Origin of the sequence: Erwinia sp. V90_4, assembly GCF_029967685.1 — a bacterium.
Taxonomy (GTDB): domain Bacteria; phylum Pseudomonadota; class Gammaproteobacteria; order Enterobacterales; family Enterobacteriaceae; genus Erwinia; species Erwinia aphidicola.
On sequence record NZ_JASCAQ010000064.1, the window covers coordinates 57125 to 111824 of the forward strand.

Genomic DNA, 54700 nt, shown 5'->3' on the forward strand with positions numbered 1-54700 from the left:
CGCCGCTTTCGAAACCAGCCAGCTGCCACGCACATTGACCTGCATCACCCGGTCCCACAGCTCAATGTCGTACTCCAGCATGTTTTTGCCACCAACGCCGGTCGCCAGCGCGGCGTTATTGACCAGCCCATCAATGCCGCCCTCGCGGGCGACAAGCTGCATGACGTCGTTAATCGCCTGCGGGTCGGCAATATCCAGCGGCAGCGCTTCAACTCGCGCGCCCTGCTTACGCAGCTGCTCAGCACTGGCTTCCAGCTCGGCTGCAAGAATATCGAGCATCACTACGCGTGCCCCCTGGCCTGCAATATCCTGAGCAAACTGCCAGCCCAGGCCACGCGCCGCACCGGTGATGACGATGCGTTTTCCTGCCAGCAGCCCACCCATTACGAGGTCTCCTGGGCTGCTAACTCTGCCAGTCTTGCCAGCTGCTGCTTCGCCGCTTTCTGCATGTTGCGGCGCAGGCGTGACAGCCCGACATCATGCTGATAGAGATATTCATGGTTACGCGCAGCCGGGGCCATTGACTCAAGGATAATCCGGTCCTGTTCCAGCACGTCCCAGTGCAGCTTCTCCAGCCGGTTGCGGTAGAAGAAGCGCCACATATCACGCTGCCAGCCCTCAACCTGGCGAATGCGCCAGAAGAACACGCGGCAGCTCTCCTGGCTTTCCGGCACCGCCATGCCGATGATCCAGAACGGGCCGCCCGGTCCAAAACGTTTCTGATAGGGGATAGAGAGCCGCATCCACTGCACACCACTTTCGCCAAACTCCACCCAGTCAAAATTCACCCCTCTCTGCCCATCCTTCTGGAACAGGAACCCGGTTTCAGTGGGTTGCAGTGACATATCCGCCTTACGGTCACCGTCCGCCATCGAGTGCGAAGACGAGTGGAGGTAGGTGCCGTGCATCGGATCCATCACGTTTTCCAGCGCGTACTGATAATTGCAGTTCCATGCAGCGGTGCAGAGGAAATTGCTGTAAGACTTGCTGTCGGCCAGCTCCTGCGGGAACACCAGCTCCGTGGGTGGATCCTCTGCGGTCACGCCAAACCAGATAAAGATTGCGCCATGCGCTTCCTGCACCGGATAGGCGCGCACGCACGTCTGGCCAACCAGCGGGCAGCGGTCAACAGCCGGTACATCTTTCACCGTACCGCTGCCCGCCACTTCCACGCCGTGATACCAGCAGGCAATACGGTCGCCGAGGTTCCAGCCCATCGACAGACGCGCACCGCGGTGCGGACAGCGATCTTCCAGCGCCTGCAGTTTGCCTTCGGCATCGCGCCATACCACCAGCTGCTGCCCCAGTCGTGTTATCCCCAGCGGCGCCGAGTGTACTTCCCAGCTCGCCAGCACCGGATACCAGAGACCGCGTAATCCTTGATCGAGATATTTCTGTACGTCGCTCATCTTCGCCTCCCGGTTCAGTAACCGTTAACCTGTAAAAACTCGCGGAAGCTGGCATCGCTCCACGGCTTACCGCCGCGGTCGAAGATCCGCTGCTGATTGAGCGCCTCCACCAGCTGTTCCAGTGTGTTTTTATCCTGTGAAAACAGCGTTTCCAGGGCGCTAATCAGGGCGATTTCAAAGGCATCAGGTTCACGACGACGCGTCTGCCAGATAATATTTTGATATTCGCCCGGCCGATGGATGGCACCATTGCCCCCCTCTTTAGGGGGAGTGAATTGCCAGCTCTGCGGCAAGTGTGGATTAAATTCCGCTTGATGACTCATAGTTGCTCATCCTCCGCAACGACAGTGATTTGAATCTGGTTATCGACTATCCGTAATGGATAGCGTTTCAGGTCGCGTTCCCCCGGTTCACGCAGGCAGCGTCCCGTTCTGATATCAAAAACAGCCTCATGTAGCGGGCACTCCACTTTGCCATCCTCTACAAACCCCTGGCTCAGCAGGGCATATGCATGCGGGCAGATATCCTCCAGCGCGTAATATTCACCCTCGACCAGATAAATCCCGATCTCCCGGCCATCAATATTGCCGGCGAAGGGAAAATCGGCCTGCACCTGCGAAATATGACAAATAGGGCTCCAGCTCATTATTTAACTCCAGCATCAGTTTCATATATAAAACTTTGTTTCCTATCTAATACGGTCAATATAGAAGCGGAGGGTTAAGCGTCAATAGGCGATATTTGCTAAAAATTAAGCAAGAAGATTTTTATTTAAAGTAAACGTGCAAGAGATCACGAAATAAAATAAATTCACCGCATTGAATCATATCTGTAGCAAAAATCAGATCCAGACAACAGCAGCGAAAGATATTCTTTTAAAACAGCAGCAAAGCGACCTTCAGCGGTATAGCCAGTGCAAAAAATATTTTCCCTGGCTAATTATCACCGTTGAATAAGAATAATTGAAAGTTTCATCAGTAAAACAATTATGGCAACTTCCGGGAGGATTTTAAAAAACACTACTAACGGCAGGGTCACGCTCTCTTCGGGGTAAATTAAGAGCAGGGTTAATTTGGGGGGCAGAGAGAGGGAGTATTTACCCCGCAGCGCATTTACCGCCGCGGGGCAGAATGATTAACCTTTGTTGGAAGCCTGCACGTGCAGCATATCCAGCGCCAGGCTGGCCGCCGCCAGCGCGGTAATATCAGACTGGTCGTAGCCCGGTGCGACTTCAACCAGATCCATCCCCACGATATTCATACCCTGCAAACCGCGGATCAGCTTGCTGGCCTTGTCACTGGTCAGGCCGCCGATCACCGGAGTACCGGTGCCCGGTGCATGTGCCGGGTCGAGGCAGTCGATATCAAACGTCAGGTAGATTGGCAGGTCGCCCACAATCTGCTTCACCTGCGCCAGGATATCGTCGACGCTGCGATCGTTGATCTGCGCGGCATCCAGTACGTTAAAGCCCAGTGACTTATCAAACTCGGTACGAATACCGATCTGCACGGAATGCTCCGGTGAGATCAGCCCTTCTTTCGGTGCCGTATAGAACATGGTGCCGTGGTCAAAGGTCGGGCCGTTAGAGTAGGTATCGGTGTGCGCATCAAAGTGCACCAGCGCCATCTTACCGAAAGTTTTGGCATGGGCGCGCAGCAGCGGCAGCGAGATGTAATGGTCGCCGCCAAAGGTCAGCATACGCTTGCCGTTCGCCAGCAGCTTCTCAGCGTGCGCCTGCAGCTTGTCGCTCAGATCCTGTGAATCACCGAAGGCATACACCAGATCGCCGCAGTCAATCACGTTCAGGCGCTGACGCAGGTCAAACTCCCACGGCCAGCGGCAGCCTTCCCAGGCGAGGTTGGTCGAAATCTGGCGGATAGCGCCGGGGCCGAGGCGGCTGCCCGGGCGGCCGGAGGTTGCGGCATCAAACGGTACGCCGGTAATCACCCACTCGGCATCGCTGTCGTAGGGCTGGAAGTTAACCGGGAAACGCATAAAACCAAAGGCGTTAGACACCAGCGAGTTATCGTACTGATTACCCAGGGTGTTATACATAGCTGTTCCTCTCTGACTGACCAAAAAAAAGATGAAAAAAAATCCCCACCGCGTCGTTAAGCCCGACGAGGAAGGGATTGATTAAGCACTATTTTAACCTGGTTTAACGTTTAAAAATATCGTTAACAAAGTTACCTAAATCGGCAGAACCGGACTTCACTTCCGGCTTCACTTCGCCACCCGGCGAAATACCGTCGACAAAGTTCGGCAGGAACTGGCTGAGCAGATCGGTGGCCCCCTGTCGATCGGTGCCCAGCTTATCCGCCAGCGACTGGATCTCGCCACCGCCAAACGCCGACTGAATTTCACCGCTGCCAATCGCTGCATTCTGGCCGTTGCCAATCCAGGAGTTCAGAATGGCACCAAGACCGCCCTGCTGAAACTTATTAAACAGCACTTCAATGCCGCCCTGCTCCTGAATCCATTCCCAGATGGCCTGAAACTGTCCCGCGTTAAGCCCACCGGCCGCGTTACCGCCGCCGCCGCCCAAAGCACTTTTTAGTAAACCGTCAAGCAAACCCATATTCGACTCCTTCACTCTCGGCACTGAGTGCCTGGCTGGAGGCTTCTTATTTGCTGCGCGCCTGTAATAGCGCGCAGCGCCGGAAGATTATTCGTCTTCCAGATAAGTGTAGCCGTATAAACCGGCTTCGAACTCTTCCAGGAACTGCGCACGCAGCTCCTCATCCAGATCGCTCTGTTTGATCTGATTACGGAAGTGGGTCAGCAGCTCGGCCGGGTTCAGCTGCACATACTCCAGCATGTCCGCCACGGTATCCCCTTCATCGGACAGCTGAACTTCCACGCTGCCGTCAGGGAAGGCAAACACGTCGACCGCTTCGGTGTCGCCGAACAGGTTGTGCATGTTGCCGAGGATCTCCTGATAAGCACCGACCATAAAGAAGCCCAGCATCGGCGGGTTATCAATATCGTACTGCGGCATCGGCATGGTGGTGGCAATACCGTCGCCGTCAACATAGTGGTCGATGGTGCCGTCCGAGTCACAGGTGATGTCCAGCAGCACCGCACGGCGCTCCGGCACCTGATTCAGCCCTTCCAGCGGCATCACCGGGAACAGCTGGTCAATACCCCATGCATCCGGCATCGACTGGAACAGTGAGAAGTTGACGTAAATCTTATCCGCCATGCGCTCCTGCAGTTCGTCAATAATCGGACGGTGCGCGCGGTTGCTCGGGTCAAGATGCTGCTGAATATAGTGGCAAATGCTGAGATAGAGCTGCTCCGCCCAGGCGCGCTGGGTCAGATCGTAAGTCCCCTGCGAATAACCGGTATGGATGTCAAACAGGTCCATCTGGCTGTCGTGCAGCCATTCGCGCAGCGAACGGCGGTTATTCGGCTCGTGCATCTCCTGCCAGGTATCCCACATGCTGACAATCGGGCGCGGGGAATCTGCCTGCGGCGGCTGCGGCTCGCTGAACTCGTTGCGTTCCACACCAATGATGTTGGAAACCAGTACGGTGTGGTGCGCTGTCACGGCGCGGCCCGATTCAGTAATCACCGTTGGATGCGGCAGGCCGTGCTCTTCACAGGCATCGCCAATCGCCCAGATAACATTGTTGGCATATTCGTTCAGGCCGTAGTTGACCGAGCAGTCGCTCTGCGAGCGGGTACCTTCATAGTCAACGCCCAGACCGCCGCCCACGTCGAAGCACTGGATATTGACGCCGAGCTTCGCCAGCTCAACGTAGAAACGCGCCGACTCGCGCACGCCGGTGGCGATATCGCGGATGTTGGCCATCTGCGAACCGAGGTGGAAGTGCAGCAGCTGCAGGCTCTCCATACGGCCCGCTTCGCGCATGATCTCTACCAGCTTCAGTACCTGAGTGGCAGAGAGGCCAAACTTGGATTTCTCCCCGCCGCTCGACTGCCATTTACCGGAACCCTGCGATGCCAGGCGCGCGCGGATACCAAGGCGCGGCACCACATTCAGGCGCTCCGCCTCTTCGAGGACCAGTTTCACCTCGGTCATTTTTTCCAGCACCAGATAGACCTTGTGGCCCATCTTTTCGCCGATCAGCGCGAGGCGGATATATTCACGGTCTTTATAGCCGTTACAGACGATCACCGAACGCGTCATGCCCGCATGGGCCAGCACGGCCATTAGCTCAGCTTTGGAACCGGCTTCCAGGCCCAGCGGCTCGCCGGAGTTGATAAGCGACTCGATAACGCGCTTATGCTGGTTAACCTTAATCGGGTAAACCAGGAAGTAGTCACCGCGATAGCCGTAAGACTCGCGCGCGCGTTTAAACGCGGCGTTAATCGAACGCAGGCGGTGCTGCAGAATTTGGGGGAAGCAGAACAGGGCGGGCAAACGCTGGCCTTCGGCTTCGCGCTCTTTCACCAGCTTCGCGAGATCGACGCGCGCTTCCGGCACATCCGGATCCGGGCAGACGCTGATATGGCCCAGCTCGTTGACGTCGTAGTAGTTATTGCCCCACCAGGCAATATTGTAAGTGCGCAGCATGCGGCTGGCATCTTGATCGCTCATTGCTACCTCCTGCATCGAGCGGAGTACACCCTGTTCGCCAGCTGACGAACCCTTAATATTCTTCATGTCGTCAGACATCGCGAACCTCAAGTTGTAATGAAGCAAAACAGCCAGCAGCTACAGGAGCATCCTGTAGCAAGAAATCATCGACCGTCGCCCGGTTCAGCCCGACAGGCTGAGAGCGAAGAGTCGGCTTATGCAGTATAACATTGTAAAACAAGTCGCGGACTCCGTATCACCAGCCAGAGAGCCAACAGGGACAATACTCAGGATAATCCGAGAATATCGTGGTGTTGTGACAGTTTAACCCGTATGTGGAAAAGCAAGAACTGAGGCTGAAAGTCAGTAAAAACACGGTGACTGACAGTCTGGTGCGGCGCAAGTCAAAACCGCAACGGCAGGCGCGGCGTTTTATACAGCTAACCCTGTGAAATTGCAAAATCTTACTGTGCTAAATGCGACCCCTGTCAGGATTAATTGCCACTCTTTACGCTAACTGAAAAATCCTTTAAGCAAAAAAAACTGGCAATCCGCTTAGCGTGTAACCTAAAATAGCCGTCCAGATGTTAATCCGTCTATACTGGTTAACTTCTAAGCGTCTTGTATTACTGCTCATGGCTTTGCCTGTGGGGGCGCTAATTCTGAGTGACCGGCTGGTTTCCAGTCTTTGCGCTATGCAGTCGATCTTCCACCCGTTCAAGTCAAGGTAAAGAATAAAATGGCTAAACACCTTTTTACATCCGAGTCCGTATCAGAAGGACATCCTGATAAAATCGCCGACCAGATTTCTGATGCCGTGCTCGATGCCATCCTCGAGCAGGATCCGAAAGCCCGCGTTGCGTGCGAGACCTATGTGAAAACCGGCATGGTGCTGGTCGGCGGTGAAATCACCACCAGCGCATGGGTTGATATCGAAGAGATCACGCGTCAGACCGTGCGTGATATTGGCTATGTTCATTCTGATATGGGCTTTGATGCCAACTCCTGCGCCGTACTGAGCGCCATTGGCAAGCAGTCACCTGATATTAACCAGGGCGTTGACCGTACCGATCCGCTGGAACAGGGTGCAGGCGACCAGGGCCTGATGTTTGGCTATGCCACCAACGAAACCGACGTGCTGATGCCAGCTCCCGTGACCTACGCTCACCGTCTGGTGCAGCGCCAGGCAGAAGTGCGTAAAAGCGGCACGCTGCCGTGGCTGCGCCCGGATGCAAAAAGCCAGATCACCTTCCAGTACGATGACGGCAAGATCGTGGGCATTGACGCGGTAGTGCTGTCGACTCAGCACGCGGAAGATATCTCGCAGAAAGATCTGCAGGAAGCGGTGATGGAAGAGATCATCAAGCCGGTTCTGCCTGCTGAGTGGGTCAACGCCAGCACCAAATATCATATCAACCCGACTGGCCGTTTCGTTATCGGTGGCCCAATGGGTGACTGCGGTCTGACCGGACGTAAGATTATCGTTGATACCTACGGCGGCATGGCTCGTCACGGCGGCGGTGCATTCTCCGGTAAGGATCCGTCAAAAGTGGACCGTTCGGCGGCCTATGCTGCGCGCTACGTGGCGAAAAACATCGTTGCTGCCGGTCTGGCCGATCGCTGTGAAATTCAGGTTTCCTACGCTATCGGCGTGGCAGAACCCACCTCAATCATGGTGGAAACCTTCGGCACCGAGAAAATCTCCACCGAAACCCTGACCCTGCTGGTGCGCGAGTTCTTCGACCTGCGCCCTTACGGTCTGATCCAGATGCTGGACCTGCTGCATCCGATCTATCGCGAAACTGCCGCTTACGGTCACTTTGGTCGCGAACATTTCCCTTGGGAAAAAACCGACAAAGCAGCCCAGCTGCGTGAAGCTGCCGGCCTGAAATAACCTTTTCGGCTAACAGTTTCAAAGGGGTACCTTCGGGTGCCCCTTTTTTTATTGGCGAGATGATAACGGTTACATTTATAAATATCTTACTTTTCTGATAATTAAGATTTTCCTCTCTTAACATTTCGACATAAAATGCGCTATTTTCAGCACTGTCTGATGTTGATTGGGCTGCGAAATAATACACACTATAAATTGCTATGACTTACAGGTTACAAAGCGCAGCGGCAGGGAAAAAAGGCATTTTCAGATACTTCTGGTGTGTAAGCGATTACACCAATGTGATCTGAAGCACAGTCTGATGCGCCTGGGTTTTCTAACATCTATAACAACAACAAGCGGTACTACCTAAACGGAGGCGTTATGCCTGATAATAAAAAACGCAGCAGAACATCGAACAAGGCCATGACCCTGTTCGTCTGTTTTCTTGCAGCCCTGGCCGGTCTGCTGTTCGGCCTGGATATTGGCGTTATCGCCGGTGCATTACCTTTCATCGCGAAAGACTTCAACGTCACTGCGCATCAGCAGGAGTGGATCGTCAGCTCAATGATGTTTGGTGCCGCCATCGGTGCCGTCGGCAGCGGCTGGATGTCTTCCTATCTTGGTCGTAAAAAGAGCCTGATGATCGGCGCGGTGCTGTTCGTTATCGGCTCCCTGTGGTCCGCATTTTCGCCAAACCCGGAAATGCTGATTGTTGCCCGCGTCCTGCTGGGCCTGGCAGTCGGTGTCGCTTCCTATACCGCCCCGCTGTACCTGTCTGAAATCGCCCCGGAGAAAATTCGCGGCAGTATGATTTCGCTGTACCAGCTGATGATCACCATCGGTATTCTCGGTGCGTATCTTTCCGATACCGCCTTTAGCTTCACCGGCGAATGGCGCTGGATGCTGGGCGTGATTACCATCCCTGCCCTGCTGCTGCTGGTTGGCGTCTTCTTCCTGCCTAACAGCCCACGCTGGCTGGCGGCGAAAGGTGACTTCCGTAGCGCCCAGCGCGTGCTGGACCGCCTGCGTGATACCAGCGAGCAGGCCAAACGTGAGCTGGATGAGATCCGTGAAAGCCTGAAGATCAAGCAGTCCGGCTGGTCGCTGTTCAAAGACAACAGTAACTTCCGCCGTGCGGTTTATCTGGGCGTGCTGCTGCAGGTGATGCAGCAGTTCACCGGGATGAACGTTATCATGTACTACGCACCGAAAATCTTTGAGATTGCCGGTTTCACCAATACCACGCAGCAGATGTGGGGTACGGTGATTGTCGGTCTGGTGAACGTGCTGGCCACCTTTATTGCTATCGGCCTGGTTGACCGCTGGGGCCGTAAGCCGACGCTGATCCTCGGCTTTATGGTGATGGCGCTGGGGATGGGTATTCTGGGTACCATGCTGCATGTGGGTATTCACTCCGACACCGCACAGTACTTCGCAATCGCCATGCTGCTGATGTTTATCGTTGGCTTCGCCATGAGTGCCGGTCCGCTGATCTGGGTACTCTGTTCTGAAATCCAGCCGCTGAAAGGGCGCGATTTCGGTATCACCGTTTCCACCGCCACTAACTGGATTGCTAACATGATCGTTGGCGCCACCTTCCTGACCATGCTGAACAACCTCGGCAACGCCAACACCTTCTGGGTCTACGCGGCGCTGAACCTGTTCTTCATCGTGCTGACGATTGCCCTGATCCCGGAAACGAAAAACGTTTCGCTGGAGCACATCGAACGCAATCTGTTAGGCGGTAAAAAACTGCGTGATATCGGTCAGCGATAACTGACCTAAACTCTGGCCGGGGCAACCCGGCCAGCTTATTGCTTATCCCCTCGTCCCACCGTATCCTTGCCCTGATGAAACCTCAGAGACTCCCCATCGCCCTGCAACAGGCGGTTATGCGCCAGCTGCGTGAAAAATTGCAGCAGGCTAACCTGCGCCTGGAGCGTAGCTACCCGGAACCGGCGCTGGTCTATCAGCAGCGCGGCACCGCGGCGGGCACAGCATGGCTGCAAAGCTGGGAAATCCGCCTCAACCCGGTACTGCTGCTGGAGAATCAGCAGGCGTTTATCGATGAGGTGGTGCCGCACGAGCTGGCACACCTGCTGGTATGGAAGCACTTTGGTCGCGTCGCCCCGCACGGCAAAGAGTGGAAGTGGATGATGGAGAGCGTGCTCGGCGTCCCCGCACGCCGCACCCATCAGTTTGAAATCAGCTCGGTGCGCAGCCGTGCTTACCCCTATCGCTGCCGCTGTCAGCAGCACCAGCTCACCGTACGCCGTCATAACCGGGTGATGCGTGGCGAGAGCGAATATCGCTGCCTGAAGTGCGGAGATATTTTAACAGCGGGTGATTTCCAGGATTCTTAAAAAACCTCATTTCGTTTAATAATCAGTCGATATCGGGCTGATATCTCAGCCAATTATTCGTAATTACGGGTACTTCTGTTACTCTCCACGCCTCTTTCATGGATTACAGATTTACTGGAATATGTCTCGCAAAATTTGGGCCGTTTTGGCTGTTACCCTGCTGCTTCCCTCCTTCTTTACCCAGGCACTCAGCCTGGATAACTATCACCAGAATAGCTTCAGCCAGGCTAAAGCCTATGCGGCGCAGATCAATGCCGCCGCCCCTGGTAGCTTTTACTGCGGCTGTAAAATTACCTGGCACGGAAAAAAAGGCGTGCCGGACCTCGCGTCCTGCGGTTACCAGGTACGTAAAGACGCTAATCGCGCTGGGCGCATCGAGTGGGAGCACGTGGTTCCGGCCTGGAGCTTTGGCCATCAGCGCCAGTGCTGGCAGAACGGCGGGCGTAAAAACTGTGCCAAAGACAGCGGTTATCGCCGTATCGAAACTGACCTGCACAACCTGCAACCGTCGATTGGTGAGGTGAACGGCGACCGCGGCAACTTTATGTACGGCCGGTGGAACGGTGGAGAGCAGCAGTACGGTCAGTGCGCGATGAAGGTCGACTTCAAAAATAAGCTCGCCGAGCCACCCGCCAGGGCGCGCGGCGCCATTGCCCGCACCTGGTTTTACATGCGCGATCGCTACCAGCTGAGTATGTCGAAGCAGCAAACGCAGCTGATGACCGCCTGGAATAAACTCTATCCGGTCAGCCAGTGGGAGTGTGAGCGCGATGAGCGTATTGCCAGCGTACAGGGCAACCACAATCCGTATGTACAGCGAGCTTGCCAGCGGTAAAATCACTGACCTACACTAAGCCGCAATCACAGCGATTTGATAACTTTCAACAGGATTTCCATGCGTATACCCCGCATTTATCACCCCGAAGCTTTAGACGTGGGCAGTGAATTCGCCCTGAATGACGATGCGGCAAACCATATCGGGCGCGTACTGCGCATGGCGCCGGGCCAGCACCTGGAATTGTTCGATGGCACAAATCTGACTTTTTCCGCCGAGATTATTCAGGCCGATAAAAAAAATGTGCGCGTCAAAATCACCGCAAGCCGCGCCGACAGCCGCGAGTCACCGCTGCACCTGCACCTGGGGCAGGTCATGTCACGCGGTGAAAAGATGGAGTTCACCATCCAGAAAGCGGTAGAACTCGGAGTAAATGTCATTACCCCCTTGTTTTCTGAACGCTGTGGCGTAAAGCTGGATGCCGATCGACTGGCGAAAAAAATCCAGCAGTGGCAGAAAATCGCCATTGCCGCGTGCGAACAGTGCGGACGCAACAGCGTGCCGGAGGTTCGACCCGCGATGGCACTTGACGCCTGGTGTGCCGAGCAGGATAGCGGGTTAAAATTAAATCTTCATCCGCGGGCAGAACACAGTATTAATACCTTACCGCTGCCGGTTGAGCGTGTTCGCCTGTTGATTGGCCCGGAAGGCGGGCTGTCAGCGGATGAAATCAACATGACAGCGCAGCACGGCTTTACCGATATCCTGCTCGGGCCGCGCGTATTGCGTACCGAAACCACCGCCCTGACGGCCATTACCGCCCTGCAGGTGCGCTTTGGTGATTTGGGTTAAACACAGCTAACTAATTTAGAGCGTAGTGGAGAAAAGAATGATCAAGCTTGGCATCGTGATGGACCCGATTACTTCCATCAACATAAAAAAAGACACCAGCTTCGCCATGCTGCTTGAAGCTCAGCGCCGTGGTTATGAAATTCACTACATGGAGATGAACGATCTCTATCTGCGTGGCGGTGAAGGCCGTGCGCGTACCCGTCTGCTGAGCGTTGAGCAGAACGTTGATAAGTGGTTTGAATTTGGCAGCGAACAGGACATCCCCCTGTCCGATCTCAATGTGGTGCTGATGCGTAAGGATCCGCCGTTTGATACCGAATTCATCTATGCCACCTACATCCTTGAGCGTGCAGAAGAGAAAGGCACGCTGATCGTCAATAAGCCGCAGAGCCTGCGCGACTGTAACGAGAAGCTGTTCACCGCATGGTTTGCCGAGCTGACGCCGGATACGCTGGTGACCCGCAACGCCAGCCAGATCCGTGAATTCTGGCATCAGCACGGCGACATCATCCTGAAGCCGCTGGACGGCATGGGTGGGGCCTCCATTTTCCGCGTGAAGAAAGAAGATCCTAACCTGTCGGTGATTATCGAAACGCTGACCCAACACGGCAGCTTCTACTGCATGGCGCAGAACTTCATTCCCGGCATCAAAGACGGTGACAAGCGCGTGCTGGTCGTGGATGGTGAACCGGTGCCTTACTGCCTGGCGCGAATTCCAAAATCGGGCGAAACCCGTGGCAACCTGGCGGCAGGTGGTCGTGGCGAAGCGCGTCCGCTGACCGAAAGCGACTGGGAGATTGCCCGCCGTGTTGGTCCAACCCTGAAAGCAAAAGGACTGATCTTTGTCGGTCTGGATATTATTGGCGACAAGCTGACGGAAATTAATGTGACCAGTCCAACCTGCGTTCGCGAGATCGAAGCCGCATTCCCGATTTCTATCACGGGTATGCTGATGGATGCGATCGAAAAACGCCTGGCCTGATTGTTGCGGCGGGGCCGGATTGCCCCGCTGCTCACCCTTAACGCCCGGGCTTTCGAGCCCGGGCGTTAACCAGATTACAGAACATTAAGTATGAATTTACAGCATCACTTTTTGATTGCCATGCCTACGCTGCAGGACCCGCTGTTCAAACGTTCAGTGGTCTATATCTGTGAACATAATAGTGATGGAGCGATGGGGATAATCGTCAACAAACCGATGGAAAACCTGACGGTTGACGGCATCCTGCAAAAATTGAAAATCTCCCCGGCACCGCGTGATAGCGAAGCGAAGCTGGATAAGCCGGTGTTTGCCGGCGGCCCGCTGGCGGAAGATCGCGGATTTATTCTGCATTCGGCGCAGAAAACCTTTTCCTCCAGCATTCGGGTGTCGGATAACACCGTGATCACCACTTCGCGTGACGTCCTGGAAACGCTGGGCACGCCCGAGCAGCCCGAGCACGTGCTGGTGGCGCTGGGCTACTGCGCCTGGGAGAAAGACCAGCTGGAAACCGAGCTGCTGGAGAATGCGTGGCTCACCACCCCGGCCAACAGCAATATCCTGTTCCACACGCGTATTGCCGAGCGCTGGCGTGAAGCGGCGAAAAGTATTGGCGTGGATATCCACAATATCGCCAGTGATGCAGGGCACGCCTGATGAGCCCTCAGACTCTGCTCTCTTTCGACTTCGGAACCAAAAGCATTGGCGTGGCCATTGGCCAGCAGCTGACCGGTACCGCCCGCCCGCTGGCTGCACTGAAGGCCAACGATGGCGTTCCCGACTGGAACAAAATTGAAGCGCTGCTGAAAGAGTGGCAGCCGGACCGCGTGGTGGTGGGGTTACCGCTCAATATGGATGGAACCGAGCAACCTCTCACCGCACGGGCGCGTAAGTTCGCCAACCGCCTGCACGGCCGCTTTGGCGTACAGGTTGATCTGCACGATGAGCGCCTCAGCACCGTCGAGGCCCGCGCCGAACTGTTTGAACGCGGCGGCTTTCGCGCCCTGAGTAAAGGCAGCGTCGACTCGCTCTCTGCGGTGATTATCCTGGAGAGCTGGTTCGAGAATAATTATTCGTAAATGTCATCGGGTCAGGCACGCCTGCCCCCTACAACATCGCCGTAGGGTCGAGGCATGCCTCGACCGCTGCTGAGTCAACTTAACCTAATAATCCCCTTCTCTGCCGCTCCGCCATGCTCTGCTCGAAGGTCTGCATCCCCAGCTGACTGCCGGTCTGCAACAGCGCGGGCAGCTGGTGTGTTTTACCCTCGCGGATCAGGTTCGCTACTGCCGGGCTGTTGACCAACACCTCGAACAGCGCTACTCGCCCCTGCTGCGCCGCCACTAAACGCTGAGCGATCACCGCTTGTAAACTGCCTGCCAGCTGGCTGCGCACCAGATTCTTTTCGCTGCCCGGAAACACATCCACCAGCCGCTCCACTGCCTGAGCGGCGCCGCGGGTGTGCAGCGTCGCCAGCACCAGGTGCCCGGTCTCCGCGGCGGTCAGCGCCAGCTGGATTGTCTCGGCATCACGCAGTTCCCCCAGCAGGATCACATCAGGGTCCTCGCGCAGCGCCGCGCGCAGCCCATCACCAAAGCGGGTAAAGTGCTGGCCCATTTCACGCTGCTGGATCAGCGACTGCGCGCTGCTGTGCAGAAACTCGATCGGGTCCTCCAGCGTCAGGATATGGCGCCGCTGCTGCTGATTCATCGCCGCAATCAGCGCCGCCAGCGTGGTCGACTTGCCGCTGCCCGTCGCGCCGACGACCAGCACCAGCCCCTCCTGAAGCTGTAGCAGCGTCTGGCTGATGGCGGGCAGGTGCAGCGCTTCCAGCGGCGGACAGTGGCTGGCAATCAGGCGCAGCGCCAGCGACAGGCCGCAGCGCTGACGAAACAGGTTGGCGCGCAGCCGCACGCCATCCGGCATGGTCAGGGCAAAATCCACCTGCCCGCTGCGCGCCAGCTCCTGATGCTGGGCCGTGCTCAGCCAGCGCAGCGCGAAGCTCTCCAGCCACTCATCGCGCATCACCCCTTCACCCTCAATGCGCTCCAGGCGACCATTACAGCGCCAGAAGGGATAATGACCACTGCAAAGGTGCAGATCGCCTGCATTATGCTTTACACTAAGGGCCACAATTTCTTCAATATCCATATTTTCTCCCTGACTATGACTTCGATTGAGCACAACTTACAGCAAGTCCAGCTGCGGATCTCAGCGGCGGCAGCACAGTGCGGGCGCGATCCGAAAGAGATTACGCTGCTTGCAGTGAGCAAAACCAAACCCGCGAGCGCGATCGAAGAAGCAGTGGCTGCCGGGCAGCGCTGCTTCGGCGAAAACTACGTGCAGGAAGGCGTGGATAAAATCCAGCTGCTGGCTAATCCTGCACTCACCTGGCACTTTATCGGTCCGCTGCAATCCAACAAGAGTCGGCTGGTGGCGGAGCACTTTGACTGGTGCCATACCGTTGACCGTCTGCGCATTGCCAGCCGCCTTAACGACCAGCGCCCGGCAGGGTTGGATGCACTGAATGTTCTGATTCAGGTAAATATCAGTGACGAACAGAGTAAATCAGGCATTATGCTGGCTGACCTGCCTGCGCTTGCTCAGCAGATAGCGGAAATGCCGCGTCTGAAACTGCGCGGGCTGATGGCAATCCCGGCGCCGGAAAGCGACTACGCACGGCAGCTGGCGGTGTGTCAGCAGATGGCGCAGGCTTTCAAGCAGCTGCAACAGGATTACCCCGGCGTCGACACGCTGTCGCTGGGAATGAGTGACGATATGGCTGCTGCTATAGCGGCGGGCAGTACCATGGTGCGTATTGGCACTGCAATTTTCGGCGCGCGCGACTACGGTCAGGCCGCTGCTAATCACAACAACTGAGGAACCTCATGCTAGCGTTGATCTTTCTGGTAACAACCGTGATGGCGATTTATATCAAAGTGTTGTTACTGCGCATCTGGATGCAGTGGGCGCGCTGCGACTTCTACAACCCGTTCTCACAGTTTGTGGTGAAAATCACTCAGCCGGTGGTAAAACCGCTGCGACGCATTATCCCCTCTATCGGGCCGCTGGATAGCGCCTCCCTGCTGATTGCGTATATCGTCAGCGTACTGCTGGGGCCGGTGCTGCTGCGTCTGTTCGTGCCGGATCCGATCTTCCTCTACCTCGGCCTGGTTATCCTGGTGAAAGCCGCCGGCGTGCTGGTGTTCTGGGTGATCATCGTGCGCTCACTGATGAGCTGGATAAGCCAGGGGCGCAACCCGGTTGACTACGTGCTGATCCAGCTGACCGAGCCGTTAATGGCCCCGGTGCGCCGCATTATTCCGGCGATGGGCGGCATCGATTTCTCAGCAATGGCGGTGATCCTGATCCTCTACATGCTGAATTTCTTAGGCCTTGAATACATCCCAGGCTGGGCCCAGTTCTAATCTAACCGTCGCCTTTTACCCTACAGGTGCGTTGGTCGCCTTCCTGTAGGGCAAAATTCCCGGTTATATCACTCTTCATTGTTGTGGATTAACTATGCAAAAAGTCGTACTCGCCACCGGCAACCCCGGTAAAGTTCGTGAACTGGCTGACCTGCTGGCCGCGTTTGGCCTTGATATCGTGGCGCAGACGGAACTGGGCGTGGAGTCAGCCGAAGAGACCGGCCTGACCTTTATTGAGAATGCCATTCTGAAAGCGCGCCACGCGGCAGCCGTCACCGGCCTGCCGGCGATTGCCGATGACTCCGGTCTGGCGGTCGATGCGCTCGGCGGCGCACCAGGAATCTACTCGGCGCGCTACGCGGGCCTTGACGCCAGCGACCAGCAGAATCTTGACAAGCTGCTGGTCACGCTGGGTCCCGTGCCGGATGGCCAGCGCCAGGCGCAGTTCCACTGCGTGCTGGTCTATCTGCGCCATGCTGAAGACCCAACCCCGCTGGTATTCCACGGCAGCTGGGAAGGTGAAATCACCCGCGCTGAAGCAGGCCAGGGAGGATTTGGCTATGACCCGATCTTCTATGTGCCGGAATTAGGGAAAACGGCGGCAGAGCTGACAAAGGACGAAAAGCGTGCGGTTTCTCATCGCGGTAAAGCGTTGAGCCTGCTGCTGGACGCCATGAAAAATGGTTAAGCTGCCCCCGTTAAGCCTGTACATCCACATTCCGTGGTGCGTACAGAAATGCCCGTACTGCGATTTCAATTCCCACGCGTTAAAAGGCGAAGTGCCGCACGAGGAGTACGTGCAGCACCTGCTGAACGATCTGGATATCGACCTGCCGCTGACCGGCGGGCGCGAGGTCAGCACCCTCTTTATTGGTGGCGGCACCCCGAGCCTGTTAAGCAGCGAAGCGATGCAGATGCTGCTGGATGGCGTGCGGGCGCGCCTGCCGCTATCGCCAACGGCTGAAATCACCATGGAAGCCAACCCCGGCGCCGTGGAAGCCGACCGCTTCAGCGGCTATCAGCGCGCGGGCATCAACCGCATCTCGATTGGCGTGCAGAGCTTCAGCGCCGCCAAGCTGGAGCGGCTGGGGCGCATTCACGGCCCCGAAGAGGCCCGGCGTGCCGCAAAGCTGGCGGAAGACCTCGACCTGCGCAGCTTTAACCTCGACCTGATGCACGGCCTGCCCGATCAGTCGCTGGCCGAAGCGCTGGACGATTTACGCCAGGCAATTGCCCTCAACCCACCGCACCTGTCGTGGTATCAGCTGACCATTGAACCGAACACGCTGTTCGCCTCACGGCCGCCGCGCCTGCCGGATGAAGACGACCTGTGGGATATTTTCGAGCAGGGGCATCAGCTGCTGAGCGCCGCCGGCTATCAGCAGTATGAGACTTCGGCCTACGCCAAACCGGGCTATCGCTGCGAGCACAACCTAAACTACTGGCGCTTTGGCGATTACCTCGGCATCGGCTGCGGCGCGCACGGCAAGCTCACCCAGCCAGATGGCACGATTATTCGCACCACCAAAACCAAGCATCCGCGCGGTTTTATGGCTGGGAAATATCTTGATAAGCGCCATGAAGTGGCGGACAGCGAGAAGCCATTCGAGTTCTTTATGAACCGTTTCCGCCTGCTGGAAGCCGCGCCGCGTGCCGAATACAGCCTTTACACCGGTCTTGCGGAAAGCACCATTCGCGCGCAGATCGACAGGGCACTGGCGAAGGGTTACCTGACGGAAACCGCGGAATACTGGCAGATTACGGAGAAGGGGAAGCTGTTCCTGAATTCGTTGCTGGAGCTGTTTTTAACGGAATAAAAAAGGCCGACCGGTAAAAAGGGTCGCCCCTGAGAGCGGTAGGGGCTGACCTTCTTTTTCGGTCAGCCCGCATAAACCACGACTACTTCAATCCGGCAATCAGCGCCTTGCGTTGCCCTTCCAGCGCGGTCACGCGATTACACACCTCATGACCAAAGTTCTGGAAATCCTGCTCCTGATTGCTCCACTCGGCCTGAATTGCCTGCTGTAAGCCACCAAGGTTGCCCATAATCGCCTGCAGAGGATTATCGCCGCTGGTCTGCTTGCTGCCCATCTCGTTCAGGCTGTCCTGCACCACGCCGCCCAGCGCGTTCTGCACCAGCTGTTCACCGTCCTGACGTACCTGATTGACCGCCTGATGGTGGAAGGTCAAGCCGTCGCTGCGGTGCTCAATAATGCGGTTCATCTGCTGCTTGAGCTGGCCGTCCAGCGTCGTCAGGCGCTGACGCACCTTGCTGTTTTCACCCAGCTTCTGCACCACCACCCGGTCCAGCGCCACGCGGCCTTTCTCCAGGCGCTGCTGGGCACCACTATCAATCCACGGCAGGTCGCGGCGCAGCGCGCCTTGGTAATCAATGGCTTTCTGGCGCGTGGCGGCGTCAACATCGACCACTTTGCCGTTGCGCTGCACATCGCCTACCGGAGAGATTGCCAGTTTACCGCTGGCACCCACCACCTCAACCTGGTTTGGGCTGATGATGATGTCGTCCTGAGGATTCACGCTGCACTGGTAATCTGCCTGTGCCTGACCGGCGGCCAGCAGCAGTAATGCCCCGCTGAAAAGCGCTTTGCGCATAAATTTCGCTCCTTGATTGAGAAAGGGCCGATCGAAAAAAGATCGGCCCTTACAATGGGTGATGTGCTTTCTCTCGTAGGGGCTGACCCTCTTTTTCGGTCAGCCCTGACAAGTTAGTCCCACCAGACGTCGAAAAGTTCGGTCACTTTAACATCGTTTAACTTACGCGCTTCCAGCCAGTTCTTCACCAGTTCGCGGTGCTCATCGGTGCATTTACCGATTTTCTGCAGGCAGATCAGACCTTCCCACTGCAGGTAGCCGCTGCCGTCAAACGCCAGGCCGTTAGGGTCGATCACTTCATTGATCAGGGCATCAACCGTACTGTCGATGGTCTCTTCGCTACTGCCTTCCGGGAAAGTGAAGCCCACGGAAAAACCTAACTCCTGAAACTCATCAATGTGCATTTTCTTACGAAGACGACGACTGCGTTGTGTAGCCATTATTTAACCCTCTCAAACATCAGATCCCAAACACCGTGGCCAAGACGCTGGCCGCGCTGCTCAAATTTAGTTAACGGTCGTGATTCCGGGCGTGGCACCCAGTTAGCCGTTTCCGACTGGTTTTTGTAACCGTCGATGCTGCTCATCACTTCGAGCATATGTTCAGCATAGGCTTCCCAGTCGGTTGCCATATGGAACACGCCGCCCAGCTTCAGCTTGCGCATCACCAGCTCGGCAAACGGCACCTGCACGATGCGGCGCTTATTGTGGCGCGCTTTATGCCACGGATCGGGGAAGAATAGCTGCACCATACGCAGCGAATTATCCGGGATCATGGTGTTCAGCACTTCCACCGCGTCATGGCACATCACGCGCAGGTTATCGACGCCCGCTTCCTGCGCCGTAGCCAGGCAAGCCCCCACGCCAGGCGAGTGCACTTCAATGCCGAGGAAGTTCTGCTGCGGATTGCTGGCCGCCATTGACACCAGCGAAGCGCCCATGCCAAAACCAATCTCTAATACCACCGGCGCATCACGGCCAAACAGCGTGGTTAAATCGACCGGTTCCGGCTGATACTCAACGCCCATCACCGGCCACAGCTGATCCAGCGCCTGCTGCTGGCCTTTAGTCAGACGGCCCTGGCGGCGCACAAAGCTGCGGATCCGGCGCATAGCGCGGCCGTTTTCGTCAAATTCCGGTGAGATAACATCGTTTTTCATGATTCTGCCTGCGGCTGTGCACTTTGGAAAGCGGGCATTATGCCTTCAGGAAGGCAAAACATAAAGACCGCCCTGCTTGTCAGCTTACCCGGCTAGCAGTATAGACGCCGCAGGCATCGCTGGCTGCATCCGGCCAGCAATGCGATAACAAATTACCGTGATTATCCGGTTTACACTCCTTACTGTCTGTGCTGGAATCCCTGCCTGATTTTTAGCAACGACAGGGCGGCGGTTTCGATGATGCAGGCAGCACAATTTTCTCAGCAGGTACTGGCGTGGTATCAGCGCTTCGGGCGGAAAACCCTGCCGTGGCAGCTGGAAAAAACGCCCTACAAAGTCTGGCTGTCCGAGGTGATGCTGCAACAGACGCAGGTCGCCACCGTCATCCCCTATTTTGAACGCTTTATGTCACGCTTCCCGACCGTTACCGACCTCGCCGCCGCGCCGCTGGATGAAGTACTGCATCTGTGGACCGGCCTAGGCTATTACGCCCGCGCGCGCAACCTGCATAAAGCGGCGCAAAGGGTGGCCGAGAAGCATGGCGGTCTCTTCCCGCAAACCTTCGAAGAGGTCGCTGACCTGCCCGGCGTCGGGCGCTCCACCGCCGGGGCTATCCTCTCTCTGGCGCTCGGTAAGCATTTCCCTATTCTTGACGGCAACGTGAAGCGCGTGCTGGCGCGCTGCTATGCGGTGGATGGCTGGCCGGGGAAGAAAGAGGTGGAGAAACGCCTGTGGCAGATCAGCGAAGAGGTCACCCCTGCCGAAGGGGTCAGCCAGTTCAATCAGGCGATGATGGATCTGGGCGCAATGGTTTGCACACGCTCCAAACCCAAGTGCGAGATCTGCCCGCTGAACCTCGGCTGCATTGCCTATGCTAACAGCAGCTGGGCACAGTACCCTGGCAAAAAGCCGAAGCAGACTATCCCACAGCGCACCGGCTGGCTGCTGCTGATGCAGCAGGGGCAGGATGTCTGGCTGGAGCAGCGCCCGCCGGTGGGGCTGTGGGGCGGGCTGTTCTGCTTCCCGCAGTTCAGCACTGAAGAGGAGCTGCGCCAGGCGCTACGCAACAACGGGGTGGATGACCAGCGGCTGCAGCAGATGACTGCCTTCCGCCACACCTTCAGCCATTTCCATCTGGATATTGTGCCTATGTGGCTGGATCTGCCTTCGGCCCGTGTGGCAATGGATGCCGGGCCGGGTCTCTGGTATAACTTAGCGCAGCCGCCCGCCGTAGGGCTGGCCGCGCCGGTGGAACGTCTGCTACAGCAGCTGCGTCAGCCGCAGCAAATGGCGCTGAGCGCTCGCGCGACAGAAGAAGAGGAAGAGTAATGAGCCGAACTATTTTTTGCACGTTCCTGCAACGTGACGCCGAAGGGCAGGACTTTCAGCTGTATCCGGGCGATGTGGGTAAGCGCATCTACAACGAGATTTCTAAAGAAGCCTGGTCAAAGTGGATGGCAAAACAGACTATGCTGATCAACGAAAAGAAACTCAGCATGATGAACCCAGATGACCGTAAGCTGCTGGAGCAGGAGATGATTAAGTTCCTGTTTGAAGGCCACGAAGTCCATATCGAAGGTTATACCCCGCCAGAAGAATAAGCGTTGGGCCTCACAGATGAGGCCCTCTCAATTGTGGGCGAAGCATTAAACGATGAACAAGAAACTGATAAGTCTGCTGGTTATTGCACCATTACTGATCTCCTGCTCCGGCAAGAAACAGAATAACTATCATGAAGAGTGGGTTAAAGACACCAACGGCTTTGATATCCTGATGGGTCAGTTTGCCCACAACATTGAGAATATCTGGGGCATTAACGAAGTACTGATCGCCGGTCCAAAAGACTACGTGAAGTACAGCGATCAATATTATACCCGTAGCCATATCAACTTCGACGCCGGTAGCATCACCATTGAAACCATCGCCGGAACGGATCCTATGGCCAGCCTGCGCCAGGCGATTATCACGACCCTGCTGATCGGCGAAGATCCGGGTAATGTCGATCTGTACTCCGACGTCAACGATATTCAGATCAGTAAAGAGCCGCTGCTGTACGGCCAGGTGCTGGATAACACCGGCCAGCCGATCCGCTGGCAGGGGCGCGCCGCCAGCTTTGCTGATTACCTGATCCAGAATAAGCTGCAAAAGCGTAATTCTGGCCTGCATGTGATCTGGTCCGTCACCATTCCGATGGTGCCAAACCACCTCGACAAGCGTGCGCACAAATACCTGCCGATGGTGCGTAAAGCCGCCGAGAAATACGGGGTCGATCAGTCGCTGATCCTGGCAATTATGCAGATTGAATCGAGCTTCAACCCCTATGCGGTCAGCCATGCGGATGCGCTGGGCCTGATGCAGGTCGTGCAGCACACCGCCGGGGTCGACGTTTTCCGTATGAAGGGGAAATGGGGCAAGCCGAGCCGCAGCTATCTGCTGGACCCGGAAAACAATATCGATGCCGGTACCGCGTACCTGTCGATACTGCAGGGCAGCTACCTGTCCGGCATCAGCAACAGCACCTCGCGCCGCTATGCGGTGATCACCGCCTACAACGGCGGAGCGGGCAGCGTGCTGAGGGTGTTCTCCAGCGATAAAAATCGCGCCTTCAGCAACATTAACGATATGTCACCGGCGCAAGTCTATCAGCAGCTGACCACCAACCACCCGTCAGCGGAATCACGCCGCTACCTGGTGAAAGTGACCAACGCGCAGAAAGGCTATCACCGCTACTGACAGCCGCAGAGGCCGGGCATGCCCGGCCTTGTTTTTGGCTGCTATTTAGCGACTGATGTTTTTGAATTTTTTGGTGGTGTCGGTCAGCGCCACTTCGGTTGGCAGGCGTTCCATCGAACTGGCACCGTAGAAGCCGTCGCACTGCGGGCAGTTTTCGAGGATGTACTGCGCATCTTGCGGGCTGGAGATTGGCCCGCCGTGGCACAGCACAATCACATCTTCACGCACCGCTTTGGCCGCAGCGGCCCACTCGTTGATCAGCGGCACACAGTCCCTGAGCTGCAGGGCGGTTTCTGCACCGATATTACCGCCGGTGGTCAGGCCCATATGCGGCACGATGATATCCGCACCCGCTTCGGTCATGGCCACCGCGTCTGCGGCGCTAAACACGTAAGGGGTGGTCAGCATCTCTTTCTGATGCGCCAGACGGATCATCTCCACTTCCAGCCCGTAACCCATGCCGGTCTCTTCCAGATTGGCGCGGAAATTGCCGTCAATCAGGCCCACCGTCGGGAAGTTCTGCACGCCGGAAAAACCCAGCGCCTTGAGGTCGTCGAGAAACTTATCGAAATTGCAGAACGGATCGGTGCCGTTGACGCCAGCCAGCACCGGCGTCTGTTTCACTACCGGCAAGACCTCTTTCGCCATATCAACGACGATCTCGTTGGCATTGCCGTAGGCCAGCAGCCCGGCCAGTGAACCCCGCCCGGCCATGCGGTAGCGGCCGGAGTTGTAAATGACGATCAGATCGATACCGCCAGCCTCTTCGCACTTGGCCGACAGCCCGGTCCCCGCGCCGCCGCCGATGATCGGCTCGCGGCGGGCAATCATCTGTCTGAACTTAGTCAGCAGCTGCTGACGATTAAAAGCAGGCATAGTTATTTTCCTCTGGGTGCCAGTTGGCGAAATTGAGCCACCGCCGCAGCGGCAAATTGTGGATGATTAATATTCCACGGCAGTCTGATTATTTGTCGCAGCGTGGTTTGCTTTAGCTCAGCTTCCAGCGTGCGGATAAAGGCCCGATCCGCTTCCGGTGACCAGAACGGCTGGCCTTCTGCATCCAGCGCCGAGAAGCCACCTTCCGGGATCAAAAAGCGGATCTCGCCCGCGCAGCGGTTGAGCTTTTCCGCGATCCAGCGTGCCATCGCCACATTCTCTTCTACCGTGGTGCGCATCAGCGTCACCTGCGGATTGTGGTGATAGAACAGGCGAGCCGCGTACTTTGCCGGAATAGTGGAAGGATGGCCGAAGTTGACCATATCCAGTGCCCCGCAGGAGATGACGCAGGGTACTTCGCTGCGCGCCAGCGCATCAAAACGATCTTCACCGCAGGCCAGTACGCCCTCAAACAACAGATCGCACACCTCGGTGGTGGTCAGATCCAGCATCCCGCAGAGCATATGGCTGTCCGCCAGCTTCTCCATGGCTTTGCCGCCGCTGCCGGTGGCGTGGAATACCAGACAGTCATAGTCGGCCTCCAGCCCGCTGCTGACGGCCTCAACGCACGGTGTGGTAACGCCAAACATCGTCAGGCCGATAGCCGGCTTATCGCTGCTGTCCGGCGGCACGGAAAACATTACCGCCCCGGCAATCTGATGCGCGGCATTGCCCAGCACCCGGCGCGAAATGCGGTTCAGCCCGGCAACATCCGTCACCGAGTAAAGCATGGCGATATCGCTGGCGCCGATATAGCCGGAAACGTCACCGGACGCCATGGTGGAGACCATCAGCTTCGGGATGCCCACCGGCAGCGCCTGCATTGCGGGCGTGATCAAGGCCGTACCGCCCGAACCGCCTAAGCCGATCACCCCGGCTACATCATCGCGCTGGCTAAGGAAAATCTCAAAAGCCTTGGCCATCGCCACTATCGCCTTCCCCCTGTCGCCACAGAACACTGCACCGCGCCCTTCAGGGTGGAAATCCGCCACGGTTTCGGCAGAAATATCACCGGTAAAAGGTGTGCTAAGTTGTTGAGTTGACAGGTCAACTGTAACGACTTTTACCCCAGCCTGAGCAATCAGCCCGCTGACGTAAAACAGTTCCCTTCCTTTAGTATCCGCTGTCGCAACAGCGTAGATGGATCCAGTATCATTATTCATTGGCGTTAAAAAAACCTGTTATTTAGATTAATAAAGAGTTGATTAACTTGAGATAAAAACGTAAATAACCATAAGGTACAAAGAAACCACACTAAGTGACGCTAACAGTAGCACCTTGAAGATTGATAAATCAATTGAATGAAATATGAGTCTCTTAGTGATTTTGACTACGCTTATATGACCTGGGAGCAGCAGCAACCCTCCCCGGGCAGTCAACGCCGGTGACACTTATAGCTGTCTGCCGACCCGAAGATGAGATCGTTTGAACTGGAAAAATGAGGTTATCGTGGAGCAAAGGGATTCCGCTGGGGTGTTAGGGTTAACATCAACACGCGCAAGAACACGCCGCTTACTGATTGATACAGCGATGAAATTGTTTGATAGCGGGGCCTTTCCCTCTATCACTGAAGTAGCCCAGGAAGCGCAGCTGTCGCGCGCCACGGCTTATCGCTACTTCCCCACGCAAAGCGCGCTGGTCTCAGCTATCGTCACGGAGACGCTTAGCCCGATTAAACACTGGCAGCCGACCAAAAAGGATGCCAGCGAGCGCATTGATGAGCTGCTGAGCTTTGCCTTTCCGCGCATGCTGAAGCATGAAGGTACGCTGAGGGCCGCGCTGCACCTGTCACTAACCCAGTGGGCGCAGTCGCAGTCGACCGATGCGGTGCCGCCCAAAGAGAAGCTGGTGCGCGGCAATCGTAAAGCGATGCTGACCCAGGTCGCCGCGCCGCTGAGTAAAGAGCTGCCGCCCGCGCTAATGGAGCGCGTGCTGCAGTCGCTGTCGCTGGTTTACGGCTCAGAGATTTTTCTGGTGATGAAGGATATCTGGGGCTGTGACAACGATGAGCTACAGGATATCGGCAAGTGGATTGCCAAAGCTATCGTGCGCCAGGCGCGGGAAGATGCTCTGGAACTGTAATAAAGCGTGGGTTAGTACCGGGCGAGGCATGCCTCGCCCCTGCGCTGAACCACCTTAACGGTCGGGCATGCCTCGCCCCTGCGCTGAACCACCTTAATGGTCGGGCATGCCTCGCCCCTGCGCTGAATCACCTTAATGGTCGGGCATGCCTCGCCCCTGCGCTGAGTCACCGTAGTGGTCGGGCATGCCCGACCCAGTTTTTCACGCCAGCACATACCCTTGCAGGCGCTTCACGCCGTCTTCACCCGCTTCGACATACACGCCCTGCAACTCCGGTGAGAAGCCCGGCAGCAGGTTCAGCCCCTCTTCCAGCGCCAGGAAGTAGCGCTGAACCGCCCCGCCCCACACTTCGCCCGGCACCACGCACAGCACGCCCGGAGGATAAGGCAGCGCGCCTTCCGCCGCGATGCGTCCTTCTGCCTCAGCGATCGGCACCAGCTCCACGTTCCCGCGAATAAACTCGATATTGGCATCCTGCGGGTTCATCGCCACTTTTGGCAGGCTCTGCTGGCGGAACATCGCCTTTTGCAGATCCTTCACGTCGTGGCTGACGTACAGATCGTGCATCTCCTGACACAGGCGCTTCAGCGTATAGCCCGCATAGCGGGCCGCATTTTTGCGGTAAATGGTCGGCAGCACGTCGCGCAGCAGGGCATCTTCTTTGATGTGCTGCTCGAACTGCGCCAGCTTCGCCACCAGCTTCGCCATCTTTTCTACGCTCTCCGCCGGGGTCAGCAGGAACAGGATCGAGTTAAGATCGCACTTCTCCGGCACCACGCCATTCTCACGCAGGTAGTTGGCGAGGATGGTGGCTGGAATGCCGAACGAGGCATATTTGCCGCTGGCGGCATCAATGCCCGGCGTGGTCAGCAGCAGCTTGCACGGGTCGACCAGATACTGATCCTTCTCATAACCGGCAAAGCCGTGCCACGCTGCGCCTGGCGCAAAGCTGAAGTAGCGCGGATCGGCGGCGATCGCATGCGTTGGCGCATCCTGCCAGGGTTTACCGTCAACCTCGTCTGGGATAAACGGTTGGATCATCTCACAGCGCGCGAGGATCGCCTTACGCGCATCAATCCCCAACACCACGCACTCGTGCCACAGGCGGCGTCCGGCCTCGCCCTGATGCATTTTCGCGTTGATATCCAGCGCGGCAAACAGCGGGTAGAACGGGCTGGTAGAGGCGTGCAGCATAAAGGCATTGTTCAGCCGCTTGTGGCTGCAAAAACGCGGCTGGCCGCGCAGGTGGTTATCTTTTTTATGGATTTGCGAGGTCTGCGAGAAGCCCGCCTGCTGCTTATGCACCGACTGAGTAACGAAAATGCCAGGGTCTGAGGGTTTGAGATCCAGCAGCAGCGGCGAGCAGGCCTGCATCACCGGAATAAACTGCTCGTAGCCGACCCACGCCGAGTCAAACAGGATGTAGTCACACAGGTGGCCGATGCTGTCGATCACCTTACGCGCGTTGTATACCGTGCCGTCATAGGTGCCAAGCTGGATCACCGCCAGGCGGAACGGGCGCTCGTCGCTGGCGCGATGCGGCGCAACCTGCTGGATCTGTTTGCGCACGTAGGCTTCATCAAAACAGTGCGCGTCAATGCCGCCGATAAAGCCAAACGGGTTGCGCGCGGTTTCCAGATAAACCGGCGTCGCCCCGGCCTGGATCAGCGCCCCGTGGTGGTTGGATTTATGGTTATTGCGGTCGAACAGCACCAGATCGCCACGCGTCAGCAGCGCATTCGTCACCACTTTATTGGCGCTGGAGGTGCCGTTAAGCACGAAGTAGGTTTTATCGGCGTTGAACACCTTCGCGGCAAACTTCTGCGCATGCTTGGCCGAGCCTTCGTGGATCAGCAAATCGCCCAGCTTGACGTCCGCATTGCACATATCAGCGCGAAACACGTTCTCGCCAAAGAAGTCGAAGAACTGCCGTCCTGCCGGATGCTTTTTGAAGAACTCACCGCCCTGATGGCCGGGGCAGGCAAAGGTGGTGTTATCCATCGCCACGTATTTGGTCAGCGTCTGGAAGAACGGCGGCAGCAGCTGCGCCTGGTACTGCGCGGCGGCGGCTTCCAGCAGCGCAGCATCTTCCGCCTCTCCGCTCAGCACGCCGTCCACCGCCGGCAGATCTTCCGCCTGCGAAGCATCATCCAGCGCGATAAATACCGGCAGGTTAAAACCGGTATGACGCAGCAGCGCCAGCACGCCGGAGCGCGAATCAGAAACGGAGAGCACCACCGCTGCCACATCGGTAAAGTCGGTGTTATCCAGCGTCACGACTTCGCGCCCGGTCTGGAGGTGAATAGCGACGGTGGTACTGGCTGCAATTTTCAAAGGTGTCATAGCACAAATCCCAGGCGGTCAAGGATGAGTGGGTGCCAGAGGCACAGCATAGCAAGGCGCAAAAACGCCTTGCTGGCGAAAGAGTCACAGGCTGTCAGCGATGAAGTGCCGCTCAGACCGATAGACATCAGTAAAATCAGATCGCGTCTGTTTTTACGCATGGCCAAAAGTTAAGCGTAAGAAAACCTCACCGCACGGTGAAAGAATTTATCAACAGGGTATTACAGCAGGAAGATCGGCGGGCGCCCGGCATCAGCAGATGTCGGTTACAGATGCTGGCTGGCAGCAGTGAACCTCTCATGGCGGCGACCTCGATACGGGGATGATGAACACGTCAGAATTTTCGCAATAATGGCATTTTTTAATTGCTGGTTCAACCGGCAAAACAGCCTGCGCGGCAGGGAGTTCAGCGCCTCAATGCTATGGATTTTGCCCGAAAAAGTGACGATAAGTTGGTCTTTCAGAACAGTATTGATGGAAAAGAGTGCAATCAGTCGCTGTTCTTCAATAAAGCCGTTGACGGGATCGATGGCATACGGTTTAATGCGCCCCGTTGCCCGAATAGCTCAGTCGGTAGAGCAGGGGATTGAAAATCCCCGTGTCCCTGGTTCGATTCCGGGTTCGGGCACCACATTCAGAAGAACCCGCCTATGGCGGGTTTTTTGCTTTCTGCGGTATCTCACAGCGGAATCATCACGGCACATCTCCTTCTGCAAACTCACGCTGAAAGTTTTTATCCATCACAACTAGACGACTGGTCTAATTGGTGTTAACTTTACTTCAGCCACACCGCAGGCACGAATCTCAACGCGCCGTAGACGACTGGTCTAATTTAAACGCTAAACTTAACGGCAGGAGATTGATGATGAAGATTCTTATGGTGTTAACCTCACACGATCGGCTGGGCAATACCGGACGCAAAACCGGTTTCTGGCTGGAAGAGCTGGCTGCGCCCTACTACGCATTTAAAGATGCCGGCGCGCAGATCACCCTGGCCTCGCCAAAAGGCGGCAACCCGCCGTTAGATCCAAAAAGTAATGAGCCTGACTTCCAGACTGAGCATACTCACCGCTTTGAGGCCGATGCGGCAGCAACCGCCCAGCTCGCCGCGACAGTTCGCCTGGACAGCATTTCAGCGGCTGACTACGACGCAGTATTCTATCCAGGCGGCCACGGTCCACTGTGGGATCTGGCCGAGGATGAAAACTCCATCAGGCTTATCGAGAACTTCCTGGCGGCTAACAAACATGTCGCCCTGGTTTGCCATGCGCCGGGCGTGCTGCGCCACGTCACAACGCCTGAAGGAAAACCGCTGGTGGCAGGCAGAAAGGTGACCGGCTTCACCAACAGCGAAGAAGAAGCGGTCGGCCTGACTGAGGTGGTGCCATTCCTGGTGGAAGACGAGCTGATTGCCAAAGGCGGGATCTACTCCAAAGGCCCGGACTGGAGTTCCTATGTGGTCAGTGATGGCCTGCTGATCACCGGACAAAACCCAACGTCGTCTGCAGCGACGGCAGAACAGCTGCTTAAACAGCTGGCTGAATAGAAGCAGGCTGATATTGTGGCGTGGACGAGTAGAGCCGTTTTTGTGAAAATAGGGTTCTACTCTCCCGCGAACAGACAACCGACCTGGCTTTTGGTAACGTGACCCTATGACAACTGCAACTCAATTCCATGGCAATGAAATCCGCGACCACATTCTTGCTACAGGCCAGCGCATCATGGCCGGTAAGGGATTTTCTGCCGTTGGATTGAATGAAATACTCAAAGATGCGGGTGTCCCTAAAGGCTCGTTCTATCACTATTTCAGTTCGAAAGAAGCCTTCGGCGTTGATATGCTGGCGCACTATTTTGCGGATTATCTGTCAGAGCTCGACAGCACGCTCAGCCAGCCCGGTCTGACGATGGCGCAGCGGCTGATGAATTACTGGCGACTGTGGCAAGAAACACAGTCATTCTCCGATTGCCAGGGTAGGTGCCTTGCCGTCAAGCTCGGTGCCGAAGTGGCCGATCTCTCAGACAATATGCGTGCCACCCTTCAGTCTGGCACGTCTGGAATTATTTCGCGCCTGGCTGATGCGCTGGAGAGGGGCGTGGCCGAAGGCTCACTGGTGATTGATGATACTGCCGCTAACGTCGCTGAAAGCCTTTACCAGCTCTGGCTGGGCGCCAGCGTGATGGTTAAGATCGTGCGCAATACCAGCCCGTTTGATTCCGCCATGAGCCTGACGCAGAAAGTGATGCGCGTTACCCCATAGCGGAAAAAGAACCTGATCAATCCAGAGAGCGTCTCCTCTCTGGATGTGATCCACAAAGGTATTACTCTGGACTCTCTTCCACCATCACTTTCTTCTTCGCCGCAAAGTTGTACACCACCAGCAGCGCAAAAATACCGGTAATGATCATGGTGATGGTGCCTTTATCCATAAAGCGCGCCATATTGCCGAGAAGAATACCCACCACGCCAAAATCGGTATCCGAGAAGGTGGTATTGGTCAGCCCAATCGCACCGAGCACCGGCAGCAGGGCCACAGGCAGGAAGGTGATCAAAATGCCGTGGGCAAACGCGCCGCAAATCGCACCGCGCTTGCCGCCGGTCGCATTACCAAATACCCCAGCCGTAGCGCCGCAGAAGAAGTGAGGTACCACCCCCGGCAGGATCAATACCCAGTGCAGCTGGCCGAGGATAAACAACCCCACCAGGCCGCCTACAAAGCTGGAAATAAAGCCCACCAGCACCGCGTTAGGGGCATAAGGGAAGACGATCGGGCAGTCCAGCGCAGGTCGTGCGTTGGGCACCAGCTTCTCAGAGAAGCCGGTAAAGGCCGGGACAATCTCCGCAAGGATTAAGCGCACGCCCTGCAGAATGATAAACACCCCAGCAGCAAAGGTGATCGCCTGAATAAAGGAGTAGACCAGGTAGTTTTGACCGTTGCTGAAGTGGCTCTCGACATACTCTTTACCTGCGGAAACAGACAGGATCAGGTAAATGATCATCATGGTCAGGGAGATGGAGATGGTGCTGTCGCGCAAAAAACTCAGGTTTTTTGGCATGTTCATCTCTTCGGTGGATTTCGAACCTTTCCCCACTACCGAACCAATCCAGCCCGATAACACATAGCCAATCGTTCCGGTGTGCGCCAGGGCTACATGATCGCCACCGATGATTTTACGCATATAGGGCTGGGCCAGCGCCGGGAAAAATGCCATCAGCATGCCCAGAGCCAGGGAGCCGGTGTAAATCAACTGCACCCCTTCAAAACCGGCCACCGACAGAATAATGGCCACCATACAGGCCATATAAAAAGTGACGTGGCCTGACAGATAGATATATTTCAGTCGGGTAAAACGGGCAACGACAATGTTAGCCACCATACCGAAAGCCATAATCAGCGTGGTCGGTGCGCCATACTTCGCCAGTGCAATGGATACCATCGCCTCATTGTTGGGGATGATCCCCTGCACATCAAAAGCTTGTTTGAAAATGTCACCCAGCGGCGTCAGCGAGCCGACCAGCACCGTTGCCCCGCCAGCCAGCACCAGAAAGCCGAGGATGGTTTTCACCGTTCCTTTAATCACCTCGGGGAAAGGCTTTCTCTGTGCCACCAGCCCGAATAGCGCCACCAGCCCCACCAGAATGGATGGCACCTTCAGCACGTCGACGACAAATTGCAAAAGGTTTTGAGTAAACATAGTAACCTCTAGGGTAAGGTGTTCATCTAAAGTGACAAATTTTTTATTTATCAAAATACTCGCGTATTTTATTTTCGACTTCTTTCAGGTCGATAATATTATTAATAATGATAACTTTTCCCTCCGGAAGGTTGGCGCTATAAGCAATATCCTTCGCCATGACGAAGACATCTGCCACATCAGGGGTCACAGACCCGAGATCGGAATGGTCTACATCCGCTTCGATTTCGAGTTTCTTCAGCACTTTCTTGATATTCATTTCCATCATGAAGCTGCTGCCTAAACCTGAACCACACACCGCCATAATTTTCATCTCAGACCTCATCACCTGTTGTTGATAATCACACTGTCAGTTAAGCATTGCCTGCTAACAGAATCTGTTTAAGCGCTTCCTGACTGCGCGCATTAAATATTTTGTCCATTATCTCTTCGTCAGAAAGGACCTCTGCCAGCTGCGAGATCATTTCAATATGGCTATGACTGTCCGGGGCAGAAAACATAAAAATAGCGTCGACCGGGTCATTCTCTTCCGAATTAAACTTCACCGCCTGCCCCAGCTTGACGATTGATAACCCCAGCTGACTGGCCCCCTCTTCCGGGCGCGCATGGGGCATGGCAATTTGTGGGGCGATGACAAAATAAGGCCCAATCTCCTCTTTCTGCCGAATAATGGCATCAATATAGTTCTGTGCGATTGCCCCTTCATTAAGCAGAGGACGCGCGGCAATTTGCAGCGCTTCTTTCCAGTCCGCCACGTTATCAACATACTGAATTTTTTCGTTATTCAACCACTGTGCCAGCTGCGACATCGCTTTTCTCCTGGGAAAGCTCGCAGTGATGTACAGTCAGCTTCGGGATCTCTGAATGAAGCTGATAGCGTTATCTGTCACATCATTGAGAGCTGCTGCCTCTGTCGCTTGACTTTGGTACTCTATGATCAAGTCTAGACAGGTTTAAGATGTATAGTCATCTTGATGATGAACCCGGAGGTGTACAGATACAATATGTAAAGTTAAAATAGTGCTGGACATGTTGAGCTTGAATGTAAATTCGTTAACTTGATCACAACTCGATGTCACTGAAGTGGCATACAGCAATAATAAAGAGCACACCTGTGCAGGCACGACTCAGGCGAGTCGGCCCTCACTCTGAGCGGGATGAATTGAAATGATCGATGGCATTACAGAAAAACAGAAAGAAGTTGTCGATTATATCCTGACAAAAATTAAAGCTGACAAACTGCTGCCCGGAGATAAGCTCGATACGGAAATTGCCATTGCCAAAAATATTGGCATTACGCGCGCAACCGTGCGCGAAGCGACGCGGATTCTGATTGAGCAGCAGCGAATATACCGGGTGAAAGGATCCGGGCTGTTTGTTGGCTCTATTGGCATCAGCAATAACGCAGGACGGTTTCATGCCCTCTCCCCTTTTGATTATCAGGCGCAAAAGCACGGCCACAAAGGGGTGAGAAAAATAGTCTCGGTCAGTATTATGCGCGTGCCCTCGCCGGAAATAGCGCAGGCGCTACGCATTAAGAACAGCGACCAGGTATATAAAATTTTACGCCTGATGTGCTTTGATGATATTCCTGTGGCGCTGGAACACATTCACCTGCCGGTCAGCCTGTTTAGCAGTATGGAGTTCAGCAAGCTGGAAATATCCAAATACTCATACCTTGAGCAGATAACCGGTAAAAAAATACAGCGCAGGGATCAAAATTTAACGGCGCTCAATCTCACCGATCCCGACGTACTGGCCCTGCTTAACCTGGCGCAAAACGATGCGGTCATTGAAATCAACGAAACCGTGTTTCTTGATGATGGTCAGCCGTGCGAAGTGAATATTGCTATTATCAATACCCGCCTGTTCCCGCTGCGGCAGAACTCGCAGCGGCCGTGACCAAACTGCCGAAAAAAACCCGCCAGCGGCGGGTTTAATTTTATGCGGCGTATGCGGCTAATCTATCTTTATTCTTTGCTACAAGGATCACGCCACGGCGCGATTCATCCGGGTGTAATGACCAGATCGCATCCTCTGGTATTGATACGCCATTATATAAGAGGTGCTGCCCGTCATAGGGGAAAAATGCTCCGACGTCAGTGTCGAGAACAAATATGGCGAGGCTCTTTGATTGTTCCGCAATCTTTTTCCACAACGCTTTACCGCCTGGGTAGTGCATGTGATCGCTCATAAGAACCACCCCACACTCATTAACCAGCGTTTCATACAGTAGAGTAGCTAACCCTAATTCGCGCTGTGTACCCTCTACGCAAACGCTCTCGACCTGTAAAGCATCATCTTGCCAAAACCGTTCAACCGATAGCACGACATCGCCTATTGTCTTCTTGCGTTCGAGCTCCAGAATAGCGACAGCGCGGTTACGCATAACACCATCGATTTCTTCCGGTTTAGTCTTAATGATGGCCGCACGTGGCGTAGCTGCATCATAAATAACCGCCATAGCCACGCCTGCAATCTCGAAGGAATGCACGATTTTGAATGCCCTCGCTACAGCGGACGGGCTGTAAGAGACTGGATAAACAATCATTGTACTATCCTCTTTCATAAGTACAGGCATAACAGACATCATCCTTGATATATAATTTTAGACGGTTGACGATTCCGCCACTATGCGACTTTAAGGTTAAAAAATCAACAATTCGTTAAATGGAAAATGATCAGAATAAATTTTAACTATTTGTATTTTAATGATTTTTAACTATTTCTCAGGCGAAACAAAACGGTAACGCCCCGGGTACATCAGACTGAAAGTCCTCTTTACCTCGGGGCAAAAATCTCGGCTACCGTTATTCAGAGTGCCGCAGAGCGCCCTTGCCCTTCACCACATCCTGCGCCGCAAGCTCCTGCGGGGTTTTCAGGAACGGGGTCAGTACGCCGCTGAGCACATACAGCCCGGCATATATCCCCAGTACGCCGCCAGCACCGAGCGAAGAGTAAAATAGCGCGGTGATGGCAGGTGCGATAAACGCCCCCAGACCGGCCCCCAGGTTCAGCACCGACATCGCCGCCCCTTTACTGTCCGGCGCCAGCATCGGGAACAGTGCCGACAGCGGCACGTAACCCGCCATGGTGATCCCGCACAGGCACAGCACAAACATCATCACATAGAAGTTGTGGCCCAGTACCTGCGGCACCGCCCACACCAAAATCAGCACCGCTGCATAAGCGAAGCCACCGACCCACATAATGGTGGTGCGCCAGCCAAATTTATCGCCGAAGAAGCCAAAGAACAGGTTGGCAAAAATCGCTACCAGGAATACCGCCGACCACATATGCAGCCACTCGGTTTTACTGTAGCCGTAGCTGATCAGGTAGAGCGGCAGGAACGTCGCCAGGCCATATTGCGCAATGCCGTTCACCGACTTCACCACCAGCCCCATGGCAATCACCGGGCGTTGCAGGATGGTGATGCCCTTCAGCAACTCGGCGGCGCTGAACGGGTGGATCTCCGAAGCCGGCACCACGTCGCGGTTCACCCAGATCCCCAGCACCGAGCCGACAATCACAAACAGCATCCCGACCCACAGCACGTGGATTTCGCCCAGCACCGGCAACGCCAGCGAGGAGAAGAACGGGCCGATAACGCTCAAGCCCAGCGAGAAAGTGAACCAGAACCAGCCAACCGCCGTCGCACGTCGTTCAACTGGCGTGCTGTAGTTAATCCAGATCAGGAACGAATAGGCAAACAGGGGATAGCCAATGCCGCGTATCGCGTAGAACGGCAGCATCCACGCCATATGCATGGTTTGCAGGCCAATCGCGATAAAGCCAACGCTGCCTATCACAAAGGTCACCAGGCCAAACAGCATCACCTTACGCGGGCCGAGCGTTTGTACCAGCACGCCGGTCACCCAGGCGGCCAGGGTCACGGTCACGCCATATGCGGTCAGCAGGTAGGAGGCCTGGGCGACAGAAAGCCCTTTTTCCACCAGCCAGATTGATATCCAGGCTTGTTCAACGCCATCGCCGATCATAAAAATAGTCAGGCCGATATAGCCCCACAGCAAGTTCTTAGGCAAACCTATTTTATTAAACATAGTTTCCCCCGGTGTCTGACACCGACTGGTAGTGAGTAAGAGGTAAGTTTTTAATTTTGTTTTTATTCGGCAATCATTTTCATCAGCATGCCCTGCACTTTAAGTGCATCCTGGCTTTTGATCAGCCGATCAATTTCGTCAATGCTCAGGCGGTCAATAAAGCCTGCCAGCGCCTTATACATGCGGATATTTTGCGCGCACTCGGCCACCGGATCTTCGCGGCTCGGGAAAGTATCGAAATAGATCAGGCCGCTGAAATTCACGCGTTTTGCGTAGTAGATGTATTCCAGGGTCTGCATCAGATGCACCGAGCCCAGCATCAGACCATCATCAAAATGTCCGTAGCCGTCATTCAGATGGAAGCCGACCAGGCGATTTTTGCGAGCCGACTGGAACAGTGAGAAAGCCGGGTTCTCTTTCTTCATGATCATGTGGCAGAAGTCGAGAGTAATGCCGAGATTATCCGCGCCCACATCGTCAATCAGCATCAGGGTTGATGACACATCGCCGATAAAGGAGAAAGTGCGCGGCTCGTAGGGTTTGTATTCAAAGCTGAACTGCATATCCGGGTGTGCATGGGTGACGGTCTGCAGGGCGCTGACCAGCAGCTCGTAAGCGCGGAAGTAGTCCTGCTGGAACGGATAGTCGTAGCCATCGTAGCCAAACCACAGCGTGACGGTATTGCCACCGAGGTACTTGCACACTTCTGCCGCTTCCAGCGTGATATCAATCGCTTTTTGGCGCAGCGCGGCGTCAGGATTAGTGAATTCACCGTCGATAAACTCCTTGTTATAGCGCAGCGCGATGCCGCCTACCTGCAGGTTATTATCGGCGATGGTCTGTTTAATCAGCTCTTTACTCTGGCCAACAAAGTGTTCCGGGTAGTTAAGTTCAATATGCGTTAAGCCATCTACGCTACCCATTCGGGTAATCAGATCGCAGGTATCCATTTTATTCTTAGCGTCAAATAACTCGGGACGGGAACGAAATGAATTAATACGGGAAGAGAATTTCATTTTAAATATCCTTGCATGAAGTTTCCCTTGCGTTATAAGTGACTTTACCCGCCTGGTAAATGGTAAAAATCAAATAATACCGAAAATAAAACTGACCGAGAGTTTTTAATAGTGAAAATTTTACTATCAGTAAAACACTTTTAAAACAGGTGCTTATGCTTTCATTTTCCTGCCAGTAAAATGAAAGCGCGTAATACGATGATTTTATTTTACTCACAGTAAAACGACATAGTAAAACGTTTTACAGCATGTGATCTGGTTAACACTTTTCGTTTACCCCCCATGCTAGCTTACGGATAAAGTTTTCTACGAGCCCTGAACATGCATAACCGACTTAAAGGCAATGAGATATTTTTACTGGCGCGAACGCTTGCACCCGAGCTGGGTAAAAAAGAACGTTCAATTGCCCGCTTTATTGATGACAACCCCCAGTCATTATCTAAAATGTGTATCACGGATATCGCTAATTATCTCAACGTCAGCGTTTCAAGTATTACCAAAGTGTCGAAAAAGCTGGGGTTCACCGGTTTTCACGATCTAAAGCTCAATATTGGCAGGCAGGTTAACTCGCAGGAGGAGATCGTCGATATTCCGCTGATCCCCGACTCTGAAAAGTATGTCGAACAGGTTATTGAGAGCACCTTCCTGAATTCAGTTATGGCTCTACAGGAATCGTTGAGCGTGATTAACAGCGCGGTGATCAAGGCCGTCGCATGGCTGTTTATTAACAAGCCGGAAAGCGCACGTATCTTTATTGCCGGCTGCGGGGGGTCGGGTTCGATCTGCGATGACTTCAATCATAAGCTGCTCAAGATTGGCATCTTCTCTTCGGTATTCAGCGACAGCCACAAGCAGCTAATGACCGCCTCGCTGATGCAGCCGGGCGATATTCTGCTGGCGATTTCGCACTCAGGGCAGACCACCGATATTATCCAGATGGTTAAAGCCGCCAATGAGCATGGTGCCGAAACCATCTGCCTGACCAACTATCCCAATAGCCCGCTCAGCCTGATCGCCAAACACTCGATTATCTCCTCGGTGAAAAACAACCCGATTACCGGGGAAAATGCCACCACGCGTATTGTCCACCTCAATATTCTGGATGCCATTTTTACCATTATCGCCAGCAAAACCAGCGAAAAGAGCCAAACCAGTTTACACAACACCAGAAATGCGGTGGCGTCCAAACGCACCGCCAATTAAGGGCCGAAATGATGAAACATAATGTTGTTGTTATTGGCAGTCTTAACTATGACATTCTCGTCCAGCAGGATCGCCTGCCGGAGATTGGGGAGACCTTCACCGGTAATGAGCTGATGCTGATGCCCGGTGGCAAAGGCGCAAACCAGGCGGTGCAGTGCGCCAAACTGGGGCTGAATGTGAATATGGTTGGCTGTGTCGGCAATGATATTTACGGCAGCGAACTGCTTAAATCGCTGAGCGAGAACGGGGTTTCCGTGACTCAAATTAGCCAGCGCGGAAAAACCTCCGGCATTGGCATCGTGCAGATCCTCGAGTCCGGTGACTATTGCAGCACGATTATTAAAGGGGCGAACTATCTGATCGGCGAAGCCGATATCACCGACGATCTGTTTCGCGATCGCCCGCTGGTGATACTGCAATCCGAGATCCCTGAACAGGTGGTGGATCGCGCCATTGCCCTGGCGCGCCAGCACCACTGCCAGATCCTGCTGAACAATGCCCCTGCCCGCCACATCTCCGCGCAGGCGCTCAGCCAGGTCGATTTCCTGGTGGTCAATGAGACCGAAGCCAGCCTGATGAATCAAAGCTCCGTTGCCTCGGTGAGCGATGCCATCACCTGCGCGGCGGAGCTGCATCAGCGGGTTAATGGCCAGGTGATTATTACGCTGGGGGAAAAAGGCGCCGTGCTGTCGAGTCAGGCGGGAGCGCAACACTATCCGGCGGTATTCTGCCCGGACGTGGTGGATACCACCGGGGCGGGGGACTCATTTATCGGCGGCATCGCTTACTGCCTGGTCAACCATATTGCCCTGGAAGAAGCGATTCCCTTCGCGGCAGAGATCAGCTCCTGCTCGATTCAGAAATATGGTGGCCAAAGCTCCTTCCCGATGCTGCCCGACGTGGCGCACGCGCTGACGCAAAACCGTCAGCGGCTGTTTGGCTGATGCCACAGCAATCATCAAGCCCTGGTGATAAGACCGGGGCTTTGCTGTATCCCATCAACCTGCTTCACGCCGGCCCCTGTTGCCGATTCTGCAGCGAAAAAGCGCGAAAATCTTCAATACTCAGCGGGCGCGAAAAGTAGAACCCCTGAAACGCCGTACAGCCAAAATCCTGCATCAGCGACCACTGCTCCGCCGTTTCAATGCCTTCGGCCAGCACTTCCAGCTTCAGCTCCAGCCCCATGCGCGCAATATTCCTGGCGATCACTGCCCCCTTACGATTTTCACTTGCGCCGGAGATAAAGCTGCGGTCGATTTTGATCTGCTCCAGCGGCAGGCGGCGCAGATAGCTAAGCGATGAAAAACCGGTGCCAAAATCATCGAGCGAGAAGCGGAATCCGGCAGCGGCCAGGGCAACCATTTTCGCCACCACGGCGTCGATATCGGAGGCAAACACGCTCTCTGTCAGTTCAAGCTTCACCCGCGCAGGGGGGATCTGCGCCCTGTCCGCCTGCTGGATCAGGCGCGCAACGAACTCAGGTTTCATCAGGTGATCCACGGTAACGTTGATCGACAGCGTAAGATGCGCCGTCGCCGGGTTAGCTTGCCAGTGTGCCAGCTCGCGAAAAGCGCTGCCGATCACCCAGTCACCCACCGCAGGCATCAGCCCGGCCTGCTGGGCAGCGGGAATAAACTCGGACGGCGGCACCACTCCCTTACCCGGCAGCTGCCAGCGTAGCAGCGCTTCGGCTCCGCTAATCTGCCCGGTCGCATTCAGCAGCGGCTGATAAAACAGCACGAATTCGTCATTGTAAAGCGCATGCTGGATCGCGCGGATCTTCTCGCTGCGGCGGGAAAAGTCGGCCTGCATCGCCACGATGCCAGCGCATAAAATCCCCGTGGCTAAAATGACATTCACCAGCGGGATATAAATACGCAATCGGTGTTGCATGGGGTGAGCAAATGGATAGATTAAGTCGGCACTGCTGAGAATAATAAACGCCAGCAGCGTGCTGGCGATAAGCGCCAGCTGTGCCAGCGTGTGCCTGCGCTGATAATTGATATAGCCCACCAGCGCGACAGTCAGCAGATACAGGTGCGTGGTTCGCGGGATCCCCTGGTCGGGAATATCATAGCGCAGGCAAAACACCACGACGTAAATAAGATGAAGCAGCTGGGCCAGCATCAGCCCGCTGGAAAAATTGCCGCGCATTGCAACCCGCCAGCTGGCCAGGGCTGCACCAGCCATCACCAGCAGTGACTCGACCTCTCCCCATTGGTGCATCAAACTAAATACCGCCAGCCACCCGACAATAACCCCTAAACCACTCAGGAAAGCCATCCGGCAGAGATATTCGAGATGTTCTTCGTTAGGGGTTTTACCTGTTCTTCGTCCTGGCATAATGCAAATAGCTCCAGTGAAATTGGATTTTTTTTTATTATTTTAATGTGACTAAAAATAGCGGATCAGAAAGGCTCCAGTGATTTAACGTATTTTCCGAAACGCGTCAACAATTTACATATGGCACTCATTACTCATTTTCGTTACCGGGACCGGTCCTGTTCAACTCGCCGCACGGTTGATTCCTGGTAATAATTAAGGCTCAATCAGGCAGCCCATTTGATATAAGGATAAACTGGTGACGCCTCCGCTCATAAAACGCAGCCTGATTGTCTGGCTGATCCTGATGCTGATCCCGCTGGTGCTGGTGCCTGGCGTGCAGCTTTATCAGCAGTGGAAAAGCTTTGAGGCCTCTTTTCAGGCACTGGAAACCCAGATTGCCTACCGCTTAACGCAAAATGCCGCCGTGCTGCCGCTGATCTCCCCCGGCAGCGATGCCGCCGCCCTGAACCATAAATTTCCGCAAATTGTCGCCATTGAGCCGCTGCCTGCCAACGCTTCGCAGGAGATCCGCATTACCCCAGCGGACAATGGCCGCTACTGGCTGAACAACCCCTGGCAGCAGGTGCGCGAACTGGTCGACTTCCGCCCGGTGATTGACGACGCGAGAAAACAGTCTGGCTTCCGGCATCTGGCGCTAAACTGGCAGGGCACCGTGCTGCTCAGCTCGCGGGCTCAGGAGAGCGTCGGCTGGTGGCACTGGACCACTACCTTCGCTCAGGAGCTGCAGCCGTTCACGCTGACGGCCAGCGCTTCGCCACGCTGGCAGGCGCTCGCACTGTGGCCACCGCTGCTGCTGGCGGCATTGCTGACGCTGATGATGGTGTTCGTGCACCAGTACCAGCGCCAGCGCCAGGCCGACCGCCGCGCGCAGTTTTATCAACATACCCGGCTGAATGCGCTGGGGGAAATCACCACCGGCATGGTGCATGAGATCAATCAACCGCTGGCGGCGATACAGAACTGGTTAAAGGCGGCACAGCATTTGCTGGCCAAAGGCGACGTCAGCCAGATACCTGCCGCGCTGGAAGGCGCGCTGGGTCAGACACAGCGCATCGCATCGCTACTACAGCGTTTTCGCGACCATCTGGAACAGCGTGAAGTCACGCTGGGCGCGGTAGAGATCAAACGCGTCTGGACGCGAGTGGAGGATCTGCTGGCGCGTGAAATTCGCGAAGGCGATATCACCGTGCAGCGCGACTTCTCCCCGCCTTCCCTACAGGTAAAAGCCGATCCGCTCTGGCTGGAACAGGTGCTGCACAACCTGCTGAGCAATGCGATACAGGCGCAAAGCAGCCAGCGCAAAGGCTGGGTGCAGGTGCACTGCCGCCGGGAAGAAGAAAGCGTGGTGCTAACCTTAACCGACGGCGGGCGCGGATTCTCAACCGAAGGAATGGAGCAGGCGCTGATGCCGTTTTACACCACCCGCAGTGAAGGAATTGGCCTTGGGATGTCGCTGGCCGAAACCCTGATGTTGCGCATGAACGGCAAAATCACCCTCTCTAACCATGCGGGCGGTGGTGCCTGTATCCAGTTGCATTTTCAGTTATGGGAGCAGCAATGAGTACCTCACCTATCTGGCTGATTGACGATGATGCCTCAATCCGCGACTCACTCAGTTTTCTGCTGCAAACGCTGGGCTGGCAGGTCACTACCTACAGCAGCGTGGCCGCCTTTGAAGCCGATAGCAGCGTAACGCCCACGCTAACCGGCTGCCTGCTGATGGACATTCGCATGCCCGGCAAAAGTGGCCTGAGCTGGCTGGAGGAGACCTCGCAGCACTATCCGCTGGTTCCGGTTATCCTGATGACCGGGCACGGTACCATCGACCTCTGCCGCCGCGCCTTTCAGCACGGTGCCTGGGAGTTTTTCACCAAGCCGCTCGACAGCGATAAGCTGATCGACTGCATCAGCGAAGCGCTGGTAGAGAGCGAGCAGCGGGCCGCGCAGCAGCAGGAGCGACAGCTGCTGGAGAACAAATTCGCCCAGCTCACCCTGCGTGAACGCGAAGTGCTCGAACTGCTGGTCGAGGGCCAAAGCGCCAAGGAGATCGCCCGCGCACTTTCGCTCTCACCGCGCACTGCCGAAGCTCATCGCGCCTCGATCTTCGCCCGGCTGGAAGTCAGCAGCCTCGCCCCGCTGGTCTGGGAGTACGCCCGGCTGAAAATGCTGTCGCAACCTGGTAAATCTACCAGGTCGAACGGGTAATTAACCGAATAGTGGTTATCGCACGCTTTGCGCAAAATAGGGTTCTCTGAACGATAACAGGAACCTTAAAGATGAAACTTACCTTCTCTACCCTGGCTGTACTCGCTGGCCTGAGCGCTCTGCCCCTGCACGCCGCCACGCTGACTGAAAAAAATATCTCACTGCAGCAGGCCAACGAGCTGGCAGCATCAGTGATCAAATCCTGCTCGGCTAAAAATTACAACGTTAGCGTGACCGTACTGGATCGCGGCGGCAATGTGAAAGCCCTGCAGCGCATGGACAATGCCGGCCCGCACACCATTGAAGCCAGCAAGATGAAAGCCTTCACCGCGCTCAGCACCAAAAACCCGTCTGGCAAAGTGATGGAAGCCGCTCAGTCTAACGCGGGCGCCGCCGGCATGCGTGAAGTCCCTGGCTTCCTGCTGCTGGCTGGCGGCCTGCCGCTGCGTGACGGCGACCAGGTGATCGGCGCAGTCGGCGTGGGCGGAGCACCGGGCGGCAATCTGGATGAGCAGTGTGCTCAGGCCGCAGTGGATAGCGTTATCAAAGGCTGATTACGCCTCGCGGGGTAACTTCCGCTTTTCCCTCACCCGGCTGGCGATGCTGGCCGGGTTCCAAATCTTAAATTCCTCGGCTGAGCTGGGGATAAATCACAGAGGTATTCACCATGAAAATTCGTCTTCTGATGGCTTCACTGCTGATGGTCATGGGTTCAGCTCATGCCGCTGAAACCCTGACCGGCTGTGCCGCGAAACGTGCCGAAGTGGCGCAGCAGATCCAGTACGCCGAAGCCCATGGCAACAGCGCACAGAAAGCCGGTCTGGAGAGAGCGCTGAAAGAGATCGATCAGCACTGCACCGACAGCAGCCTGATGGCCGACCGTCAGCAGAAAGTGCAGGAAAAGATGGAAAAAGTCGCCGAGCGCCAGGCCGACCTGCGCGAAGCTCAGGCCGGTGGTAGCAGTAAGAAAATTGCTAAACAGCAGGAAAAACTGGCACGCGCCCAGCAGGAACTGCAGGAAGCACGCGACAGCCTCAGCCAGTAATCACTTCAACATCGGGCTAACGGGTGGTTTTTACCACCCGAGCCGTCAGTGCCATCGCCGCACTCAACACGGTAAACAGCGCAATAATCCAGCCCATCGTCCACGGCGTTCCGTCGCTGAGCAGCGCCAGCAGCAGTGACGAGATTATCCCGCTGCCGTACTGCAATGCCCCAATCAGCGCAGAGGCGGAACCGGCAAAATTCGGTACCGTATCCATCGCCGCCGCCGTCGAGGTGGCCGCAATAATCCCGTTCATTGAGAAGAAAATAAATACCGGCACGATAACCATCGTGATGCCGCCAATATTCAACCGGGTAGACAACGCCAGCACCAGCGCTGCGAGCGTTGCCACCACCACTGCAAACTTCAACAGCACCTCCAGCGGATAGCGATGCACCAGACGGCGATTAATCATGCTGACCGTCATCAGACCGATAATATTGACGGCAAACAGCCAGCCGAAATGCTGCGGATCGACGCCAAAATAGCTGATATAGACAAACGGCGATCCGGTGATAAACGCATAGGCGGCGACGTAATAGAACGTTACGCACAGCGTAAAGCGCATAAATGGGATATTTTTCAGCAGCGAGTAGTAATTGCGGAAAGCGCCCGCTACGGATGACTTTACTCGTTTTTCAGGCGGCAGGGTTTCCGGTAACCGCCAGACGCACGCCAGCATCACCACGCCAATGGCCGCCAGCAGCCAAAAAATCATATGCCACGAAGTGACACGGATCATCTGCCCACCGATCAGCGGCCCGGCAATGGGCGCAATCGCCATAATCACCATCAGCGTCGACAGCATCTGCGCCGCGCGCGTGCGCCCATACAGATCGCGGATCATGGTGCGTGCCAGCATCGGCCCGGTGCAGGCGCCCAAAGCCTGGAAGACGCGCCAGAAGACAATTTGCGTAATATCGCTGGAGAGCGCACAGCCAACCGAGCCGATAATAAACAGCACCAGGCCGATAAACAGCGGCCCTTTGCGCCCATAATGGTCGCTAATTGGCCCCCAAATTAGCTGCGCAATACAGAATCCAATCAAAAACCCGGTAATGGTGAGCTCGACATCGCCTTGCAGATCGTTGCCCATCACTGGCATAGCTGGCAGATAAATATCGGTGGATAACGACGTGACGGCCATTAACGCACTCAGAATCAGAACAAAAGCGAAGCCTGTCGTTTTCATGGCGACAGACGGCGCACGCGGGGTAGCGTTATCCATCAGTAAATTTCCCGGTAGAGTTAAGTCGCTATATTAGTGAATTTCAGCCATGAGATAATCAGGCAAAATAGCATTGTGGTAGTGAGCCAGATTCATTAATGACGGTTCCAGCGGCGCTCATCTGATGAGACCTTAATCACAGTTTTCAAATCCTTAGCTGCGCCGAAAAACCGCTTAGTCCGGCGAGCAACCGCTTATCGTTCTATACAACCGCTCAAGCAATAATCCCCCCTGATGGTATTGAAATTCGCCACCATAGACCCGTCTCTCTTACCCCTTTTCAACGCGAAAATGACCAGGTTCCCTATGAATAAAAATAATTTTTTCAAACATATACCCTGGATGATCCTCGGCATCATCGGGGCTTGCTGCCTGGCTGTGGTGGCGCTCAGGCGCGGCGAACATATCAGCGCGCTGTGGATTGTGGTGGCCTCGGTATCGGTCTATCTGGTGGCATATCGCTACTACAGCCTGTACATCGCCCAGAAGGTGATGAAGCTCGACCCAACGCGCGCCACGCCTGCGGTGATCAATAACGACGGCCTCAACTATGTGCCGACCAACCGCAACGTGCTGTTTGGTCACCACTTTGCTGCCATAGCCGGCGCTGGCCCGCTGGTCGGCCCGGTGCTTGCGGCGCAGATGGGCTACCTGCCCGGCGTGCTGTGGCTGCTGGCTGGCGTCGTGCTGGCCGGGGCGGTGCAGGACTTTATGGTGCTGTTTATCTCCCAGCGGCGCAACGGTGAATCGCTGGGCGAGATGATCAAAAAAGAGATGGGTGCCGTGCCGGGCACCATTGCCCTGTTTGGCTGCTTCCTGATTATGATCATCATCCTCGCCGTGCTGGCGCTGATCGTGGTGAAAGCCCTGGCGGAAAGCCCGTGGGGCGTGTTTACCGTCTGCTCGACGGTGCCGATCGCGCTGTTTATGGGCATCTATATGCGCTTTATCCGCCCGGGGCGCGTCGGGGAAATTTCGCTTATTGGCGTGGTCCTGCTGGTCGCCAGCATCTGGTTTGGCGGCGTAGTGGCCCAGGATCCGTACTGGGGCCCGGCGCTGACCTTTAAGGACACCACCATCACCTTTACTCTGATCGGCTATGCGTTTATCTCCGCGCTGCTGCCGGTGTGGCTGATCCTCGCGCCGCGTGACTATCTCGCCACTTTCCTGAAGATCGGCGTGATCGTTGGCCTGGCGATCGGCATCGTGATCCTCAACCCGGAGCTGAAAATGCCGGCGCTCACCCAGTACATTGACGGCACCGGGCCGCTGTGGAAAGGGGCGCTGTTCCCGTTCCTGTTTATCACCATCGCCTGCGGTGCCGTCTCCGGCTTCCACGCGCTGATCGCCTCCGGCACTACGCCAAAGCTGCTGGCCTGCGAAACCGATGCGCGCTTTATTGGCTACGGCGCGATGCTGATGGAGTCCTTTGTGGCGGTGATGGCGCTGGTGGCGGCATCGATTATTGAGCCGGGCCTCTACTTTGCCATGAACACCCCGCCTGCGGGCCTCGGCATTACCATGCCAAATCTGCACGAGCTGGGCGGCGATAACGCGCCGCTGATAATGGCGCAGTTAAAAGATGTCACGGCGCAGGCCGCGGCCACCGTCAGCTCTTGGGGCTTTGTGATTTCACCTGAACAGATCATGCAAACCGCTAAGGACATCGGCGAGCCTTCGGTGCTCAACCGCGCCGGCGGTGCGCCAACGCTGGCAGTGGGGATCGCCCACGTGTTCGATAAAATCATGCCGATTGCCGATATGGGGTTCTGGTATCACTTCGGTATCCTGTTCGAAGCGCTGTTTATCCTGACCGCGCTGGATGCCGGTACGCGCTCCGGCCGCTTTATGCTGCAGGACCTGCTCGGCCACTTTGTGCCGTTCCTCAAGAAAACCGACTCGCTGCTGGCGGGCATCGTGGGCACGGCGGGCTGCGTCGGCCTGTGGGGTTATCTGCTGTATCAGGGCGTGGTTGATCCGCTGGGCGGGGTGAAAAGCCTGTGGCCGCTGTTCGGCATCTCCAACCAGATGCTGGCTGCCGTCGCGCTGGTGCTGGCGACCGTGGTGCTGATTAAGATGAAGCGCACGCAGTATATCTGGGTAACGGTGCTGCCCGCTGTGTGGCTGCTGATCTGTACCACCTGGGCGCTGGGGCTTAAGCTGTTTAGCAGTAACCCGCAGATGGAAGGCTTCTTCTATATGGCCGGGGAGTATAAAGCGAAGGTGGCGGCAGGGGGTGAACTGACGGCGAAGCAGATCGCCGACATGAACCATATCGTGATCAATAACTACACCAACGCAGGCCTGAGCATCCTGTTCCTGGTGGTGGTTTACAGCATTATCTTCTACGGTTTCAAAGCCTGGCTGAAAGCGCGCCAGATCGCGCAACCGACTGATACCGAAACGCCGTACGTGGCGGTGCCGAAAGAGGGGGTGAAGGTTTCATCCGGCCATTAGCCACCGTGTGCGGGACATATCCCGCACTTTCGTAGGGGCTGGGCATGCCCAGCCCGCACAACGGGGAAGACACGATGTTCGACAACTTAGGCGCGGCAAAAAAATACCTCGGCCAGGCGGCGAGGATGCTGGTCGGTATCCCTGACTACGATACTTATGTGCTGCATATGCAGACCCATCATCCGGACAAACCGATGATGACCTACAAAGAGTTCTTCCGTGAGCGCCAGCAGGCGCGCTACGGCGGAGATGGCAAAGGCGGCATGCGCTGCTGCTGATAAGGAAAACACCATGACACCGATTGCCGTTACCGTGCTCACCGGCTTTCTCGGCGCGGGCAAAACCACCCTGCTGCGCCACATTCTGCACGACCAGCATGATTACAAAATCGCGGTGATCGAGAACGAGTTCGGCGCCGTGGCCGTAGACGATCAGCTGCTCGGCGCACGCGCCACGCAGATCAAAACCCTGACCAACGGCTGCATCTGCTGCACGCGCTCCGGCGAGCTGGAGCAGGCACTGCTGGAGCTGCTCGCCAGCCTCGATAGCGGTGACGTTACCTTTGACCGTCTGGTGATTGAATGCACCGGCATGGCCGACCCCGGCCCGATTATTCAGACCTTTTTCGCACACGAGGTGCTGTGCGAGCGCTATCTGCTGGATGGGGTGATCGCGCTGGTCGATGCCGTACACGCCGAACAGCAGATGGACCAGTTCACTCTGGCGCAGTCGCAGATTGGCTATGCCGACCGCATTCTGCTGAGCAAAACCGACGTTGCCGGAACCCCAGCCAATCTGCTGGCACGGCTGCAGCGCATCAACGCCCGCGCGCCGGTTTATCCGGTGGTGAACGGTGAGATAGACCTCAGCCTGCTGTTTAACACCCGCGGTTTTATGCTGGAAGAGCAGGTCATCAACAGCGCACCGCGCTTTAATTTTATCGCCGATAAGCATAACGACATCAATTCAGTCGTGGTCGAGCTGGACTACCCGGTCGCGCTGGAGGCAGTATCAAAAGTCATGGAGGAACTGCTGTCCGGGTTCGCCGACAGCCTGCTGCGCTACAAAGGCATGTTGTGGATCGACGGTCAGCCCTGCCGCCTGCTGTTCCAGGGCGTGCAGCGCCTGTACAGCGCCGACTGGGACCGGGAATGGCAGCCCGAGGAGCAGCCCGCCAGTACGCTGGTGTTTATCGGCGTACAGCTGCCGGAAGCGCAGATCCGCACCGCATTTGCCGCGCTGAAGCCGCAGCCTGTCATTTAAGCGACACCCTGTCGTGTAAACTACAACCTGCCGTGTAAACTACAGCCCCAGCGCCTCCTTCAGACTCTTGAGATAGCGGCGGCTCACCGGCACGGTATGACCATCACGCAGCAGCAGTTCCGCCTGGCCGTTATCCTCCAGGCGGATCTCTTTCAGATGCGCCATATTCACCAGATACTGACGGTGGCAGCGCAGCAGCGGCGTGCGGTGCTCCAGCACCCGCAGCGTCAGCTCGGTAAACCCCTCCTTGCCGTCGTGGCTGGTGACGTAGACGCCGCTAAGGCGGCTGCTGACAAACGCCACCTCCTCCATCTGTAACAGCCAGATGCGGCTGTGCCCACTGCACGGAATAAACTTCAGCGGCTGCTGGCTCTCCGGCAACACCGAGACATCCTGCACCTCCTGCTGCTGATGGCCCTGGCGCAGGCGCGCCAGCGTCTTGCCCAGGCGCGCTGCCTCTACCGGCTTCAACAGATAGTCAAAGGCGTGCTCCTCAAAGGCCTGCACCGCAAACTCGTCAAAGGCGGTGAGAAACACAATCCACGGCCGCTGCTGCGGATCAAGCATGCTGACCATCTCCAGCCCGCTGATGCGCGGCATCTGGATATCGAGAAACACCACGTCTGGCCGCAGCTTGTGCACCATGGCAATGCCCTCAATGGCGTTGCCACACTCGCCGACAATCGCGATATCACCCTCCTGCTGGAGCAGGATGCGCAGGTTCTCCCGCGCCAACGGCTCATCATCGACAATTAAAACGCTTAACATACTGGCTCCTCCAGCGGCAGGCGCAGGGTAATACGGGTAAAACGGTCCGGCTCGCAGGTCACGCTGATGCCGTAGCCGTCACCAAAACGCACGCGCAGGCGCTTATCCACCAGGCTCATGCCCAGCCCGCTGCCTTCACTCTTTGGCTGGTACAGCCCGGCGTTATCCTCAATCGCCAGCAGCAGATGCTGCCCGTCGCGGCTGGCGCGCAGCGTAATCTCGCCGTTGCCCAGCAGCTGTGAGGTACCGTGCTTGATCGCGTTCTCGACGATAGGCTGCAGGGTAAAGGCGGGCAGCTGGTGATGCGCCAGCTCCGGCGGCACCAGCAGCTGCACGCAGAGCCGCGACTGAAAGCGCGCCTGCTCGATCTGCAGATAGGCATTTACATGCTCAATCTCATTGGCCAGCGTAACAATCTCCGACGGCCGCTTGAGGTTCTTGCGGAAGAAGGTCGACAGATACTGCACCAGCTGCCCGGCCTTGTCGCTGTCGTGGCGGATCACCGCCATCAGGGTATTGAGCGCGTTAAACAGGAAGTGCGGGTTGACCTGCGCGTGCAGCAGTTTGATCTCTGACTGCGCCAGCAGCGCCTTCTGCCGCTCATACTGTCCGGCGAGGATCTGCGCCGATAGCAGCTGCGCGATGCCCTCTCCCAGCGTGCGGTTAATCGAGCTGAACAGGCGGTTACGCGGCTCGTAAAGTTTGATGGTGCCGATCACCCGCTGGTTTTCCCCGCGCAGCGGGATCACCAGCGTCGAACCCAGCTTGCAGTTAGGGTGCAGCGAGCAGCGATACGGCACTTCATTGCCGTCGGCGTACACCACTTCGCCGCTGTCGATAGCGCGCCAGGTCAGGGAAGAGGAGATCGGCCTGCCCGGCAGATGGTGATCATCACCGGTGCCGGTAAACGCCAGCAGCCGCTCGCGGTCGGTGATGGCCACCGCGCCGATATCCAGCGCCTGATACAGCACCTGCGCCACCTTCATGCTGTTCTCTTCGTTAAACCCCTGCCGCAGTATCCCCTCGGTTGAGGCCGCTACCTTGAGTGCGGTGGCGGAGAACGCCGAGGTGTACTTCTCAAACATCGCCCGCTTGTCGAGCAGGATGCGCATAAACATCGCCGCGCCGACGGTATTCGTCACCATCATCGGCGCGGCAATGCTCTGCACCAGGTGCAGCGCATCGTTAAATGGCCGGGCGATCAGCAAAATAATCGCCATCTGCATCAGCTCGGCAAAAAAGGTGACCAGCCCTGCGGTGAGCGGGCTGAAGACCTTATCGCTGCGCCCGCGCCTGATCAGCACGCTGTGCACCACGCCGCCAATCAGCCCTTCGGCGATGGTCGAGATCATGCAGCTCAGCGCGGTCATGCCGCCAAGGGAATAGCGGTGCAGCCCGCCCGTCAGCCCCACCAGCCCGCCGACCACTGGCCCCCCCAGCAGCCCGCCCATCACCGCACCAATCGCCCGCGTATTGGCAATCGAATCTTCAATATGCAGGCCAAAATAGGTGCCCATAATGCAGAAGATCGAGAAGGTGATGTAGCACAGCAGCTTGTGCGGCAGCCGCACCGTGACCTGCATCAGCGGGATAAACAGGCGGGTTTTACTCATCAGCCAGGCGATAACCAGGAACACACACATCTGCTGCAGCAGCAGTAAAATCAACGTAAATTCGTACATCCCTATAGCCCCCCGTTCAGGATGCCTGCAACATACACCGCTGCGCGGCAATTTGCCTGGCCTGTCACGACAAAATGCGAGCCGCTACGCAGGAAATATCCTGAAAAGATGGTTTACTGTCCGGCAAACCACCTCAGAAACACCTCAGAAATGAAATTTTCCATCAAGCAGATCGCCGCTCAGGCTGGCGTCAGTAAAGCCACGGTCGACCGTGCGCTGCATCAGCGCGGCGCGGTTCACGCCCAGACGGAGCGCCGTATAGCGCAGGCGCTGCGCGACCTTGAACAGCAGCAGCGCATGAGCCTCGCCAGCGGCCGCACTATCCCGATCGACGTTATCCTGCATACGCCCACGCGTTTCAGCCAGCTGGTGACCGATGCACTGCTGGCGGAGATTGCCAGCTTTGCCCCTTTCCGCCTTACCCTGCGCCTGCATGTCTTTGAGAACACCGACCCCCAGCAGATCCGCCGGCTGATGCAGCGCTGCGCCAGCGACAGCTACGGCATTATTCTCAAGGCGGAAAATGACCGCATGCTGACGGAGGTTATTGAAGAACTGCTGAAGCAACGGGTGCCAGTAGTGACGCTGGTGACCGACCTGCCGGACAGCCAGCGCATTCGCTACGTCGGTATCGACAACCACTCGGCCGGGCATACGGCGGCGTATCTGATGGCGCGCCTGCTGGGGCAGCGCACGCCACAGGTGGCAGTGGTAACGGGCAGCGAACGCTTTCAGGGGGAACAGGATCGCGCCGCCGGGTTCTGCGCGGCGCTGGCGCAGATGGCCCCGGCGTTGACCACGCTGCGCATCAGCGCCGGATACGGCATCGATCACCCCACTTTTTGCGCGCTGGCGCAGCAGCTGGAGCGCCATCCGGCACTGGGGGCGGTGTACTGTGCAGGCGGCGGCAACAGCGCCATCGTGCGCGCTTTTGCCGCTGCCGGGCGGGAAATCGCGGTATTCATCGGCCACGACCTGGATAGTGAGAACCGCCAGCTGCTGAGCGAGGGAAAAATGGACCTGCTGATCCACCACGAGCTGCAGCAGGATGCACGCTGCATTTTCCAGAGCCTGCTGGCCTTTCACGGCTATATCCCACAGCCTGAAGTGAGCGCGCCGTTCTCACGCGTCAGTGTGATCACGCCATGGAACGCTTAAGCAGTCGGAATAACTAAACAAACCATCAATACCAGGGTAAAGAATCGCAAACAGCAAGATAAACACCACATCCGCATGCTATAACAGAGCCGTGTTTAACTACCGGAGACAATTTCCTTTCCGCACCGACGAAAAGCAACAACGCGGATAAGTTGTAAAAATTATGGATAATATGGTCAGGCTCGACCCCATCATGCAGTGCCCTGCCTTCTCTTCTGCCTTATCCCTTTCCGGTGAACAACACTGGCGTAACGCGCTTTAGTCCCGCTTTAACCCTACGACATTAAGTTGTTATATCCTGCCGCCAAGGCGGGCGCGTTATCCTCTGTTCTGTGGAAAATAAATCATGCTGTACTGGATGTTACTGGCTCTGGCGATCGCGCTGGAAATCACCGGCACCCTGCTGATGAAATGGTCTAGCGTCAGCGGCAATCCGGCGGGCTACCTGCTGATGCTGCTGTTGATTGCTCTCTCTTATATTGCCCTGTCGATTTCGATTAAAAAAATCGCCCTTGGCGTCGCTTACGCGATGTGGGAAGGCGTGGGTATTCTGTTTATTACGCTGTTCAGCGTGCTGCTGTTTGACGAGTCGCTCTCGCTCATGAAAATCGCCGGACTGGCGACGCTGGTGGTGGGCATTGCGCTGATTAAATCCGGCACCCGCACGGGAGGCCGTCATGTCAGCGTTTGAGTGGATTCATGCCGCCTGGCTGGCGGGTGCGGTGGTGCTGGAGATTGCTGCCAATATCTTTCTCAAGCTTTCCAACGGCTTTAAGCGCAAAGGCTATGGTCTGCTGTCGCTGCTGGCGGTGCTGGCGGCGTTCAGCGCGCTGGCCCAGGCAGTGGAAGGGATCGAGTTGTCGGTCGCCTACGCGCTGTGGGGTGGCTTTGGCATTGTGGCCACCATCGCGGCAGGTCGTGCGCTGTTCGGCCAGCGTCTGAGCCGCAAAGGTTGGCTGGGCGTGCTGTTGCTACTGGTCGGTATGGTGCTGATTAAATTCGCCTGACGGGCTGCCAGCCTGTAAAGTCAGCTAAAAATTTTCGGGCAGCGGATAATATGGATTACAGAAAAGCAACGGGGATTGGCCTCATCGCCATCCTGCTGTGGAGCACGATTGTCGGGCTGATACGCGGCGTCAGCGAGGGGTTAGGCCCGGTCGGTGGCGCCGCCGCTATTTACAGCCTCAGCGCGCTGATACTGCTGGTGACGGTCGGCCTGCCCAGGCTGAATACCTTTCCGCGTTCCTATCTGCTGCTGGGCAGCCTGCTGTTTGTCAGCTACGAAATTTGCCTCTCTTTATCCCTCGGCTATGCCGCCAGCAGCACCCAGGCCATTGAAGTGGGAATGGTTAACTATCTCTGGCCGGCGCTAACGGTACTGCTGTCGATAGCGGTGCTGCGGCAAAAGTGCAGCCTGCTGATCGTTCCCGGTCTGGCGCTTTCGCTAATCGGCATTTGTCGGGTGCTGGCGGGCGATCATCCGCTGTCGCTGGCGGAGATTGACCGCAGCGTCGCCTCGAACCCGCTCAGCTATGGGCTGGCCCTGAGCGGCGCGCTGATTTGGGCGCTGTACTGCGTGGTAACCAAAAAAATCGCCAACGGCAGCAACGGCATCACCCTGTTCTTCCTGCTTACCGCACTGGCGCTGTGGCTGAAATATTTCTCCGCTCCGCAGCCGGAGATGGTGATGAACTGGCGCGTCGGCGCTTGTCTGGCGCTGGCGGCACTGGCGATGGGTTTTGGCTATGCCGCGTGGAATATTGGCATCCTGCACGGCAATGTCACCGTGCTGGCGACCGCCAGCTACTTTATTCCGGTGCTATCGGCGCTGCTCGCCGCCCTGCTGCTCAACTCCAGCCTCTCCTTAGCCTTCTGGCAGGGCGCAGGGATGGTCAGCGCGGGATCGCTGATCTGCTGGTGGTCAACGCGGCAAAAGGGTCAGCGCGGGGGCGCAGCGGAGCACTAACAGATAGGGCTGTGCAGGATGATACTATGTACGATTGATGTGAACAGAAGCTTTGGTTCGATTACTCTTGCTAAAAAATATTAGAATTTCAACGGATGGGAATATTTAATATGAAATCATTATATTATTTCTTCGCTACTTTATCGGTACTTATTTTTTCTTTCTGGTTTTTGCTGTCTACTCGTTCATTACGACACTTTTCTATGTGTATTCAGTGGGAGGTTTGTCCCCACTGAACTATGGGGAAGTCACAGGACATCTTGTAATAAAACTCTTTGGACTGGGTTGCTTTCTCCTTTCTATTAAATCTAAATCAGTTAACAAGCTCAGAAAAGATAAAGCTTAGTTTTCAGTAACCCTGCGCCAAATTTTAACGATGTGGCGTAAAGAGGCTTTAAATTGATGAGGCCGATCACTGAGGTATCCCCAGAAATGACGTTTATCGCTAAACGTTCGGTAACCCGTCTGAGCTCAGCCTGAGCACGCCGGAACGGCAAAAGACGCTCCCTGCGGGCCTC

At 56.1% G+C, this 54700-nt stretch carries 57 protein-coding genes and 1 tRNA gene (1 of these 58 only partly in view); 33 read left to right on the forward strand and 25 right to left on the reverse strand.

Going from position 1 to position 54700, the window contains the following annotated elements:
- The 7 genes from QLG07_RS19890 to speA form a co-directional block, all read right to left on the reverse strand.
- Positions 1-384, reverse strand: the 5' portion of a protein-coding gene (locus QLG07_RS19890) for an SDR family oxidoreductase (RefSeq protein ID WP_282470014.1). Its footprint begins 366 nt before the window's first position; the window shows 384 of its 750 coding nt (coding positions 1-384); it begins with the start codon at positions 382-384; its stop codon lies beyond the left edge, outside the window.
- Positions 384-1409, reverse strand: a complete 1026-nt coding sequence (locus tag QLG07_RS19895) for an aromatic ring-hydroxylating dioxygenase subunit alpha (protein ID WP_282470015.1) — start codon at positions 1407-1409, stop codon at positions 384-386. The genes QLG07_RS19890 and QLG07_RS19895 overlap by 1 nt, the downstream gene beginning before the upstream one ends.
- A gap of 14 nt (positions 1410-1423) precedes the next feature.
- Positions 1424-1732, reverse strand: coding sequence for a recombinase-like helix-turn-helix domain-containing protein (locus tag QLG07_RS19900; protein WP_282470016.1), 309 nt, complete (start codon positions 1730-1732; stop codon positions 1424-1426).
- Positions 1729-2055 (reverse strand): non-heme iron oxygenase ferredoxin subunit, encoded by a 327-nt coding sequence (locus tag QLG07_RS19905; RefSeq protein WP_282470017.1) that lies wholly within the window; start codon positions 2053-2055, stop codon positions 1729-1731. Before QLG07_RS19905 ends, QLG07_RS19900 begins: the two co-directional genes overlap by 4 nt.
- 488 nt (positions 2056-2543) lie before the next feature.
- Positions 2544-3464 carry an agmatinase gene (speB, locus tag QLG07_RS19910; protein ID WP_062818407.1) on the reverse strand — a complete coding sequence of 307 codons (921 nt, stop codon included), beginning with the start codon at positions 3462-3464 and terminating at the stop codon, positions 2544-2546.
- A gap of 103 nt (positions 3465-3567) precedes the next feature.
- Entirely contained in the window at positions 3568-3987 is a 420-nt protein-coding gene (locus tag QLG07_RS19915) for a YidB family protein (protein ID WP_133622806.1), read from the reverse strand.
- A gap of 87 nt (positions 3988-4074) precedes the next feature.
- A complete protein-coding gene (gene speA, locus QLG07_RS19920) occupies positions 4075-6051 on the reverse strand; it encodes a biosynthetic arginine decarboxylase (protein ID WP_048917241.1) in 1977 nt (658 codons plus the stop codon).
- 640 nt (positions 6052-6691) lie between these two features.
- Here speA and metK point away from each other — a divergent pair.
- From metK to ruvX, 8 genes are all read left to right on the forward strand, one after another.
- Complete coding sequence (gene metK / locus QLG07_RS19925) at positions 6692-7846, forward strand: methionine adenosyltransferase (protein WP_048917242.1); 1155 nt, start codon at positions 6692-6694, stop codon at positions 7844-7846.
- Between the two features lie 363 nt (positions 7847-8209).
- Complete coding sequence (locus tag QLG07_RS19930) at positions 8210-9604, forward strand: sugar porter family MFS transporter (RefSeq protein WP_048917243.1); 1395 nt, start codon at positions 8210-8212, stop codon at positions 9602-9604.
- Between the two features lie 74 nt (positions 9605-9678).
- A complete protein-coding gene (locus tag QLG07_RS19935; protein WP_133622802.1) occupies positions 9679-10191 on the forward strand; it encodes a SprT family zinc-dependent metalloprotease in 513 nt (170 codons plus the stop codon).
- A gap of 121 nt (positions 10192-10312) precedes the next feature.
- Positions 10313-11026: a deoxyribonuclease I gene (endA, locus tag QLG07_RS19940; protein WP_282470018.1), complete on the forward strand. Its 714-nt coding sequence runs from the start codon at positions 10313-10315 to the stop codon at positions 11024-11026.
- A gap of 60 nt (positions 11027-11086) precedes the next feature.
- Positions 11087-11818 carry a 16S rRNA (uracil(1498)-N(3))-methyltransferase gene (rsmE, locus tag QLG07_RS19945; protein ID WP_048917245.1) on the forward strand — a complete coding sequence of 244 codons (732 nt, stop codon included), beginning with the start codon at positions 11087-11089 and terminating at the stop codon, positions 11816-11818.
- Positions 11819-11855: 37 nt separating this feature from the next.
- Positions 11856-12800, forward strand: a complete 945-nt coding sequence (gene gshB / locus QLG07_RS19950) for a glutathione synthase (protein WP_282470019.1) — start codon at positions 11856-11858, stop codon at positions 12798-12800.
- Positions 12801-12890: 90 nt separating this feature from the next.
- The gene (locus QLG07_RS19955; protein ID WP_048917247.1) at positions 12891-13454 is read left to right on the forward strand and encodes a YqgE/AlgH family protein; all 564 of its coding nucleotides are present in this window, start codon (positions 12891-12893) and stop codon (positions 13452-13454) included.
- Complete coding sequence (ruvX, locus tag QLG07_RS19960; RefSeq protein WP_180276752.1) at positions 13454-13876, forward strand: Holliday junction resolvase RuvX; 423 nt, start codon at positions 13454-13456, stop codon at positions 13874-13876. Before QLG07_RS19955 ends, ruvX begins: the two co-directional genes overlap by 1 nt.
- Positions 13877-13955: 79 nt before the next feature.
- On the opposite strand, the gene QLG07_RS19965 is transcribed toward ruvX, so the two are convergent.
- Positions 13956-14948: a type IV pilus twitching motility protein PilT gene (locus tag QLG07_RS19965; RefSeq protein ID WP_048917249.1), complete on the reverse strand. Its 993-nt coding sequence runs from the start codon at positions 14946-14948 to the stop codon at positions 13956-13958.
- A 15-nt stretch (positions 14949-14963) separates the two neighbouring features.
- On the opposite strand from QLG07_RS19965, the gene QLG07_RS19970 reads away from it, so the two are divergent.
- The 4 genes from QLG07_RS19970 to hemW all read left to right on the forward strand — a co-directional run bounded on the left by QLG07_RS19970 (position 14964) and on the right by hemW (position 18042).
- Positions 14964-15677 carry a YggS family pyridoxal phosphate-dependent enzyme gene (locus QLG07_RS19970; protein ID WP_282470035.1) on the forward strand — a complete coding sequence of 238 codons (714 nt, stop codon included), beginning with the start codon at positions 14964-14966 and terminating at the stop codon, positions 15675-15677.
- 8 nt (positions 15678-15685) lie between these two features.
- Positions 15686-16225 carry a YggT family protein gene (locus QLG07_RS19975; protein ID WP_048917250.1) on the forward strand — a complete coding sequence of 180 codons (540 nt, stop codon included), beginning with the start codon at positions 15686-15688 and terminating at the stop codon, positions 16223-16225.
- A 94-nt stretch (positions 16226-16319) separates the two neighbouring features.
- Positions 16320-16913: an XTP/dITP diphosphatase gene (locus QLG07_RS19980; protein ID WP_282470020.1), complete on the forward strand. Its 594-nt coding sequence runs from the start codon at positions 16320-16322 to the stop codon at positions 16911-16913.
- On the forward strand, positions 16906-18042 hold the full coding sequence (gene hemW, locus QLG07_RS19985) for a radical SAM family heme chaperone HemW (RefSeq protein WP_282470021.1): 1137 nt from the start codon (positions 16906-16908) through the stop codon (positions 18040-18042). Before QLG07_RS19980 ends, hemW begins: the two co-directional genes overlap by 8 nt.
- An 82-nt stretch (positions 18043-18124) precedes the next feature.
- Here hemW and QLG07_RS19990 read toward each other — a convergent pair whose 3' ends face one another.
- The 3 genes from QLG07_RS19990 to trmB form a co-directional block, all read right to left on the reverse strand.
- Positions 18125-18838, reverse strand: a complete 714-nt coding sequence (locus QLG07_RS19990; protein ID WP_048917253.1) for a DUF2884 domain-containing protein — start codon at positions 18836-18838, stop codon at positions 18125-18127.
- Positions 18839-18951: 113 nt separating this feature from the next.
- Positions 18952-19278 (reverse strand): YggL family protein, encoded by a 327-nt coding sequence (locus QLG07_RS19995; RefSeq protein WP_048917254.1) that lies wholly within the window; start codon positions 19276-19278, stop codon positions 18952-18954.
- The gene (trmB, locus tag QLG07_RS20000; RefSeq protein WP_133622796.1) at positions 19278-19997 is read right to left on the reverse strand and encodes a tRNA (guanosine(46)-N7)-methyltransferase TrmB; all 720 of its coding nucleotides are present in this window, start codon (positions 19995-19997) and stop codon (positions 19278-19280) included. Before trmB ends, QLG07_RS19995 begins: the two co-directional genes overlap by 1 nt.
- A gap of 240 nt (positions 19998-20237) precedes the next feature.
- Between trmB and mutY the strand changes: the two genes are divergently transcribed.
- From mutY to mltC, 3 genes are read left to right on the forward strand one after another with little or no spacing between them, the layout of a single operon-like run.
- Complete coding sequence (gene mutY / locus QLG07_RS20005) at positions 20238-21326, forward strand: A/G-specific adenine glycosylase (RefSeq protein ID WP_282470036.1); 1089 nt, start codon at positions 20238-20240, stop codon at positions 21324-21326.
- Positions 21326-21598, forward strand: coding sequence for an oxidative damage protection protein (locus QLG07_RS20010; RefSeq protein ID WP_048917257.1), 273 nt, complete (start codon positions 21326-21328; stop codon positions 21596-21598). Before mutY ends, QLG07_RS20010 begins: the two co-directional genes overlap by 1 nt.
- Positions 21599-21650: 52 nt before the next feature.
- Positions 21651-22730 carry a membrane-bound lytic murein transglycosylase MltC gene (gene mltC, locus QLG07_RS20015; RefSeq protein WP_048917258.1) on the forward strand — a complete coding sequence of 360 codons (1080 nt, stop codon included), beginning with the start codon at positions 21651-21653 and terminating at the stop codon, positions 22728-22730.
- Between the two features lie 45 nt (positions 22731-22775).
- Here the strand turns inward: mltC and QLG07_RS20020 are convergent, their stop codons facing one another.
- Complete coding sequence (locus QLG07_RS20020; protein WP_048917259.1) at positions 22776-23606, reverse strand: phosphoenolpyruvate hydrolase family protein; 831 nt, start codon at positions 23604-23606, stop codon at positions 22776-22778.
- Between the two features lie 2 nt (positions 23607-23608).
- On the reverse strand, positions 23609-24829 hold the full coding sequence (locus QLG07_RS20025) for a Tm-1-like ATP-binding domain-containing protein (RefSeq protein ID WP_282470022.1): 1221 nt from the start codon (positions 24827-24829) through the stop codon (positions 23609-23611).
- Positions 24830-25115: 286 nt separating this feature from the next.
- Here QLG07_RS20025 and QLG07_RS20030 point away from each other — a divergent pair, with 286 nt between their 5' ends.
- On the forward strand, positions 25116-25748 hold the full coding sequence (locus QLG07_RS20030; protein WP_282470037.1) for a TetR/AcrR family transcriptional regulator: 633 nt from the start codon (positions 25116-25118) through the stop codon (positions 25746-25748).
- A 201-nt stretch (positions 25749-25949) separates the two neighbouring features.
- Here the strand turns inward: QLG07_RS20030 and QLG07_RS20035 are convergent, their stop codons facing one another.
- Positions 25950-28091: an ornithine decarboxylase gene (locus tag QLG07_RS20035; RefSeq protein ID WP_282470023.1), complete on the reverse strand. Its 2142-nt coding sequence runs from the start codon at positions 28089-28091 to the stop codon at positions 25950-25952.
- A 555-nt stretch (positions 28092-28646) separates the two neighbouring features.
- Here QLG07_RS20035 and QLG07_RS20040 point away from each other — a divergent pair.
- From QLG07_RS20040 to QLG07_RS20050, 3 genes are all read left to right on the forward strand, one after another.
- Positions 28647-28722 (forward strand) — tRNA-Phe (locus QLG07_RS20040).
- A gap of 234 nt (positions 28723-28956) precedes the next feature.
- Positions 28957-29637 (forward strand): type 1 glutamine amidotransferase domain-containing protein, encoded by a 681-nt coding sequence (locus QLG07_RS20045; protein ID WP_048917265.1) that lies wholly within the window; start codon positions 28957-28959, stop codon positions 29635-29637.
- A gap of 106 nt (positions 29638-29743) precedes the next feature.
- Positions 29744-30349 carry a TetR/AcrR family transcriptional regulator gene (locus QLG07_RS20050; RefSeq protein ID WP_282470024.1) on the forward strand — a complete coding sequence of 202 codons (606 nt, stop codon included), beginning with the start codon at positions 29744-29746 and terminating at the stop codon, positions 30347-30349.
- A 61-nt stretch (positions 30350-30410) separates the two neighbouring features.
- Here QLG07_RS20050 and QLG07_RS20055 read toward each other — a convergent pair whose 3' ends face one another.
- The 3 genes from QLG07_RS20055 to QLG07_RS20065 are packed head-to-tail and all read right to left on the reverse strand — an operon-like array spanning position 30411 to position 32593.
- On the reverse strand, positions 30411-31784 hold the full coding sequence (locus tag QLG07_RS20055; RefSeq protein WP_048917267.1) for a PTS ascorbate transporter subunit IIC: 1374 nt from the start codon (positions 31782-31784) through the stop codon (positions 30411-30413).
- Between the two features lie 43 nt (positions 31785-31827).
- Entirely contained in the window at positions 31828-32097 is a 270-nt protein-coding gene (locus QLG07_RS20060) for a PTS sugar transporter subunit IIB (protein WP_048917272.1), read from the reverse strand.
- Between the two features lie 40 nt (positions 32098-32137).
- On the reverse strand, positions 32138-32593 hold the full coding sequence (locus QLG07_RS20065; RefSeq protein WP_282470025.1) for a PTS sugar transporter subunit IIA: 456 nt from the start codon (positions 32591-32593) through the stop codon (positions 32138-32140).
- Between the two features lie 358 nt (positions 32594-32951).
- On the opposite strand from QLG07_RS20065, the gene QLG07_RS20070 reads away from it, so the two are divergent.
- On the forward strand, positions 32952-33686 hold the full coding sequence (locus QLG07_RS20070; RefSeq protein WP_099754222.1) for a GntR family transcriptional regulator: 735 nt from the start codon (positions 32952-32954) through the stop codon (positions 33684-33686).
- Positions 33687-33726: 40 nt separating this feature from the next.
- Here QLG07_RS20070 and QLG07_RS20075 read toward each other — a convergent pair whose 3' ends face one another.
- The 3 genes from QLG07_RS20075 to QLG07_RS20085 all read right to left on the reverse strand — a co-directional run bounded on the left by QLG07_RS20075 (position 33727) and on the right by QLG07_RS20085 (position 36861).
- The gene (locus tag QLG07_RS20075) at positions 33727-34365 is read right to left on the reverse strand and encodes a hypothetical protein (RefSeq protein WP_282470026.1); all 639 of its coding nucleotides are present in this window, start codon (positions 34363-34365) and stop codon (positions 33727-33729) included.
- 229 nt (positions 34366-34594) lie between these two features.
- A complete protein-coding gene (locus QLG07_RS20080) occupies positions 34595-35845 on the reverse strand; it encodes an MFS transporter (protein ID WP_191149868.1) in 1251 nt (416 codons plus the stop codon).
- A 62-nt stretch (positions 35846-35907) separates the two neighbouring features.
- A complete protein-coding gene (locus QLG07_RS20085) occupies positions 35908-36861 on the reverse strand; it encodes a sugar phosphate isomerase/epimerase family protein (RefSeq protein ID WP_048917271.1) in 954 nt (317 codons plus the stop codon).
- 321 nt (positions 36862-37182) lie between these two features.
- Between QLG07_RS20085 and QLG07_RS20090 the strand changes: the two genes are divergently transcribed.
- The gene (locus tag QLG07_RS20090) at positions 37183-38064 is read left to right on the forward strand and encodes an SIS domain-containing protein (protein WP_048914687.1); all 882 of its coding nucleotides are present in this window, start codon (positions 37183-37185) and stop codon (positions 38062-38064) included.
- 11 nt (positions 38065-38075) lie between these two features.
- Positions 38076-39008, forward strand: coding sequence for a ribokinase (locus tag QLG07_RS20095; RefSeq protein WP_048914686.1), 933 nt, complete (start codon positions 38076-38078; stop codon positions 39006-39008).
- A gap of 64 nt (positions 39009-39072) precedes the next feature.
- Here QLG07_RS20095 and QLG07_RS20100 read toward each other — a convergent pair whose 3' ends face one another.
- Positions 39073-40407 carry an EAL domain-containing protein gene (locus tag QLG07_RS20100; RefSeq protein ID WP_282470027.1) on the reverse strand — a complete coding sequence of 445 codons (1335 nt, stop codon included), beginning with the start codon at positions 40405-40407 and terminating at the stop codon, positions 39073-39075.
- 238 nt (positions 40408-40645) lie between these two features.
- Between QLG07_RS20100 and QLG07_RS20105 the strand changes: the two genes are divergently transcribed.
- From QLG07_RS20105 to QLG07_RS20120, 4 genes are all read left to right on the forward strand, one after another.
- Positions 40646-41971 carry an ATP-binding protein gene (locus tag QLG07_RS20105; protein WP_048914684.1) on the forward strand — a complete coding sequence of 442 codons (1326 nt, stop codon included), beginning with the start codon at positions 40646-40648 and terminating at the stop codon, positions 41969-41971.
- A complete protein-coding gene (locus tag QLG07_RS20110) occupies positions 41968-42615 on the forward strand; it encodes a response regulator (RefSeq protein WP_133622782.1) in 648 nt (215 codons plus the stop codon). The genes QLG07_RS20105 and QLG07_RS20110 overlap by 4 nt, the downstream gene beginning before the upstream one ends.
- A 71-nt stretch (positions 42616-42686) precedes the next feature.
- On the forward strand, positions 42687-43169 hold the full coding sequence (locus QLG07_RS20115; RefSeq protein ID WP_282470028.1) for a heme-binding protein: 483 nt from the start codon (positions 42687-42689) through the stop codon (positions 43167-43169).
- 113 nt (positions 43170-43282) lie between these two features.
- On the forward strand, positions 43283-43660 hold the full coding sequence (locus QLG07_RS20120; protein WP_133622780.1) for a DUF1090 domain-containing protein: 378 nt from the start codon (positions 43283-43285) through the stop codon (positions 43658-43660).
- 16 nt (positions 43661-43676) lie between these two features.
- Here QLG07_RS20120 and QLG07_RS20125 read toward each other — a convergent pair whose 3' ends face one another.
- A complete protein-coding gene (locus QLG07_RS20125; RefSeq protein WP_282470029.1) occupies positions 43677-44888 on the reverse strand; it encodes a multidrug effflux MFS transporter in 1212 nt (403 codons plus the stop codon).
- 306 nt (positions 44889-45194) lie between these two features.
- Here QLG07_RS20125 and QLG07_RS20130 point away from each other — a divergent pair, with 306 nt between their 5' ends.
- The 3 genes from QLG07_RS20130 (at position 45195) to yjiA (ending at position 48608) form a co-directional block, all read left to right on the forward strand.
- Positions 45195-47345: a carbon starvation CstA family protein gene (locus QLG07_RS20130; RefSeq protein WP_282470030.1), complete on the forward strand. Its 2151-nt coding sequence runs from the start codon at positions 45195-45197 to the stop codon at positions 47343-47345.
- Positions 47346-47419: 74 nt separating this feature from the next.
- Positions 47420-47623: a YbdD/YjiX family protein gene (locus tag QLG07_RS20135; RefSeq protein ID WP_048914688.1), complete on the forward strand. Its 204-nt coding sequence runs from the start codon at positions 47420-47422 to the stop codon at positions 47621-47623.
- A gap of 13 nt (positions 47624-47636) precedes the next feature.
- Positions 47637-48608 (forward strand): GTPase, encoded by a 972-nt coding sequence (gene yjiA / locus QLG07_RS20140; protein WP_048914679.1) that lies wholly within the window; start codon positions 47637-47639, stop codon positions 48606-48608.
- A gap of 39 nt (positions 48609-48647) precedes the next feature.
- On the opposite strand, the gene btsR is transcribed toward yjiA, so the two are convergent.
- Entirely contained in the window at positions 48648-49376 is a 729-nt protein-coding gene (gene btsR / locus QLG07_RS20145; RefSeq protein WP_048914678.1) for a two-component system response regulator BtsR, read from the reverse strand.
- Complete coding sequence (locus QLG07_RS20150) at positions 49370-51058, reverse strand: sensor histidine kinase (protein WP_133622777.1); 1689 nt, start codon at positions 51056-51058, stop codon at positions 49370-49372. Before QLG07_RS20150 ends, btsR begins: the two co-directional genes overlap by 7 nt.
- 150 nt (positions 51059-51208) lie before the next feature.
- Here QLG07_RS20150 and QLG07_RS20155 point away from each other — a divergent pair, with 150 nt between their 5' ends.
- The 4 genes from QLG07_RS20155 (at position 51209) to yddG (ending at position 54182) form a co-directional block, all read left to right on the forward strand.
- Positions 51209-52216 (forward strand): LacI family DNA-binding transcriptional regulator, encoded by a 1008-nt coding sequence (locus QLG07_RS20155; RefSeq protein ID WP_048914673.1) that lies wholly within the window; start codon positions 51209-51211, stop codon positions 52214-52216.
- Between the two features lie 343 nt (positions 52217-52559).
- Positions 52560-52907 carry a multidrug/spermidine efflux SMR transporter subunit MdtJ gene (gene mdtJ, locus QLG07_RS20160; protein WP_166643207.1) on the forward strand — a complete coding sequence of 116 codons (348 nt, stop codon included), beginning with the start codon at positions 52560-52562 and terminating at the stop codon, positions 52905-52907.
- A complete protein-coding gene (mdtI, locus tag QLG07_RS20165; protein WP_048914671.1) occupies positions 52894-53223 on the forward strand; it encodes a multidrug/spermidine efflux SMR transporter subunit MdtI in 330 nt (109 codons plus the stop codon). Before mdtJ ends, mdtI begins: the two co-directional genes overlap by 14 nt.
- A 50-nt stretch (positions 53224-53273) precedes the next feature.
- The gene (gene yddG, locus QLG07_RS20170; protein ID WP_187497456.1) at positions 53274-54182 is read left to right on the forward strand and encodes an aromatic amino acid DMT transporter YddG; all 909 of its coding nucleotides are present in this window, start codon (positions 53274-53276) and stop codon (positions 54180-54182) included.
- A 326-nt stretch (positions 54183-54508) separates the two neighbouring features.
- Here the strand turns inward: yddG and QLG07_RS20175 are convergent.
- Positions 54509-54700: hypothetical protein (locus QLG07_RS20175; protein WP_282470031.1), on the reverse strand; the 192-nt coding region annotated here is incomplete at its 5' end.

Excerpts from the sequence above, each read along its gene's own strand:
- QLG07_RS20020 (WP_048917259.1), bottom strand. The coding sequence starts at position 23,606 with ATGCCTGCTTTTAATCGTCAGCAGCTGCTGACTAAGTTCAGACAGATG.
- QLG07_RS19970 (WP_282470035.1), top strand. The coding sequence starts at position 14,964 with ATGACTTCGATTGAGCACAACTTACAGCAAGTCCAGCTGCGGATCTCA.
- QLG07_RS20035 (WP_282470023.1), bottom strand. The coding sequence starts at position 28,091 with ATGACACCTTTGAAAATTGCAGCCAGTACCACCGTCGCTATTCACCTC.
- QLG07_RS20120 (WP_133622780.1), top strand. The coding sequence starts at position 43,283 with ATGAAAATTCGTCTTCTGATGGCTTCACTGCTGATGGTCATGGGTTCA.
- QLG07_RS19930 (WP_048917243.1), top strand. The coding sequence starts at position 8,210 with ATGCCTGATAATAAAAAACGCAGCAGAACATCGAACAAGGCCATGACC.
- QLG07_RS20055 (WP_048917267.1), bottom strand. The coding sequence starts at position 31,784 with ATGTTTACTCAAAACCTTTTGCAATTTGTCGTCGACGTGCTGAAGGTG.
- speA (WP_048917241.1), bottom strand. The coding sequence starts at position 6,051 with ATGTCTGACGACATGAAGAATATTAAGGGTTCGTCAGCTGGCGAACAG.
- QLG07_RS19990 (WP_048917253.1), bottom strand. The coding sequence starts at position 18,838 with ATGCGCAAAGCGCTTTTCAGCGGGGCATTACTGCTGCTGGCCGCCGGT.
- QLG07_RS20155 (WP_048914673.1), top strand. The coding sequence starts at position 51,209 with ATGAAATTTTCCATCAAGCAGATCGCCGCTCAGGCTGGCGTCAGTAAA.
- endA (WP_282470018.1), top strand. The coding sequence starts at position 10,313 with ATGTCTCGCAAAATTTGGGCCGTTTTGGCTGTTACCCTGCTGCTTCCC.
- metK (WP_048917242.1), top strand. The coding sequence starts at position 6,692 with ATGGCTAAACACCTTTTTACATCCGAGTCCGTATCAGAAGGACATCCT.
- trmB (WP_133622796.1), bottom strand. The coding sequence starts at position 19,997 with ATGAAAAACGATGTTATCTCACCGGAATTTGACGAAAACGGCCGCGCT.
- QLG07_RS20095 (WP_048914686.1), top strand. The coding sequence starts at position 38,076 with ATGAAACATAATGTTGTTGTTATTGGCAGTCTTAACTATGACATTCTC.
- QLG07_RS20080 (WP_191149868.1), bottom strand. The coding sequence starts at position 35,845 with ATGTTTAATAAAATAGGTTTGCCTAAGAACTTGCTGTGGGGCTATATC.
- btsR (WP_048914678.1), bottom strand. The coding sequence starts at position 49,376 with ATGTTAAGCGTTTTAATTGTCGATGATGAGCCGTTGGCGCGGGAGAAC.
- QLG07_RS20130 (WP_282470030.1), top strand. The coding sequence starts at position 45,195 with ATGAATAAAAATAATTTTTTCAAACATATACCCTGGATGATCCTCGGC.
- QLG07_RS20070 (WP_099754222.1), top strand. The coding sequence starts at position 32,952 with ATGATCGATGGCATTACAGAAAAACAGAAAGAAGTTGTCGATTATATC.
- QLG07_RS19980 (WP_282470020.1), top strand. The coding sequence starts at position 16,320 with ATGCAAAAAGTCGTACTCGCCACCGGCAACCCCGGTAAAGTTCGTGAA.
- QLG07_RS20010 (WP_048917257.1), top strand. The coding sequence starts at position 21,326 with ATGAGCCGAACTATTTTTTGCACGTTCCTGCAACGTGACGCCGAAGGG.
- QLG07_RS20090 (WP_048914687.1), top strand. The coding sequence starts at position 37,183 with ATGCATAACCGACTTAAAGGCAATGAGATATTTTTACTGGCGCGAACG.
- yjiA (WP_048914679.1), top strand. The coding sequence starts at position 47,637 with ATGACACCGATTGCCGTTACCGTGCTCACCGGCTTTCTCGGCGCGGGC.
- mutY (WP_282470036.1), top strand. The coding sequence starts at position 20,238 with ATGCAGGCAGCACAATTTTCTCAGCAGGTACTGGCGTGGTATCAGCGC.
- gshB (WP_282470019.1), top strand. The coding sequence starts at position 11,856 with ATGATCAAGCTTGGCATCGTGATGGACCCGATTACTTCCATCAACATA.
- QLG07_RS19895 (WP_282470015.1), bottom strand. The coding sequence starts at position 1,409 with ATGAGCGACGTACAGAAATATCTCGATCAAGGATTACGCGGTCTCTGG.
- QLG07_RS19915 (WP_133622806.1), bottom strand. The coding sequence starts at position 3,987 with ATGGGTTTGCTTGACGGTTTACTAAAAAGTGCTTTGGGCGGCGGCGGC.
- mltC (WP_048917258.1), top strand. The coding sequence starts at position 21,651 with ATGAACAAGAAACTGATAAGTCTGCTGGTTATTGCACCATTACTGATC.
- QLG07_RS20045 (WP_048917265.1), top strand. The coding sequence starts at position 28,957 with ATGAAGATTCTTATGGTGTTAACCTCACACGATCGGCTGGGCAATACC.
- yddG (WP_187497456.1), top strand. The coding sequence starts at position 53,274 with ATGGATTACAGAAAAGCAACGGGGATTGGCCTCATCGCCATCCTGCTG.
- QLG07_RS20025 (WP_282470022.1), bottom strand. The coding sequence starts at position 24,829 with ATGAATAATGATACTGGATCCATCTACGCTGTTGCGACAGCGGATACT.
- QLG07_RS20065 (WP_282470025.1), bottom strand. The coding sequence starts at position 32,593 with ATGTCGCAGCTGGCACAGTGGTTGAATAACGAAAAAATTCAGTATGTT.
- QLG07_RS19955 (WP_048917247.1), top strand. The coding sequence starts at position 12,891 with ATGAATTTACAGCATCACTTTTTGATTGCCATGCCTACGCTGCAGGAC.
- QLG07_RS20150 (WP_133622777.1), bottom strand. The coding sequence starts at position 51,058 with ATGTACGAATTTACGTTGATTTTACTGCTGCTGCAGCAGATGTGTGTG.
- hemW (WP_282470021.1), top strand. The coding sequence starts at position 16,906 with ATGGTTAAGCTGCCCCCGTTAAGCCTGTACATCCACATTCCGTGGTGC.
- QLG07_RS20050 (WP_282470024.1), top strand. The coding sequence starts at position 29,744 with ATGACAACTGCAACTCAATTCCATGGCAATGAAATCCGCGACCACATT.
- QLG07_RS19905 (WP_282470017.1), bottom strand. The coding sequence starts at position 2,055 with ATGAGCTGGAGCCCTATTTGTCATATTTCGCAGGTGCAGGCCGATTTT.
- QLG07_RS19995 (WP_048917254.1), bottom strand. The coding sequence starts at position 19,278 with ATGGCTACACAACGCAGTCGTCGTCTTCGTAAGAAAATGCACATTGAT.
- QLG07_RS20110 (WP_133622782.1), top strand. The coding sequence starts at position 41,968 with ATGAGTACCTCACCTATCTGGCTGATTGACGATGATGCCTCAATCCGC.
- QLG07_RS19900 (WP_282470016.1), bottom strand. The coding sequence starts at position 1,732 with ATGAGTCATCAAGCGGAATTTAATCCACACTTGCCGCAGAGCTGGCAA.
- QLG07_RS19935 (WP_133622802.1), top strand. The coding sequence starts at position 9,679 with ATGAAACCTCAGAGACTCCCCATCGCCCTGCAACAGGCGGTTATGCGC.
- QLG07_RS20085 (WP_048917271.1), bottom strand. The coding sequence starts at position 36,861 with ATGAAATTCTCTTCCCGTATTAATTCATTTCGTTCCCGTCCCGAGTTA.
- QLG07_RS20075 (WP_282470026.1), bottom strand. The coding sequence starts at position 34,365 with ATGCCTGTACTTATGAAAGAGGATAGTACAATGATTGTTTATCCAGTC.
- QLG07_RS19975 (WP_048917250.1), top strand. The coding sequence starts at position 15,686 with ATGCTAGCGTTGATCTTTCTGGTAACAACCGTGATGGCGATTTATATC.
- QLG07_RS19965 (WP_048917249.1), bottom strand. The coding sequence starts at position 14,948 with ATGGATATTGAAGAAATTGTGGCCCTTAGTGTAAAGCATAATGCAGGC.
- QLG07_RS20115 (WP_282470028.1), top strand. The coding sequence starts at position 42,687 with ATGAAACTTACCTTCTCTACCCTGGCTGTACTCGCTGGCCTGAGCGCT.
- QLG07_RS20125 (WP_282470029.1), bottom strand. The coding sequence starts at position 44,888 with ATGGATAACGCTACCCCGCGTGCGCCGTCTGTCGCCATGAAAACGACA.
- mdtI (WP_048914671.1), top strand. The coding sequence starts at position 52,894 with ATGTCAGCGTTTGAGTGGATTCATGCCGCCTGGCTGGCGGGTGCGGTG.
- QLG07_RS20100 (WP_282470027.1), bottom strand. The coding sequence starts at position 40,407 with ATGCCAGGACGAAGAACAGGTAAAACCCCTAACGAAGAACATCTCGAA.
- QLG07_RS20060 (WP_048917272.1), bottom strand. The coding sequence starts at position 32,097 with ATGAAAATTATGGCGGTGTGTGGTTCAGGTTTAGGCAGCAGCTTCATG.
- rsmE (WP_048917245.1), top strand. The coding sequence starts at position 11,087 with ATGCGTATACCCCGCATTTATCACCCCGAAGCTTTAGACGTGGGCAGT.
- speB (WP_062818407.1), bottom strand. The coding sequence starts at position 3,464 with ATGTATAACACCCTGGGTAATCAGTACGATAACTCGCTGGTGTCTAAC.
- ruvX (WP_180276752.1), top strand. The coding sequence starts at position 13,454 with ATGAGCCCTCAGACTCTGCTCTCTTTCGACTTCGGAACCAAAAGCATT.
- QLG07_RS20135 (WP_048914688.1), top strand. The coding sequence starts at position 47,420 with ATGTTCGACAACTTAGGCGCGGCAAAAAAATACCTCGGCCAGGCGGCG.